The 57,671-nt window shown below is 70.4% G+C and carries 40 protein-coding genes (2 of these 40 cut by a window edge); 17 read left to right on the top strand and 23 right to left on the bottom strand.

Annotated features, from left to right (window positions below; genetic code table 11):
• A protein-coding gene (locus tag WME90_RS10155; protein ID WP_437280885.1) for a beta-ketoacyl synthase N-terminal-like domain-containing protein crosses the window boundary here: on the bottom strand, nt 1–3,783 show its 5' portion. It extends 1,266 nt beyond the left edge of the window; the window shows 3,783 of its 5,049 coding nt (coding positions 1–3,783); its start codon is at nt 3,781–3,783; its stop codon lies beyond the left edge, outside the window.
• Complete coding sequence (locus WME90_RS10150) at nt 3,776–13,366, bottom strand: amino acid adenylation domain-containing protein (protein WP_437280884.1); 9,591 nt, start codon at nt 13,364–13,366, stop codon at nt 3,776–3,778. The genes WME90_RS10155 and WME90_RS10150 overlap by 8 nt, the downstream gene beginning before the upstream one ends.
• A gap of 809 nt (nt 13,367–14,175) precedes the next feature.
• Between WME90_RS10150 and WME90_RS10145 the strand changes: the two genes are divergently transcribed.
• A complete protein-coding gene (locus WME90_RS10145; protein ID WP_437280883.1) occupies nt 14,176–14,532 on the top strand; it encodes a DUF2252 family protein in 357 nt (118 codons plus the stop codon).
• A 15-nt stretch (nt 14,533–14,547) separates the two neighbouring features.
• Here WME90_RS10145 and WME90_RS10140 read toward each other — a convergent pair whose 3' ends face one another.
• Entirely contained in the window at nt 14,548–14,988 is a 441-nt protein-coding gene (locus WME90_RS10140) for a helix-turn-helix domain-containing protein (protein ID WP_437280882.1), read from the bottom strand.
• A gap of 73 nt (nt 14,989–15,061) precedes the next feature.
• On the opposite strand from WME90_RS10140, the gene WME90_RS10135 reads away from it, so the two are divergent.
• Nucleotides 15,062–15,907 carry a class I SAM-dependent methyltransferase gene (locus WME90_RS10135; protein WP_437280881.1) on the top strand — a complete coding sequence of 282 codons (846 nt, stop codon included), beginning with the start codon at nt 15,062–15,064 and terminating at the stop codon, nt 15,905–15,907.
• Between the two features lie 91 nt (nt 15,908–15,998).
• Here WME90_RS10135 and WME90_RS10130 read toward each other — a convergent pair whose 3' ends face one another.
• From WME90_RS10130 to WME90_RS10120, 3 genes are all read right to left on the bottom strand, one after another.
• Nucleotides 15,999–17,186 (bottom strand): ARPP-2 domain-containing protein, encoded by a 1,188-nt coding sequence (locus WME90_RS10130; protein WP_437280880.1) that lies wholly within the window; start codon nt 17,184–17,186, stop codon nt 15,999–16,001.
• Nucleotides 17,186–18,760: a hypothetical protein gene (locus WME90_RS10125; RefSeq protein WP_437280879.1), complete on the bottom strand. Its 1,575-nt coding sequence runs from the start codon at nt 18,758–18,760 to the stop codon at nt 17,186–17,188. Before WME90_RS10125 ends, WME90_RS10130 begins: the two co-directional genes overlap by 1 nt.
• 293 nt (nt 18,761–19,053) lie before the next feature.
• Nucleotides 19,054–19,245, bottom strand: a complete 192-nt coding sequence (locus WME90_RS10120) for a hypothetical protein (RefSeq protein ID WP_437280878.1) — start codon at nt 19,243–19,245, stop codon at nt 19,054–19,056.
• A gap of 243 nt (nt 19,246–19,488) precedes the next feature.
• On the opposite strand from WME90_RS10120, the gene WME90_RS10115 reads away from it, so the two are divergent.
• The 4 genes from WME90_RS10115 (at nt 19,489) to WME90_RS10100 (ending at nt 24,319) form a co-directional block, all read left to right on the top strand.
• Complete coding sequence (locus tag WME90_RS10115) at nt 19,489–20,100, top strand: hypothetical protein (protein WP_437280877.1); 612 nt, start codon at nt 19,489–19,491, stop codon at nt 20,098–20,100.
• A gap of 151 nt (nt 20,101–20,251) precedes the next feature.
• The gene (locus WME90_RS10110; RefSeq protein WP_437280876.1) at nt 20,252–22,378 is read left to right on the top strand and encodes a serine/threonine-protein kinase; all 2,127 of its coding nucleotides are present in this window, start codon (nt 20,252–20,254) and stop codon (nt 22,376–22,378) included.
• Nucleotides 22,379–22,656: 278 nt separating this feature from the next.
• On the top strand, nt 22,657–23,343 hold the full coding sequence (locus tag WME90_RS10105) for a hypothetical protein (protein ID WP_437280875.1): 687 nt from the start codon (nt 22,657–22,659) through the stop codon (nt 23,341–23,343).
• The gene (locus WME90_RS10100) at nt 23,336–24,319 is read left to right on the top strand and encodes an ABC transporter substrate-binding protein (RefSeq protein ID WP_437280874.1); all 984 of its coding nucleotides are present in this window, start codon (nt 23,336–23,338) and stop codon (nt 24,317–24,319) included. Before WME90_RS10105 ends, WME90_RS10100 begins: the two co-directional genes overlap by 8 nt.
• Before the next feature lie 37 nt (nt 24,320–24,356).
• Here the strand turns inward: WME90_RS10100 and WME90_RS10095 are convergent, their stop codons facing one another.
• The 7 genes from WME90_RS10095 to WME90_RS10065 all read right to left on the bottom strand — a co-directional run bounded on the left by WME90_RS10095 (nt 24,357) and on the right by WME90_RS10065 (nt 32,418).
• A complete protein-coding gene (locus WME90_RS10095) occupies nt 24,357–24,968 on the bottom strand; it encodes a hypothetical protein (protein ID WP_437280873.1) in 612 nt (203 codons plus the stop codon).
• A 110-nt stretch (nt 24,969–25,078) separates the two neighbouring features.
• On the bottom strand, nt 25,079–26,278 hold the full coding sequence (locus WME90_RS10090; RefSeq protein WP_437280872.1) for an AAA family ATPase: 1,200 nt from the start codon (nt 26,276–26,278) through the stop codon (nt 25,079–25,081).
• 308 nt (nt 26,279–26,586) lie between these two features.
• Nucleotides 26,587–27,603, bottom strand: a complete 1,017-nt coding sequence (locus tag WME90_RS10085) for a TauD/TfdA family dioxygenase (RefSeq protein WP_437280871.1) — start codon at nt 27,601–27,603, stop codon at nt 26,587–26,589.
• Between the two features lie 87 nt (nt 27,604–27,690).
• Nucleotides 27,691–29,205, bottom strand: coding sequence for a hypothetical protein (locus WME90_RS10080; protein ID WP_437280870.1), 1,515 nt, complete (start codon nt 29,203–29,205; stop codon nt 27,691–27,693).
• Nucleotides 29,171–30,244, bottom strand: coding sequence for a hypothetical protein (locus tag WME90_RS10075; RefSeq protein WP_437280869.1), 1,074 nt, complete (start codon nt 30,242–30,244; stop codon nt 29,171–29,173). The genes WME90_RS10080 and WME90_RS10075 overlap by 35 nt, the downstream gene beginning before the upstream one ends.
• Nucleotides 30,241–30,987 carry a nucleotidyltransferase domain-containing protein gene (locus WME90_RS10070; protein WP_437280868.1) on the bottom strand — a complete coding sequence of 249 codons (747 nt, stop codon included), beginning with the start codon at nt 30,985–30,987 and terminating at the stop codon, nt 30,241–30,243. Before WME90_RS10070 ends, WME90_RS10075 begins: the two co-directional genes overlap by 4 nt.
• Nucleotides 30,988–30,990: 3 nt before the next feature.
• Nucleotides 30,991–32,418 carry a DUF692 domain-containing protein gene (locus WME90_RS10065; RefSeq protein WP_437280867.1) on the bottom strand — a complete coding sequence of 476 codons (1,428 nt, stop codon included), beginning with the start codon at nt 32,416–32,418 and terminating at the stop codon, nt 30,991–30,993.
• Nucleotides 32,419–32,519: 101 nt separating this feature from the next.
• Between WME90_RS10065 and WME90_RS10060 the strand changes: the two genes are divergently transcribed.
• Complete coding sequence (locus tag WME90_RS10060) at nt 32,520–33,497, top strand: D-2-hydroxyacid dehydrogenase family protein (RefSeq protein ID WP_437280866.1); 978 nt, start codon at nt 32,520–32,522, stop codon at nt 33,495–33,497.
• 23 nt (nt 33,498–33,520) lie between these two features.
• Here the strand turns inward: WME90_RS10060 and WME90_RS10055 are convergent, their stop codons facing one another.
• A complete protein-coding gene (locus WME90_RS10055) occupies nt 33,521–34,444 on the bottom strand; it encodes a Rieske 2Fe-2S domain-containing protein (RefSeq protein WP_437280865.1) in 924 nt (307 codons plus the stop codon).
• Nucleotides 34,445–34,786: 342 nt separating this feature from the next.
• Here WME90_RS10055 and WME90_RS10050 point away from each other — a divergent pair, with 342 nt between their 5' ends.
• Nucleotides 34,787–35,674, top strand: coding sequence for a hypothetical protein (locus tag WME90_RS10050; RefSeq protein ID WP_437280864.1), 888 nt, complete (start codon nt 34,787–34,789; stop codon nt 35,672–35,674).
• Between the two features lie 70 nt (nt 35,675–35,744).
• Here WME90_RS10050 and WME90_RS10045 read toward each other — a convergent pair whose 3' ends face one another.
• Both WME90_RS10045 and WME90_RS10040 read right to left on the bottom strand, forming a co-directional pair.
• Nucleotides 35,745–35,975 carry a hypothetical protein gene (locus tag WME90_RS10045; RefSeq protein ID WP_437280863.1) on the bottom strand — a complete coding sequence of 77 codons (231 nt, stop codon included), beginning with the start codon at nt 35,973–35,975 and terminating at the stop codon, nt 35,745–35,747.
• Nucleotides 35,976–36,002: 27 nt separating this feature from the next.
• Nucleotides 36,003–36,374, bottom strand: a complete 372-nt coding sequence (locus WME90_RS10040) for a hypothetical protein (protein ID WP_437283591.1) — start codon at nt 36,372–36,374, stop codon at nt 36,003–36,005.
• A gap of 283 nt (nt 36,375–36,657) precedes the next feature.
• Here WME90_RS10040 and WME90_RS10035 point away from each other — a divergent pair, with 283 nt between their 5' ends.
• Nucleotides 36,658–36,957: a type II toxin-antitoxin system Phd/YefM family antitoxin gene (locus tag WME90_RS10035; protein ID WP_437280862.1), complete on the top strand. Its 300-nt coding sequence runs from the start codon at nt 36,658–36,660 to the stop codon at nt 36,955–36,957.
• Complete coding sequence (locus tag WME90_RS10030; RefSeq protein ID WP_437280861.1) at nt 36,954–37,385, top strand: type II toxin-antitoxin system VapC family toxin; 432 nt, start codon at nt 36,954–36,956, stop codon at nt 37,383–37,385. Before WME90_RS10035 ends, WME90_RS10030 begins: the two co-directional genes overlap by 4 nt.
• A gap of 230 nt (nt 37,386–37,615) precedes the next feature.
• Here the strand turns inward: WME90_RS10030 and WME90_RS10025 are convergent, their stop codons facing one another.
• The 4 genes from WME90_RS10025 to WME90_RS10010 form a co-directional block, all read right to left on the bottom strand.
• Complete coding sequence (locus WME90_RS10025) at nt 37,616–39,619, bottom strand: DUF4041 domain-containing protein (protein ID WP_437280860.1); 2,004 nt, start codon at nt 39,617–39,619, stop codon at nt 37,616–37,618.
• A gap of 519 nt (nt 39,620–40,138) precedes the next feature.
• Nucleotides 40,139–40,309: a hypothetical protein gene (locus WME90_RS10020; protein ID WP_437280859.1), complete on the bottom strand. Its 171-nt coding sequence runs from the start codon at nt 40,307–40,309 to the stop codon at nt 40,139–40,141.
• Nucleotides 40,310–40,610: 301 nt separating this feature from the next.
• On the bottom strand, nt 40,611–42,665 hold the full coding sequence (locus WME90_RS10015) for a sodium-translocating pyrophosphatase (protein ID WP_437280858.1): 2,055 nt from the start codon (nt 42,663–42,665) through the stop codon (nt 40,611–40,613).
• Between the two features lie 334 nt (nt 42,666–42,999).
• Complete coding sequence (locus WME90_RS10010; protein ID WP_437280857.1) at nt 43,000–44,412, bottom strand: L-serine ammonia-lyase; 1,413 nt, start codon at nt 44,410–44,412, stop codon at nt 43,000–43,002.
• Between the two features lie 214 nt (nt 44,413–44,626).
• Here WME90_RS10010 and WME90_RS10005 point away from each other — a divergent pair, with 214 nt between their 5' ends.
• The 7 genes from WME90_RS10005 to WME90_RS09975 all read left to right on the top strand — a co-directional run bounded on the left by WME90_RS10005 (nt 44,627) and on the right by WME90_RS09975 (nt 53,774).
• Nucleotides 44,627–45,415 (top strand): OmpA family protein, encoded by a 789-nt coding sequence (locus WME90_RS10005; protein ID WP_437280856.1) that lies wholly within the window; start codon nt 44,627–44,629, stop codon nt 45,413–45,415.
• Between the two features lie 14 nt (nt 45,416–45,429).
• A complete protein-coding gene (locus tag WME90_RS10000; RefSeq protein WP_437280855.1) occupies nt 45,430–46,701 on the top strand; it encodes a glycosyltransferase in 1,272 nt (423 codons plus the stop codon).
• Nucleotides 46,702–46,874: 173 nt separating this feature from the next.
• On the top strand, nt 46,875–48,521 hold the full coding sequence (locus tag WME90_RS09995; RefSeq protein ID WP_437280854.1) for a hypothetical protein: 1,647 nt from the start codon (nt 46,875–46,877) through the stop codon (nt 48,519–48,521).
• Nucleotides 48,514–50,124: an AAA family ATPase gene (locus WME90_RS09990; protein ID WP_437280853.1), complete on the top strand. Its 1,611-nt coding sequence runs from the start codon at nt 48,514–48,516 to the stop codon at nt 50,122–50,124. Before WME90_RS09995 ends, WME90_RS09990 begins: the two co-directional genes overlap by 8 nt.
• A gap of 315 nt (nt 50,125–50,439) precedes the next feature.
• A complete protein-coding gene (locus tag WME90_RS09985; protein ID WP_437280852.1) occupies nt 50,440–51,843 on the top strand; it encodes a cytochrome P450 in 1,404 nt (467 codons plus the stop codon).
• 788 nt (nt 51,844–52,631) lie between these two features.
• Nucleotides 52,632–53,087 (top strand): hypothetical protein, encoded by a 456-nt coding sequence (locus WME90_RS09980; protein WP_437280851.1) that lies wholly within the window; start codon nt 52,632–52,634, stop codon nt 53,085–53,087.
• Nucleotides 53,088–53,318: 231 nt separating this feature from the next.
• Nucleotides 53,319–53,774 (top strand): hypothetical protein, encoded by a 456-nt coding sequence (locus WME90_RS09975; RefSeq protein WP_437280850.1) that lies wholly within the window; start codon nt 53,319–53,321, stop codon nt 53,772–53,774.
• Nucleotides 53,775–54,040: 266 nt separating this feature from the next.
• Here the strand turns inward: WME90_RS09975 and WME90_RS09970 are convergent, their stop codons facing one another.
• The 3 genes from WME90_RS09970 to WME90_RS09960 form a co-directional block, all read right to left on the bottom strand.
• On the bottom strand, nt 54,041–55,186 hold the full coding sequence (locus tag WME90_RS09970; protein WP_437280849.1) for a hypothetical protein: 1,146 nt from the start codon (nt 55,184–55,186) through the stop codon (nt 54,041–54,043).
• 138 nt (nt 55,187–55,324) lie between these two features.
• The gene (locus tag WME90_RS09965; protein ID WP_437280848.1) at nt 55,325–56,530 is read right to left on the bottom strand and encodes a hypothetical protein; all 1,206 of its coding nucleotides are present in this window, start codon (nt 56,528–56,530) and stop codon (nt 55,325–55,327) included.
• Nucleotides 56,527–57,671, bottom strand: partial view of an RNA polymerase sigma factor gene (locus WME90_RS09960; protein ID WP_437280847.1) — the 3' portion only. It continues 52 nt past the right edge of the window; the window shows 1,145 of its 1,197 coding nt (coding positions 53–1,197); the start codon falls outside the window, past its right edge; its stop codon occupies nt 56,527–56,529. Before WME90_RS09960 ends, WME90_RS09965 begins: the two co-directional genes overlap by 4 nt.

Here is a 57,671-nt window from a genome sequence, read left to right as displayed (position 1 = left end):
CCGGAACCCCTGCCGCCGAAAGACGTCTTCCCACCCCGCCCCGTGCAGCATCGGGGAGTGTGGCCTCAAGTCCTCATCGGCGAAATACCAGAGCCCCTCCTCGAGCCCCCATATCATCGTATGCCACCGCTCGAGCCGCGAGGCTTCGAGGAGGAGCGCCGTACCTCCGGGCGCGAGCAGCTCCTTGATGTGCCCGACCGACTCGTCGAGCCGCCTCGTCGCGTGGACGACGTTGAACGCCAGCACGATATCGTAGCTGCTCAGCTCGTACCCCTGCTTCGCCACGTCGGCCGAGACGTCGAGGACGCCGAAGCGCATGAAGTCGATCCCCAGCTCGGCCGCACGGCGCCTCGCGTTGACCACGAAGTAGTTCCCGATGTCCGTGAAGGTGTATTCGATGTCGCGCCCGCGCAGGCAGGGGATGAGCGGCCAGGTCAGGTGCCCGGCGCCGCCTCCCAGCTCGAGGATCTTCAGCCGGCGGCCCCCCGCCCTCTCCAGGACGCGGGAGAGCACCTCCCTCGTCAGGGCGTGGTACATGGGCGCGCGCGAGAAGCGGAGCCCATTCTTGATCATCGGCGCGAGGAGATCGGCGCCCCCGTCGGGGTGGAGCACCTCCATGGGGTTCATGTCACCCGACAGGGCGCGCCCGTAGTTGCTGACGCAGTAATCAAGGAGCTCGAAGTCACCCCGGAAATCGGGGTACGACCGGCAGAGCTCCTCCGTCAGCGCGGCCGGGGCCGGGACGTCGTCCTCGCCGACAAAGAACGTGATCGTGTCGCCGTTCACGCCCACGATACCGTCGTCCGCCAGCGTCTTCACGAAGAACGCGAAGAATTTCTCATACTGTGGCGTGATCCTGAGCCAGGTCAACAGATCGCGCTTGTCGTGCTTGCTGCCGCGGCTCGTATCGACGCCGCCTGCGCGGAGGAACGCGCAGAGTTGGCTGGCGCAGATCCTGTGCGCCAGGTCTCGTAACCCCGCCGGGAGCGCCTCCGGCTTCGCGTCCTGCTCAAGAAAGGCCTCCAGCCGATCGAGAGCTGGGGCCTCCTCGTCCATATCCATGGTCGGCCGCACGAGCGGCGCCGCCGCCGCGCCGGCGCCGCGCCCCCGCGGAGGGTCGATCCAGCAGCGCTGCCGCTCGAAAGCATAGGTCGGCAATGGCACTCGACGACGCCGCTCGCCGCGGTAGAAACCCTCCCAATCCACAAGGACTCCCTGGACCCACAGCGCTCCGAGCGCCTCCATGGTGCACGCCGAGCCCCGCGTGGAGGCGCTCGACGAGCTGAGCGAGCTCTGGATGATCTGCCCCGCGGGCGCGCCTGGATGGCGCCGCGCGAGGTTGCTCAACGTGGCGCCCGGGCCAACCTCGAGCAGCGCCCGCGTGGGGTCGCTGAAGAGCCGCGAGAGCCCGTCGGCGAAGCGCACGGGTTGGCGGAGGTGCCTTACCCAGTAACCCGGATCCGTCGCCTCCTCCGCGGTGATCCACGCGCCCGTGACGCTGGAGAGATAAGGGATCTCGGGCGCCGAGAGCCTCCGCCGCTTCACCTGTTCGAGAAAGGGCGCGAGGACGGGATCCATCATCGACGAGTGAAACGCGTGGGAGGTGCGCAGGCGCCGCGCGCCCACGCCTCGCTCGGAGAGCCTCCGCTCGAGCTCCGCCACGGCCTCCAGGGGCCCCGAGAGGACGGAGAGAGAGGGGCCGTTCACCGCCGCGAGGGACAGACCGCCCGTCGCGAGCGCCTGCGCCTCGGCCTCCGGGAGCGCGACCGCGATCATGGCGCCGGGGGGCAGCTCCTGCATGATGCGCCCTCGCGCGGCGGCGAGCGACAGCGCGTCCTCCAGGGTGAGCACGCCGGCGATGCACGCCGCCGCGTATTCCCCGATGCTATGGCCGATCATCGCCTGCGGGCGCACTCCCCAGCTCATCCAGAGCCGGGCCAGGGCGATCTCGATCGCCACGAGCGCCGGCTGCGTGATGGCCGTCTGATCGAGCCTGCTCGCCGCGCTCTCCGCCTGCGCTTCGCCGGGATAGAGCACGCTCCGCAGATCGAGGCCGAGCGCGGGGGCGAGGATCTCCGCGCATCGATCGATCTGCTCGCGGAACGCGCCCTCCTCGCGGTAGAGCTCCGCCGCCATGCTCACGTGCTGCGCGCCCTGCCCAGGGAACATGAAGACGACCGGCCGCGCCGAAGCCGCCTCCCGGCCCGAGAAGACACGGGTCGGATCCAGCGTGGATAGAGAGCGCGCCGCGTCGCCCGCCACCTCGCACAGAACGACCCTCCTGTGCGCGAACGCCCTCCGGCCGACCGAGAGCGTATAGGCGGCGTCGGCCAGATTGAGATCTGATCCCTGCTTCAGGCGCTCGCCGAGGTTCGCCGTCATCTTCTCGAGCGCGTCGGACGTCATCGCGGACAGCGCGAGCAGCTTCCAGGGCCTGGACGCGCCGGACGGTTCCGCGGGCGGGGCCTCCTCGAGAACGACGTGCGCGTTGGTGCCGCCCATGCCGAACGAGCTCACGCCCGCCCTGCGCGGCGCGTCCCCGGCCCTCCAGCTCGAGCGCTGCGCGTTGATATAGAAGGGGCTGGCCGCGAAGTCGATCGCCGGGTTCGGCGACTCGAAATGGAGCATCGGCGGGAGCTCCTTGTGCTTGAGCGCCTGTACCGCCTTGATGAGGCCCGCCACCCCCGCCGCCGCGTCCAGGTGGCCGATGTTCGGCTTCAACGAGCCGACGGCGCAGAACCCCTTCCTCCGGGTGCCCGCGCGGAACGCCCTCGTGAGCGCCGCGATTTCAATCGGATCCCCGAGGGCCGTGCCCGTGCCGTGCGCCTCCACGTAGCCGATGGTCTCCGGGGAGACCTCCGCGGCCTCGATCGCCTGCGCGATGGCCTCGGCCTGGCCCTCCACGCTCGGCGCCGTGTACCCCACCTTCGAGGCTCCATCGTTGTTGATGGCCGAACCCTTGATCACGGCGTGGATGGTGTCGCCGGCCTCGATCGCGTCCGACAGCCGCTTCAAGACGACGACCCCCACGCCGCTCCCGCCCACCGTGCCGCGCGCCTTGGCGTCGAACGCGCGGCAGTGCCCGTCGGGGGAGAGGATCATCCCCTCCTGATAGAGATACCCAGACCGCTGCGGGACGCTCACCGCGGCGCCTCCGGCGAGCGCCATATCGCACTGGTAGGTCAAGAGGCCGTGGCAGGCCATGCAGACGGCGACAAGGGACGTCGAGCACGCGGTCTGGACCGCGACGCTCGGCCCGCGGAGGCCCAGTTTGTACGAGACCCGGGTCGCGAGGAAATCTCCGCCGTTCGCGAGGAACAGCTGGTATTCCGACATGCGCCCGCGAATTTCCTCGTTCTCATGGATGTTCTTGAGGAAATATGTGCTGCTCGCTCCGCAGCCGGCGTAGACGGCGGTCGCGCCGCCGTACCGCTCCCCGGAGTAGCCCGCGCTCTCCATCGCCTCGAAGGCGTGCTCCAGGAACAGGCGGTGTTGCGGGTCCATCATCTGCGCCTCCGTCGGGCTCACCCCGAAGAGAGCCGCGTCGAAGAGCTCGATATCCGCGAGGACGCCCTTCGCCCTCACGTAGCCTGGATCGCGCAGCAAGGCGGCGTCGACCCCCGCCGCGAGGAGCTCCTCGTCCGAAAAGAACGAGATGGACTCCACCCCGTCCCGCACGTTCCTCCAGAGCTCGTCCACGTCTTTCGCGCCCGGGAATCGACCGGACATTCCGATGATGGCGATGCCGTCATCGATCGGGCTTTGTTCAACGTCTTTACTCATGATCCTTTGCCTCCTTGCGCAGGGGCCGCCGGAGCCGCCTCGCCGCAGCCTTTTGCTGCGTGACACGCTCGCGGAGCTTCGTGAAGCAATGTGTATCGCACGATGTTTGGGCCAGGTGCCTCGATAGAGCGCTCACGGTGGGATAGGTGAAGAGATCGACCATGGGGAACTCTCGCTCGAGCGAGGCCACGAGCCTGTCGTGGACCTGCGCTACCCGCAGAGAGTGGCCTCCGAGATCGAAGAAATTGGCGTGGAGGCCGACCTCGTCGACGCGCAGGACGTCGCGCCATATCGACGCGACGAGCCGCTCCAGCTCGGTCGCCGGCCCAGCGCCGTCCGCCGCCGCGCGCGGCTCCGCGGGCTCCGGAGGAGGCAGCGCGCGGCGATCGATCTTGCCGCTCGGGTTGATGGGCAGCCTGCTCATCCGGACGAAGGTCGCCGGGATCATGTGCGCGGGCAGGTACTCTTTGAGGTGGTCTTTGAGACTCCCCGGGGCGTCGGCGCCCTCGCCGTCCGCGAGGACGAGGTACGCGACGAGGCGCCTTTCGCGCGGCGTGTCCTCGTGGACCGTGACGACCGCCTCCTTCACCGCGCGGTGCTGCCGGAGGATGGCCTCGATCTCCCCGAGCTCGACGCGGAAGCCCCGGATCTTGACCTGGAAGTCGGCGCGGCCGAGGAACTCGATGCTCCCGTCGGGCAGGTACCGCGCGAGGTCGCCCGTCTTGTAGAGGCGGCCGCTCGGCTCAATCCATGGAGGGCTCGCGATGAAGCGCTCGGCGGTGAGGTCGGGGCGGTTATGATACCCGCGGGCGAGGCCGTCTCCGCCGATATAGAGCTCGCCGGTGACGCCGACCGGGACCGGGCGCTTCCGGCTGTCGAGCAGGAAGACACGCGTGTTGTCGATGGGCCGCCCGATCGGGGGCGCCGGCAGCTCGTCGGCGCGCTGCTTCGCGGGGACGAGCGCCGTCGTTGTGTATACGGTGCTCTCCGTCGGTCCGTACGCGTTGATGAACGCGAAGGGCAGCGACGGCGATGGATAGTCGTGGAGCCTGTCGCCGGCGGTGACCATCGCGCGGAGCGCGCCGGGCGCCGGCCATTCGAGCGGGAGGACGCTCTCGGCCAGCGGTGTGGGCAGGAAGGCGACGGTGATCGAGCTCGCCACGATCCAGTCGCGGAGCGCGGACGGCGCGATGCGCGTGTGATCGTCGGGGATATGCAGGCTCGCGCCCGCGGCGAGGATGGGCCAGATGTCCCCTATCGAGACGTCGAACGCGGGCCCCGCGATCTGCGTGCCTCGGTCGGAGCTCGAGAGCGCGAACGTCCGTCGATACCAGGAGACGAAGCTGATAAGGCCCCGGTGAGCGAGCTCGACGCCCTTCGGCCGACCCGTCGAGCCGGAGGTGTAGATGACGTAAGCGAGCGCGTCGGGCGCGGTATCGCCCGGCGGGTCCTCCACGCTATGAGACGCGATACCCTCCCAGTCTCCGTCCAGGCAGACGATGTTCGCCGCGTGCTCGCGGAGGCCCCCGGCCAGGTGTCTCTGCGTGAGCACCACCCTGGCGCTCACGTCCTCGAGCGTGAAGGCCGTCCGCTCCTTGGGGAACGACGGATCCAGCGGCACGCACGCGCCGCCCGCCTTCAGGATCCCGAGGAGCCCGACGACGAGCTCGGGGGATCGCTCGGCGCATAGGGCCACCGTCACCTCGGGGCCGACGCCCAGGCTTCGCAGATGGTGGGCGAGCTGGTTGGCGCGGCGGTTCAGCTCGCCGTAGGTGAGCGTCGCCTTCGGCGATCGCGAGCTGTACGACACGACCGCGACGGCGTCCGGAGAGCGCGCCGCCTGGATCTCGAACATACGATGGATGCAGACCTCGCGCGAGTAGTCCGCGCGCGTCTCGTTCCACGATGCCTGCTGGCGGATCTCCGCCTCGGTCATGAACGGCAGCTCGGACAGGCGCCGATCCGGGTCGGCGACGATGCCCTCGAGCAGGACGTCGAAATGGTCGGCCATGCGAGCGATCGTCGAGGCGTCGAACAGGTCGGTGCGGTATTCAAGGCGACCGATGAGGCCCTCGGGTCGCTCGTCGAGCTCCAGCGTCAGCTCGAACTTGGCCGTGAGCGTGTCCACCTCGAGCTGGCTGACGCTCCATCCCTGGGCGAGCGTCGGCATGAGCGGCTCCAGGACGAAGGCGACCTGAAAGAGGGGGTTCTGCCCGGGCGCCCGCGACGGCTGGAGCTCCTCGACAAGGCGCTCGAACGGCACGTCCTGGTTCGAAAACGCGCTGAGGCTCGCGTCCGCCACGCGCGCGAGGAGCTCGCGGAAGGTCGGGTCGCCGCCCAGGTTCGTACGCAACACGATCGTATTGAGAAAGAAGCCTATCAGGTTCTCGATCTCCGGCCGGCTGCGGCTCGCCGTCACGGTGCCCACGATGATGTCCTCTTGCCCGGAGGTGCGGCAAAGGAGGACGTTGAACGCCGCGAGCAGCGTCATGAAGAGCGTGGCGCCCTCGCGCTGCCCCAGCGCCTTGAGCGCGCGGGTGCGATCGCTCGAAATGGCGATGAGGTGCCTCGACCCGCGCGACGACTGGACCTTCTGCCGCGGCCGATCCGTGGGCAGCTCGAGCACGGGGAGCTCGCCGCCGAGCTCGCGCTTCCACCACGCGAGCTGCGCTTCGAGCCCGCTTCCGCGCAGCCATTGCCGCTCCCACACAGCGTAGTCGGCGACCTGCACGGGCAGGGCGGGGAGCGCGGGAGGCCTCCCGGTCGAGAACGCCGAGTAGAGCGCCGAGAGCTCGGGGAGGAATACGCTGTACACCGAGACCGCGTCCGCGACGATATGGTGCAGCGTGAGGTAGAGCCGGTGCTCGTCGTCGCTCATCTTGACGAGCACGCCGCGCAGCATGGGGCCGGTCATGAAGTCGAATGGGCGCAGGGCGTCTCGAAGGGCGATCCTCCGCGCCTCGGCCTCGCGTTCGTCCGGAGCGAGGCCGGCAAGATCCATCAGCGGAAGCTCGATCGCCGCCTCCGGGTGGATGATCTGCACCGGCTCGCCGCCCTCGACGCCGAACGTCGTCCTCCACGCCTCGTGGCGTCGGATGATCTCGTTCAAGCTGCGTTCGAGCGCCTCCACGTCGAGCGCACCCTCGATGTGGAGGGTGGCAGGCTCATTATAAACGGGCGAGCTCGGATCGAGCCTCGCGAGGAACCAGAGCCTTCGCTGCGCGGACGACAGCGGGAAGCTCCGACCACGCGGGACCGGCACCACGGGCGCGGTCTCTCGGCCCGCCTCCTCGCCGCGGCGCGCCTCGATGATCTTGGCCATTTCGGCGATCGTCGGCGCCTCGAACAGGGCCCGGAGCGGGAGGTTCACCTGGAACCGATCCCGCACCCGCGAGAGGATCCGGGTGGCCAGGATGGAGTGCCCGCCGAGCTCGAAGAAGTTATCCGAAGCGCCGACCGCAAAGAGCCCGAGCGCCTCGGCCCACAGGGCCGCGAGCGCCGCTTCCATGGGCGTGCGGGGCGCGACGAAGCCCGGATCGAGGTCGGACCTGGTCCTTTCAGGCGCGGGGAGCGCGCGACGATCGACCTTGCCGTTCGACGTGAGCGGCATCACGTCGAGCAAGACGAAGGTCGACGGCACCATGTAATCGGGGAGCCGGCTCTTCAGGAAGCCGCGCAGCTCCGCGGGGAGCCCGCGCCGAGGCGTCACCTCGGAGCGCGAGGCGTGAGGGCCGGCGCTGCGATGGTCCACGACATAAGCGACGAGGCGCTTATCACCGTGGGTATCGCCCAGCGCGATGACGGCGACCTCGCGCACGGAGGGGTGCTGCGCGAGGGCGGCCTCGATCTCGCCGAGCTCGATGCGGAAGCCCCTGATCTTCACCTGATGGTCGATGCGGCCGAGGTATTCGATATCGCCGTCGGGCCTCCGGCGCGCGAGGTCGCCCGTTTTGTAGAGGCGAGCCGAGATACCTCTACGGAACGGATCGACGATGAACCGCTCACGGGTGAGCTCCGGTCGGTTGAGATACCCGCGCGAGACGCCGGCGCCTCCGACGTACATCTCACCCGGGACGCCGACGGGCACAGGCTGCATCGCCCCGTCGAGGATATAGATCGACAGGTCCGGGATCGGAGCGCCGATCACGCTCCCAGGGGTCTCGAGATCGGCCAAGGACAGCGGGCGGTAGGTGACGTGCACCGTCGTCTCCGTGATCCCGTACATGTTGACGAGCGCCGGCCGCGCGTCGCCGTGCCGCTCGAACCAGGGCCGGAGGCTCTGAAGCTCGAGGGCCTCTCCGCCGAAGATGACAAGGCGGAGCGCGAGCTCTCGGGCGCCGCAGGACGCCTCCTCCGCCAGGATGAGCTGGCGGAACGCGGATGGCGTCTGGTTGAGCACGGTCACGCCCTCTGCAGCGAGGAGCTCGTAGAACGCCTCGGGCGAGCGGCTCACGCAGAAGGGGACGACCACGAGGCGCCCGCCGTGGAGGAGCGCACCCCACATCTCCCATACAGAAAAGTCGAAGGCATAGGAGTGGAAGAGCGTCCATACATCGCGCTCGCCGAAGCGGAACCACGACCGCGTCGAGCTGAACAGCCGCGTCACGTTCGCGTGGCTGACGACGACGCCCTTGGGCTTCCCGGTCGAGCCGGACGTGTAGATGACGTAGGCCGCATCGAAGGCGGACGCCCCGCCTTCGAGGTTGTCTTCGTCCGCCTCCGGGGCGGCGTCCCATCCCGCGTCGATGCACAACGCGCGAGCGCCGTGCGGCGGGAGCGAGCCGAGGAGCGCTTCCTGCGTTATCAGGACGGGCACCTTCGCGTCGTCGAGCATGAACGCGAGGCGATCCGGCGGATAGGCCGGATCGAGCGGCACATACGCGCCGCCCGCCTTGAGGACGCCGAGGATGGCGACGACCATGTCGAGCGAGCGCTCCAGGCACAGCGCGGCGAACACCCCTGGCCCCACGCCGAGCGCCCGGAGGCGGCGCGCGAGCCTGTTCGCGCGCCGATTCAGCTCGTCATAGGTCATCTCCGCGCCATTGCAGCGGAGCGCGACCGCGTCGGGCGAGCCCTCCGCGTGCGCCTCGAAGAGGCGATGGATGCACGGCCCCGGCGAGAGATCCGGCTGAGCGACGGGCGCCGCGAGGAGGTCCTTCCGCTCGACCTCCGTCAACATCGGCAGCTGCTCTACCTTCCGTTCGGGGGCGGCGGTGATCCCCTCCAGGAGGATCCGATAATGGTCCGCCATCCTCGCGATCGTATCGGCGTCGAAGAGATCGGTGCTGTATTCGAGGAGCCCGACGAGGCCCTCCGGCCTCTCGTCGAGCTCGAGGGACAGATCGCAGCGCGATGTCCCGTTGTCGATCTCCATGCGTGTCATCGTCCACCCCGAGTCCATGACGGGCATGGGAGGATCAAGGAGGAACATGACCTGGAAGAGGGGGTTCTGCCCGAGGCTCCGCTCCGGCGAGAGCTCTCTCACGAGCTCCTCGAACGGCATGTCCTGGTTGGCGTACGCCTCGAGCGTCACCCCGCGCACCCGATCGAGGAGCCCTCGGAACGTCAGGCCACCGGAGACGCTGGTACGCAAGACGAGCGTGTTGACGAAGCACCCGATCAGCGAGCAGAGATCCGGCCGGCCATGATCCGAGACGACCGTGGCGACGGGGATGTCTTCCTGCCCCGTATAGCGGAAGAGGAGCGCCTTGTACGCCGCGAGGAGCGTCATGAAGAGCGTCGCGCCGGCGCGGCGCGAGAGGGCCTTCAGCGCCTCGGTCAGCTCCTTTGAAAGGGAGAGGTAATGGCGCGCGCCTCGGAATGTGCCGATCGCGGGGCGCTGCCGATCGGTAGGGAGGCTGAGCTTGGCGACGCCGGCCAGCTTCTTCCTCCAGTATTCCGCCTGGCGAAGGAGCCCCTCCCCGCGCAACCATCGCCGCTGCCAGGCAGCGAAGTCGGCGTATTGCAGCTGGAGAGGAGGGAGCGGGGAGGCCCCGCCCGCGGCGAACGCCGCATAGAGCACCCGGAGCTCCGCCAGGAAGGCGTTGTAGAGCGAGACGCCGTCATAGAGGATATGGTGCAGCGCCAGGTAGAGCCTGTGGTCGGCCTCTCCCAGGCGCATCAGGGTCGCGCGGATCAGCGGCCCGTTCGCGAGATCGAACGGACGCCTGAGCTCCTCGGTCGCGAGCGTTCGCGCCTTGGCCTCCCGCTCGCCCTCGGGGAAGCCCCGGAGGTCGATCTGGGAGAGCGTGAACGCCACATCGTCGTGAATGACCTGAACCGGCCGTCCTTCCTTGAGCGCATACGTTGTACGCCACGCCTCGTGCCGCCGGACTATCTCGCGGAGGCTCGAGGAAAGAGCGGACGCGTCGACATGGCCCGGCATTCGAAGGGTGAACGGGTCATTGTAGACGGGCGCGTTCGGCTCGAGCTCGGCGAGGAGCCACATCTGCTGCTGGGGGAAGGAGAGCGGGAGGTCCTCCTTCCGGGACGCGATCGTGACCGCGGGAGGCTTTGACCTGCCCTCGTCGGAGGTGCGCGCCTCCACGCGCTTCGCGAACCGAGCGACGGTCGGCTCGTCGAGCAAGGAGCGGAGCGGCAGGTCCACCCGGAGCGCGGCGCGGACGCGGGAGATGATCTGGACCGCCAGGAGCGAGTGGCCGCCGAGCTCGAAAAAATCGTCGTGAATGCCCACGCGGGCGAGCCCGAACGCCTCGGCGAAGATGCCGCTCAACACCTCTTCGACGGGCGTGCGAGGCGCGATGAAGCGCTGCGCGAGCGCGGACGTGCTCCGGCTCGGGGCGGGCAGCGCGCGGCGATCGACCTTTCCGTTCGCCGTGAGCGGGAGCGCGTCCATGAGGACGAAATCGGAGGGTATCATGAAGTCGGGCAGCTTCTGCTGCAGGAAGTCGCGGAGCCGCGCGACGAGCTTGTCGACGATGATCCCCCGGAGCGGACTGTTGCCGTAAGCTCGCCAATCCCTCCGAGGACGCGGGGGCTCGCTCCTGGCCTGCGCGCTCGCCGAGCCCGTCGCCGCGGCGCCTATGCGCCGGAACACGACGTCGATGAGGCCGGGCGCGCCGGGCGTCGTTCGGAGGGTATGGACGTCGTAGCCGAGCTCTGCCGCGAGCTCCCATAGCCCTTCAGGATCCACGCCGCGGGCCTCCAGGCCCTTCAGCGCGAGGCGATGCTCTCCGGCCGTCTCGACGCCGCCATCGCCGGCGCTGGCGAGCCATTCCACCGTGTTCACCGCCGCCGCGACGCGCTGGTCCCGCAACCGGCGAAAGCCCACCGTATCCGGCGCGCCGCTGCCCAGCGCCTGGCGCACCTCCGGGAGCGACGGCCCCGGCTCCGGTGCGTCCATCCACATCACGTCCGAGAGGGGGTTTGGCGCGCCCCCCACGTCGATGATGACGTCGTAGCGGAACATCGTTATTTCGTTGTGGTGGTGCCCGCGCTTGTTCAGGATGCGCACGTCGCTCACCTGGGGCAGCCTCGCCTGGATCGCGTCGAAGAGCTCGGGGCTGACGAGCAGCTCCTCTTCCCGCTCCGCGCGCGACCGCACGCGCTCGGCGAGATCTTTGCGGGAGAGCGCGTCGGGCGCCTGGTAGAGCTGCACGGACGCGTGATAGGCGGAGAGCAGCGGGAGGCTCCGCACGTCGCCGATGAAGACACGGCCGCCCGGCGCCACGGCCCCGACGGCCCCCTCGATGACGCGCAAGAGATATTCGATGCTCGGGAAATACTGAGAGACCGAGTTGAGGATGACGGTGTCCATCGACGCCGGCTCGATGCCGGCGAAATCATCGGCGCCTCTGTGATCGAGGGTCACGTGGGCCAGCGAGGGCGCCCCGTCTCCCGCGTTGAGCCGCTCGCTCAGGCGGGAGAGCACGCTCCGGGAGAAATCGGTGCCTGTATAGCTGGTGCACGCGGGAGCGAGCCGCAAGAGGAGCAGCCCCGTCCCGCAGCCGATCTCGAGCACGCGCGAGGGCTTCGTGGCGAGGATCCGGGACACCGTACCCTCGACGAACTCCCTCATCTGTTCCTCGGCTATCGGCAGCCCCGTATAGCTGCTGTTCCAGCCGACGGTATCGAACGCAGGATCCCGCGGCTCGTCGTCGCCCGTATAGGTGTCCTCGTAGAGCGCGTGCCATTGCGACACGACCTCGCCGTCCAGGCCGCGGGGCTCCTCGTCCTCCGATGTCGCGGAGCGCAGGTCCTCGACGACGTACGCGACGAGGCGCTTCTGGCCGGGCTCGTCCTCGCGGGCAACGACGACGGCTTCCTTGACGGCGGGGTGCCGCCGGAGGACCGCCTCGATCTCGCCGGGCTCGATCCGGTAGCCGCGGATCTTCACCTGCTGATCGATCCGGCCGAGGAACTCGATGGCGCCGTCCTCCCGGCGGCGCGCCAGATCGCCCGTCCTGTAGAGGATGTCGCGCGGATCATCGATGAAGGGGCTCGGGATGAAGCGCGCCTCGGTCAGGTCCGGCCTGTTCAGGTATCCTCGCGCGACGCCCGCCCCGCCCGCATAGAGCTCTCCGGGCAATCCTTCCGGGACCGGAGCGAGGCGCTCGTCCAGCAGATAGACCTGCGTGCCGGCGATTGGATAGCCGATAGGGACGGAGTCCCCCACGGCGGCGAGGTCGCCGATCGTGTAGCAGCACGTGAACGTCGTGTTCTCCGTCGGGCCATAGCCGTTGATGATCCGGCACCCGTCGAGCGCCTCGGCGGCGCGTCGGACGTGGGGCACGGAGAGCACATCGCCGCCGGCGAGCAGCTGGCGCAGGCCGCGGAGATCCTCGAGCCGCTCGTCGACCATCAAGTGGAACAGGCCGGCGGTCAGCCATAGCGTCGTCACGCCATGGCGCCGGAGCGCCTGCCCCAGCTCCTCGAGGGACGGCTGGTGAGGAGGCATGACGACGAGCCGCCCGCCGTTCAAGAGGCAGCCCCAGATTTCAAAGGTCGAAGCGTCGAACGAGAGGGGAGCGAGCGCGAGGAACACGTCCTCCGCGGTGAGCGTCACGTAGTCGGCGCCTCGGCAGAGTCGGACGACCCCTCGATGTAGCGCCATGACGCCCTTCGGCTTCCCCGTCGACCCCGACGTGTACATCACATAGGCGAGGTCGTCCGGCAAGACATCGACTTGTGGTCTCTCGGGGCTCTCCTCTGCGATCGCCTCCCAGTCCGTGTCCAGACGGACGAGGCGGCCTGGCAGGCGGCCGACCTTCCCCTGGAGGAGGCGCTCTTGGGTCAGGACGATCGACGCCCCCGTGTCCTCCAGCAGGAAGGAGAGGTGGTGCTTCGGGTGGCTCGGGTCCAGCGGGACATAGGCGCCCCCGGCCTTGAGCACACCGAGCAGCGCCACGATCATCTCGATGGACCGCTCGAAGCAGACAGCGACCGGGACGTCGGCGCCGACACCCAGGCGCCGCAAGTACCGCGCGAGCTGATTGGCCCTGCGATCGAGGTGACGGTATGTGACGCATTCATTCCCGAAGACCACGGCTACGGCGTCGGGTGTGCGCTCCACCTGGATCTCAAAAACCTCATGGATGGAGTGGTGGTTGCGCTCGTCGCTCATACGCCCGTCCCTTCATTGATGTCGGCACCGACCGTGAGGGAATATAGAATGCGTCAAGGGCAGTCTGGGGCGCTTCCCATTGCGCCTGCGTGCTGGCAGGCGTGAATACCCGTGGCATTAAAACACGATGTTTTTCGTCGGACACGCTCGCGGCTATCGGGACCGGCCGACGTCGTCAGCATACCCTCTGGAGAGCATTGTGGTCTGAATGCCGAACGAAACCCATTCCCGCCCTTGACGAAGGATTCGTGGAAGCAACCTCGAGGATACCACAGCGCTGCGGCACAAGGGACGGAACTTCTTGAAGATTTCGCGCACGTGGGTGGATGTAGTGAGGGGTGTTTGCCGCGCCGCGCCGCGTCGGAGATGAGGAGAGCGTGCTCGTCCTCGTAATTCAGCGAACAGCGACAGGGTGAGTCCGAACACACGCCGCGCAGCGAATTCGGGCGAAGCTCAGGGGGCAGCACGATCACGCCGCAATCACCACGGTGCTACACATTGCAGATCTGCTACGGATGGCCGTAGCGTGTTGAACACCGTAGAGAGGCGTGGTCCACCCTCGTAGCGTCAAGAAACATGCCCCGTGCACCGAAGGGGTGCTCGCGGCCGCGAGCCCATGGCGCGAGCGCCTCGCACGCGCGCTGCGAGGCAACAGGGGCCTGCGAAAGCGCACGACAAGCCAGCTCCCAAACGCAAGAGACGTTACTATAGTGCCTTACAAATTGCGGCGAGCTTCTTCCCGGCGCGTTTGCCATTGATTTGCTCGACTGCCCGACCGTGAGCTGGACGCCCCGGCTCGCGGCACGCTCATGGACGTTCCTGCGACGGCGCCCGGCCTCGCCCGCTGCCGCGCGCGGCATAGAGGCTCGCCCTCGGCGGAGATCACGCCCGCTCCGGTGCGCCGTCACGTCGAGCCCATCGCCGTGAGCGCACCGCCGCAGCGCTGCACACCGGGCTGGTTCGATGATGACCAGGGCGACATCGATTATGCGATCAACGATTTCGACGAGGCGGTAATCGGCGACTGCCAGCTCGACGTCTGGCGGCTCGCCACGAGCCTCGCCCTGGTCGCGCGCCGGTGGGATCACGCGGGCTTCCGCGCCGACGTGCGATGGATCGCGCTCGATTACGCCGACCAGGTCGCGCTGGATTACGCGAGCTTCTGAGCGGCCCGCGTGGGCTCAGGTCGATCGCCGCCGCCCGGGAGCCGTCGGCGCAGGCGGATCGAGCCGGCCGGCCCCGGCGAGCCGGACGATGCGGCGGAAGCGCGGGCACTCCATGTGGCTCGGCGCGGAGCACGCCGCGGCGTGGCGAAGGCCGTCGCGCAGGGCGATGAGCCGCTGGATGGTCCGGTCCAGCTCCTCGGCCTTGGCCGTCAGCCGCTCGCGCTCGATGCGCGGCCGGCCGTCCGGCGAGAACATCCGGGCGATCTCGTCCAGCGAAAACCCCGCCACCTGGCCGAGCGCGATCAGCGCCAGGCGCTCGAGCACCCCGGCGTCGAACAGGCGCCGCAAGCCCCGCCGCCCGGTGGACGCGATCAGCCCCTTCTCCTCGTAAAACCGCAGGGTCGAGGCGGGCACGCCGGAGCGCCGGGCCACCTCCGCGATGTCCAGAGACTTCACGCTTGACCTCAAGTCGACTTGAACTTGCAGACTACGGCGCATGATCGCCGAATGCAAACCGAAGGAGACTCCGATGTCAGAAGCCCATCCGCCGAACCGAGACCAGGCCGCGATCTGGAACGAGAGCAGCGGGCGCACCTGGGTGGAAATGCAGGAAGTGCTCGACGGCATGCTGGCGCCGCTCGAGGCGCCGCTCATCGAAGAGGGCTTCCCCGGCGAGGGCAGGCGCGTCCTCGACATCGGCTGCGGCGCGGGCGCCACGACCCTCTCGATGGCGCGGCGCCTTGGGCCAACGGGCCTCTGTCTCGGCGTGGATATCTCCGGGCCGCTCGTGGCGGCCGCCAGGGCACGCGCCGCCGCCGAAGGCCTCGCGTCGGCCGCCTTCGTCCAGGCGGACGCGCAGACGCACGGCTTCGAGCGAGGCCCGTTCGACGCGGTGATCTCGCGTTTCGGCGTGATGTTCTTCCAGGATCCCGCGGCGGCGTTCGCCAACATCCGGCGCGCCGCGCGGCGCAAGGCGAAGCTCGCGTTCGTGGCCTGGCGCAGCTCCGACGAGAATCCGTTCCTGACCGAGGCCTCACGAGCTGCCGCGCCGCACCTGCCCAACTTTCGCGTTTCGGAGCCCGACGCCCCCGGCCCATTCGCCTTCGCGGACAGAGAGCACGTGCAGCGGATCCTGGACGCGAGCGGCTGGACCGACGTCGACATTCGCCCGATCGACGTGCCGTGCTGCATCGCGGAGAAGGACGTGCTCGCCTACGCCACCAGGATGGGACTGCTGGGCCAGGCGCTGAGGGACGCGGACGAGCCGACGTGCGCGCGGATGGCCGAAGTGGTTCGCCCTGCCTTCGACGTGTATATCCGCGACGGCGCGGCCCGCTTCACCGCGGCCTGCTGGCTCGTGAGCGCGCGCGCCTAGCCGCTGCATGCCTGTTCGAGCGGCGACCCGCCGTCGGGAGACCGCGGGCGCGATCAGCCCTCACCGAGCGCCGGTCGAAGAGACACCGCGCTCACTTCGTCCGCTTCAGCGCCGCCTTGAGCACGTGCTCCGCGATGAGGTAGCCGAACCCCTCGCCGTCGATCCTCCGGATCAGCTGATCGCGCGTGATCCGGAGCGCCGCCGCCGCGGAGCTCAGGTTCCACCCGTGCGCCGCGAGCTGCTGGAGGAGCCGGGCGCGCCTCACCTGCCCCGCCGAGAGCCGGAACGTCTTCGCGTACTCCAGCGTGCCGTCGTCGCGCACGATCGCCTCGCCGAGGTGGTTGTCCAGCGCGGGATCGAGCTCGGTCATGAACCGCTGCAGCGAGAACGGCCCCGCCCGGTACACGCGCTCCGCAGCGATCGGCCGGCCGATGAGCCCAGCGGCCGTGTCCACGTGCAGCGCGCCGGCCTCCGCCCGCGCCCGGCCGAGCGCGGCCCGCAGATCGTCGAGCGAGCTTATCCGCGCCTCGTCGAAGGTGTGCTCGAAGGCCTGGCTGTCGCCGTTGTGGCGGGCCGCGTAGAGCAGCGTCTGCTCGTAGAAGTCCTCGATCAGCGTGCGGTGCAGCGCGCGGTAGTCGTCGGGGTGCGACACGACGAACACCGACGCGAGCAGCTCGCCGACGAAGAGCAGGAGGCCGCACTGGCCCTCGTGGATCTCGAAGACGCGCAGCGCGTCCTCCAGGCCGGGGATCGCCCGGCCGGAGAGCGACACCTCCGTGCGCGGGTCGAGGCCGTGGGAGACCGCCCGCCGCGAGTACTCGGACCAGGCGATCTCGGGGGCGTTGAAGTGCAGGGCGAGAAAGCCCTCCATCGCGAGGTGCTGCGGCAACAGGCGCAGGCGGTTCCGCTCGGCCGGATCCTCGCCGCGCGCCTCGCGCCGGACCATGCGCGCGAGGACGTTGACACAGCGGTGTTGCCCGCCCACGACGCGGCCCTCGGTCGGGCCCGCGAGCGCCGCGCCGTAGGACGCGACCGGCGAGCCGTCCTCGGTCCACCCGACGATGAGCGCGTGCGGCACGTAGGTCGAGCAGTAAAGGGAGCCGTCGCCCACCTTGACGATGGCCAGCTCGGCCTCGTAACCGCGGCGGGCGATGCGCAGGTCGTCCCGCGGCGCGTCCCGGAGGAGTGGGACGAGGCGCACGCCCGCGAAGACCTGGGCGTGCGTGGCCGAGAGCCCCCGGAGCGCGAGCGACTGGAGCAGGGCCGGCGCCTTCGCCATCAGGGCGCCTCGACCGCCGCGGCGGGCGCGCCTGCTGCGGGCTCAACTGCGTCTGCCGGCTCCGCTGCGTCTGCCGGCTCCACTGCTTCTACCGGCCCCGCGGCCGCCGGTCTCGCGGCGCCCGGCGTCCCGGCGTGCCGCGAGAGCAGCGCGGCCGCGCGCTGCGCGAGGTAACGCTCGAGCTCCGCGAGCGGCGCCGTGCCCTCGGCAAAGCGGGCGAAGCCGAGGACCGTCGGCAGGTCCTCGGCGTCGCGCAGGCCGACCGTCGGGATCGACGGGCCGAGCGCGCGGGGCGCGTAGCGCTCGCTGTCGAACACGGGGTTGATGTGGACGATCGACGTGCGCTGCCCCGGGTCGAGCCGCGCACGGAAGCAGCGGGCGACCTCGGCAGCAGCGCCGGCCGGGTCGTTCTCGAAGCCGTCCGAGAGGAGCACCACGACGTCGGGACGCCACGCGAGCGCATCGAGCAGCGGCGTGGCGAGGTCGGTCTGGCCGCGCGCGTCGACGAGGATCTCGTCGGGCGTGGGCGCGGTCCAGAAGGCGCGGTACTCGCGGGCGGCGGCGCGCAGCAGGTAGCTCGCGCCGAGCGCGACGGCGAGCGGGCGGCGGCGCTTCTCGCTCGATCCGGACGCCGAGTAGCTCCGGTCGAGCACGGCCGCGACGCGCCCGAGCGCGGCCGGGCTCTTCCTGAGCGCCCGCGCGGCGGCGCGCTCGAGCGCGGCGTGGAGCTCGTCGCGGCGGCCCTGCCGCGCCTTCTCGGGCAGCGAGAGCGCATAGAGGGCGACGCGCGTGAGCGGGGCGCGGCCGAGGTCGACGGCGAGGTCCACGTCCTCTCGCCCGGCGGCGCGCTGGAGCCGGAGGCGCTCGCCCTCGGTCATGCGCGGCGCGGCGCGGCGGAGGAGCTCCTCGCGAGAGACGCCGCGGGCGGCGGCGAGCCCCTCGGCGACGGTCAGCGGCAGGTCGAAGATCGCCGCCTTCGCATAACGAGCCTGCCGCGCGCTCTCGAGGAGCGGCGTCTCGAACGGCGCGCGCCGCCCGGGCTCGAACAGGAAGGGCCCGATCTCGCCGGGGAGCCGGAGGTGGGCGTGCACGGCGAGCGCGCGGACGTGGGCGCGGTACTTGACGGCGTCGAACGCCGGGTCGGGCCTGCCCGCGAGGTAGCCGCGGATGACGGCGCGCGCGCGGCGGTTGTTCACGCGCCGCTCCCGGAGCTCGCGCAGCGCCCGGAGCGCGCGCTGGGGCGGGAGCTCCCGGAGCGCGGCCGCGATGAGCGAGCCCTCCTCGCGCCGGTCGGCGGCGGGCGTCTCGGCGCCGGTCGCGAGGAGGTTCACCGCGATGCGGGCCTGGTTGAAGTGGTTGATGCCGGCGGCGAGCGTGCGCGCGTAGAGGCGGCGGTAATTGCCGAGGATGTACTCGTGGAGGAACTCGATGGAGACGGCCTGGCCTCCGGAGGTGCCGTAGAACTCGGCCTGCCCGGTGCACGCGAAGCAGGCGTTGATGAACATGACGAGGTCCTCACGCTCGACGCGCTCGGTGTGAAAGCGTGCGGGGGGCGCGGGATGGGCGGGGGGCATAGCGAAGAGCCGCCCGGGGAATGGTGGGGCGATCAACCTACGACAGTTTCCAGACTGGGATCGGAAATCGCCCCGGAGTCCCACGGGCGGCAGGGGCAGATTAGCTCAGGAGGGGCGGCTCGCAGAACTGGCTGGAGGGGGCGCCTCGCAGAACCGGCTGGAGGGGGCGCCTCGCAGAACTGGCTGGTGCGCCCACGTGGTGGGGGGCGCCGAGCCACTTTCCGCCGTCGGGGCGAGCCCCTCGGATGCACGCGCACATGATACGTTCGCGTTAGCCAGTGCACAATCGTGGCTCACACTTTCTGCTCGCGACCTTCCTCCTCCACGCATGCGGAGTCGCCGCGGTGCGTGCGCTCGCGCCGGAGCGCCTCGAGGTGCCGGCGCGGGCCGGCGCGGGCGACCAGCTCGATCCGCTCCTGCTGCTGGGCCCCGATGTCTTGCTGGATGGCCCGAGGACGCCGGAAGCCCGAGCGACGGAGCCCCACCGGGGCCTCGCCTGGGCAATGGGCATCGATCCTGGCATCTCGCGTGCCGCGCCGAGAGGACGCGGCCAAGCGGCGCCCGAGGCGCCTCCTGCGCACGCATCGCGCTCTGGCCCGGCGACCCACGGTCACGCGTCGCCGGACGCTGCCGACGCGCCCCCGGGCGCTGCCGACGAGCTTCCCCCGGCCGCGGCACCTCCAGGGCTGGGCGGCGCGCCGATCTGGGCATTGCCAGGTGTCTTGCCGGTGGATCCGCGCGCTCCCGAGCGCCGCCCCGTCCCGGTGCGCCCCGTCCCGGTGCACTCCGCGCGGAGCGATGCGGACAAGGACGGGCGAAAGCCGGTCCTGGTCTTCCCCGCGGCGGGCTTGCTCGCCTCGGCGGTCGCGGAGGAGGTGTCGTCCTCCGTCGTGCCGCCGGACTCGGAGAGCTCGTTCGAGCTCACGCTGGACGCGAAGGGCCAGCTCGTCTCGGTGCGCTTCCTCCAGGCGAACACGGGGAACGGTGACGACTTTCGGCGCGTCGCCCAGGCCGTCTTGAAGCGCTTCTCCGGGCAAGCGCTGGCGCTGAACGGCGATTTTGCCGCCGGGAGCAGGGTGACCGTCCACGTGACCAGCCGGGTCGTCATGCCGGATGGGACGCGGCACGGGCTCCGGAGGCCGGCGGTAAGACGCGGAGACGGCACGCCGCTCATCCGTGAAGACTCGCTGGACGATCGCTTCAGCGCGCCTCATCTCATGCCGTCGCCTGGCGAGAAGATGCGCAGGGTGAACTTCATCTCGGATCTCGTGAACCTCGGCGCGCAGCGCCGGAGGGTCTTCAGCACGCGGGTCGAAGCGGTGCCTGCCGCGCTGCCATAACGCGAGCACGAGGGCGGGAAGGCAGGGACATCATGAGCAGTCCTCTCTGCCTCCGCGCGCTGAGGTCGGCGCATCCGCGCCATCCTCTCCGGTACGGAGCCGCCGAGATTCCACGTCCGCCCGTCGCGCGCGTCGTGTAGGCTGACCTTCGATGAGCGGCGTGGGAGGGAAGCCCGAACGACCGGAGACGCCGCCGGGGATGCCGGAGCCCGGCGAGCTCATCGGGGGCAAGTATCGCATCGAGCATGTCATCGGCCAGGGAGGGATGGGGGTCGTCGTCGCGGCGCGCCACACCACCCTGAAACGGCGCGTCGCGCTGAAGTTCTTGCTCCCCGCGGCGCACAGCAAGCCGCAGGACGTGGCCCGCTTCCTCCGCGAGGCGCAGGCCGCGGCGGCGATCACGAGCGAGCACGTCGCCGAGGTCATCGACGTCGGCACGACCGAGGCGGGCCTACCGTACATCGTCATGGAATTCCTTCGCGGGCTCAACGTCGCGGAGCGGATCGATCGGCTCGGCCCGTTCTCGGCCGAGGACGCCGTGGCCTACGTCCTCGAGGTCTGCGAGGCGATCGCCGAAGCGCACGCGCTCGGGATCGTCCACCGCGATCTCAAGCCGAGCAACCTGTTCCTCGCGGAGAAGGAAGACGGATCGAGCCAGATCAAGGTGATCGACTTCGGGATCTCGAAGGCGCTCAACGCGGGCACGCTCGACAACGAAGGAAGGCTGACAGCGAAGGAAGTGGTCCTCGGCTCTCCATCGTACATGTCGCCGGAGCACGTCCGCAGCGCGCAAGCGGTCGACACCCGGACCGATATCTGGGCGCTCGGCGTGATTCTGTACGAGATGCTCACCGGCCGCCTGCCGTTCCACGGCGAGTCGCCGTCAGCGCTCTTCGTGAGCATCGCGGTCGATCCGCCGACGCCGCCGCGCACCCATCGACCGGACATCCCTGCCGCTCTGGAGCGCATCATCCTGAGCTGCCTGGAGAAGCGCGCGGATCAGCGCCCTCAGACCGTCGCCGAGCTCGCGGAGGCGCTCGCGCCGCTCGCGCCGGAGCGATCCCGCGCGTCGCTGGAGCGAATCCTCCGCAGCGGCCCGGGCGTCCCGACCGTCCGGGCGCCCGACGCCGCGGTCGACGCGCGCATCGACGTCGACGGCGATACGTCGAAGCTGGTCGAGCGGCAGGAGGCGAAGACCAGGACGGCCCCGTCGCCGAGACCCGCTTCGGAGCCCATGGTATCGCGCATCGCGGGGCTCCACGCCGTCGACGAGACCGCGAAGTCGATGACGGTCCGCACGAATGCCCCGCGGCGGGGGCGCAACGTCCTGCTGGGAGCGGCGGTCGCCGCGCTCGCAGGGCTCGCGCTCTTCGCGCTCCAGAGACGTGGCGAGGGCGAGCCGGGCCCGAGGAGCGAACCGGCGCAGGAGCAGCATCAGCGCCTCGACCACGCGTGCCAGCAGAGCCGCGTGCGTCTCCAGAACGGCATCAAGCTCGGCCCCTTCGACACCATCGGGTGGGAGGTCGATCTCTGGCTCGCGCGCGTCGGCGAGGCGGGCGCCCTCGGGCCCCCCGCGCCGGATGCCGGTGCCCAGGCCCCTGCGCACGAGCCTCCCGGCGGCTCCGGCCCGGTGGTCGGCGCGCCCGCCCCGCCGCTCACCGCCGCATCCCTGGGCGACATCGCGACAGGCGGGCGGCTCACGCCCGCGCTCGACGCGGTGCTGAGCCAGGTGGTCGACGGGACCGTCACTGTCAAGGAGGCCAGTCCCGGGGACTCCCGTGCTCTCACCGACATCACGGTGACGTTCGGCGACGGTTATGGCCGCGTCTTCTTCAATCCCCAGGTCCGGCCCCGCTTCATCGCGGTAGCCGAGCGCCTCTACCAGGCGGCCGGCGCGGACGCCGGCGCGCTCTACGCCCGCTGCGCGCGCCTCGAGGTGCGCGACGTGGGCGCCTGGTTCCGCGGCGACGACCCCGGCGGCGCGACCGCCGCGCTGCTCTATCAAATGGAGACGTTCGCCGAGCCGCCTCACCCGACGTTCATCGCGCTGTCGTCGCTGGACACCGCAGGACGGCTCCGCGCCTTGCGCGCCAGGGTCAGAGACGCCTGGCTCGACGACAAGGCGCTGAGAGAGCTCCTCGTACGGCGCGGCGCCCACGTCACGGCGGCGAGGGAGGGCACCGTCATCACCTTCCCGGACGACGCGCCGCTGCGCGCGAGGGTCATTGGCCGCGAGCTCTCGGACGCCCTCGACCCGTCCGGCCACCGCGCTCGGTGAGCTTCGGCGCACCTCGCTCCCTCCGCGTCGATTCGAGCCCGCCCCGGACGAGGAGAGGTACGCTCCCCGCCAGGGTCCTTGAGGGTGCCAGGGTCGTTGCCGTCGAGTCAGCTCGTGGACGAAGGCGGTCCCACGTCTCGTCGGCCTGAGACGGAACCTCGCCAGTCGTCGTCAGGGGCCGAAATAAGTGTCGCGGGTCAAACGGCGGACGGTGTATCGTACTTTACATGGAGGGGCTGACGCGCGCAGGAGAGGAGCGACCGCGTGGATTATCCAGGGTGCTGCGGGGGTTTTCAGCGAAGGTCGCCCTGCGCCTCGGCCTCCTTTTCCTGGCCTTCCCGGTCATCGTCTCGGCGCTGACATATCATCAGACACGGCAAGCGGAGACTGCAGCGCTGGAGCGACACGGCGCCGCGATCGCCAGCCTCTTCAACTACAGCTTGCAGGCGCTGCACGATGAGGGGTCGTCGCCCACGATGCAGCGCATCCTGGCGAACGGCGCGCTCATCAGCAACGTCCGGCGGGTGCGGATGACCGACCTCGCCGGCAAGATCATCGCCAGCAGCTATCGGCCCGAGGTCGGGACGTCGAGCACGTCTCCGCTGCTGCGCAGCTTCCTTGACAGCGGCAGCGACCAACCGATCGTCCAGCTGCTCGACGAGCGGAGCGAGCTCACGATCATCCGACCGATCTACCATGGTCAGGCGTGGGGCATCACGGCCCAGCCCATGGTCGGCGCCACAGAGCTCCTCATGGAGCGGCGAGAGGTCGACTCGCTCGCCTTCGCCGCGGCGCTCCGGATGCTCGCGAGCTCCGGCTGTGTCGCGCTCGCCTTCTTCATGGCCGCGCTCCTCGGCCTCCGCGCGGCCGCGCCGCCCCCGGGCCGTCGTGATCCCGCGGCGGTGCCGCCGCAGCGCCTTCCAGGAAACAACGTCCCGACGCGCCTCGGAGACCCGTATGCATGATCGTCGCGCTCGATGTCTCCTCGCCTTCGTCGCCCTGCTCGCGCTCCTCTCCGCGGCGTGCAACAACCGGGCTCCGACGCCGCTCCGCGTGGGGCTCGTGGTCTGGGTGGGATACGCCCCGCTCTACGTCGCGGCGGAGCGCAAGCTGAACGCGCCCGTCGACGTGGAGCTCATCACGTTCAGCAACGGGACGGACGTGCATCGGGCGTTCGTCGAGAAGAAGCTCGACATCACGGCGTCGACGTTGTTCGACGCCATGCGGCTCGCGGATCAAGGGCTCGATCCCCAGGTCATCATGGCGCTCGACACCTCGCACGGCGCGGACGGGATCGTCGCCCGGGAGGGGATCGCGACCATGCGCGACCTGAAGGGCAAGCGCGTGGCCGCCGATCTGGCCAGCATCAACCATCTTCTCCTGATCAGGGCGCTGGATCTGTCGGGCATGTCGACGTCCGACGTGGAGATCGTCCAGACCACGCTCGAGGAGACCACCCGCGCGCTGAAGGCAGGAGAGGTGGACGCCGCCGTCAGCTGGGAGCCGTTCCTGTCCCAGGCGGTGGCCGAAGGCGCGCGGCAGATCTTCTCGAGCACGGAGATCCCGGATGAGATCGTCGATGTGCTCCTCGTGTCGAGAGAGACGGCCGCCCAGCGTCGCGAGGACATCGTGGCGTTCCTGCGCGGCTGGGACAGGGCGCTCGATCTCTGCAAGACGCGGCCGGCCGAGGCCCCGGGCATGATGGCGCAGGCACAGGGGATGAAGGTCGACGAGCTCGAGAAGAGCATGGCGGGCCTGAGCCTGCTCGACCTCGCGCGAAATCAGCAGATGTTCGACCGATCCGCGAAGGAGCGGTCGCTCTGGGCGGCCTACGACGCGACGGCTCAGGCGATGACGAAGGCGAAGCTCCTCAAGAACGCTCCAGCTCCGGCCGAAGCGCGGCTGAACCCGGAGCTCGTCGCCGCCGCGCTCCGGAAGTGACGTCGTGCCGCCACGTCGGCGGTCCACGTCTGCTCCGCTATTCGGGCCAGACCTCGATCCAGACGAACAGCACCTGTCCGGCGGCCTGGTTGTCGACGGCCACCGGATAGACCGTGCGCGCGCGGAGCGCCTCGACGAGGTGACCGTGGTGGATCGCGAACCGCCCGATGAAATCGTCGTTCACGAGGTCCCTGTCGATGAGCTCACCGCGCAGGTGGACATCCGGCGTGAGCGGCACGCGGTACCAGGTCGGCGGACCGTTCCATCCAGGCGTGCAGGTGTCGCGTTGCCCCGGGCGATCCAGCGCGCGCCTCCCGAGCGACCGGCCGCCCACGAACAGCTCCGCCGAGCCGAAGGGCTCCGGCGGCTCGGTCCCGGCGCCTGCCGCCTCCACCGCGAAGCCGGCCACGCTGGCGGCCGCCGCGACAGGGTGCTTCGTGCGGAGGAGACCGCCGATGGCGGAGAGCGCCTCCGCCGGGACCGCGCCCATCCCGTCCCACTGACGGCCGTCCGCCTTGGCCGGGCTGATGACGGCGCCGTCGATGGAGATGCGCACATGCGCCGGCAGCGGCGGCGCCGCCGGCTTGCACGCCGCGCACGCGAGGACGAGCCCGTACAGCGCGGCCGCTCCGAGAGGACGTGACGCCATGCCTCGAGAATCTATCCTGGTGGCCGCGGCGCACCAACGCCGAAGAGCGCGGCGGAGCGCGCTGGTCGCGCGCGCTCGGGTCCACGCCGCGAAGACCAGAAATCGCGCCATCAGCCCGCCTGACGCTTCTTCGACTGGACCTTGACCATGCGCACGGCGGCGCCGTGGATATCCTGCAGGAAGCGCAAGGCTACGGCGTCGTCTTCCTGGAGGAGCCTCAGCATCTCCTTGGCCGTGACGCCCGCGCCGTCGGGGTGCCGGAAGACGACCTCGTCTTCCGGCGCATACTGGAGGAGGTTCTCCAGCGCGTGCTTCGCCGGGCCTGGCTCATACAGGTGCTCGCGATCGATGCGCGAGAGGTCCGCGCGCTCGACCACCGTGCTGCCGTCGTCGAGCGAGACGTCGTAATATCCTGTCGGATCGAGGTCGAACAGGTTGGAGTGAGTCGCAATGAAGAGCTGGTCGATGTGCTGCTCCTCGACGAGGCGGACGAGCAGCTGGCGCAGGGCGCGACCGCTCGTCGGGGCATGGAGGTGGGCCTCCGGCTCCTCGATGCCGACAGCGCGTGCGCCGAGAAGCATGGCTTGCGCCAGGATCGCGTAGACCTGTGCGATGCCAAGACCGGCGAGGTCGATGGATACATCGCGGCCCTCGGGATTCGGCTCCGGAAGGAGCTCGCGCAGATCGATCTCGCCAGTGCGCGGATCCTGGACCGGAGCGAAGTGTGGACGATGAAGTGGCTCGCCCGCGAGCAGGGCGCGGAATGCGGCGAGCTTGCGGCGGACCTCGTGATTCGGGCTGAGCTGGGCGGCTAGCAGGGCGCTCTTCAGACGGCCGGCGCGGAGGTGCCACGCCACGATGTCTTCCCCCTTGGGCGGAGCGGAGGTCCCTTCCGGCCGAGGCAGGCGGTCCGCGCTCACAAGCGCGTACGCGCGGGCCGAGAGCTCGATCAAAAGCGCCCGCAGTTGGTCGCGCTGGCGCATACGAAGACTATAGTCTTCATTCGTTTCGTACGGTTGCGACTTTGGCTCCAGGAGCACCATCAGGTCGCTCTCCCCGGAGTAGAGCGACGTGAACGAGAGGCTCGGCTGGTGCTCGAGAGTCCAGTCAAAGGTCACCTCCACGGCCAGCTCCGCCGCAGGAAGCAACCCAACGGGCACCAGCGTCTCTGGCGGCGCAGCAAGCCGAGCTCCCAGCACGATGGACCTGGATGTGCCGCGAGCGCAGACATCCCGCCGGCTGATGACGCCGCTCTCGATCGCTCTCGCAGCGCCGCCATCGGGCAATAAGTCCCCTGTCTCCGCGATCACGGCAGCCAGCCGGAAGAGCGTCCTGAGGCTCTCGAGAATGTTCTACTTGCCGCTCCCGTTCGGGCCGTAGAAGACGTTGAATTGGCCGAGATCGTCGACGCGGACATCCCGGAGGCTGCGGTAGCCCTTGGCCCAGAGCGACGCGATCCTCATGACGGCGCGATGCTACACACGGCCCTCGATCCGGGCCAGCGCAACGGCGACCGCGTGGGCCGGGCAGACGCGCACAGCGCCGACCACGCAACTTCCCTCGGATGGGCGGGCTCTTCTTCGCACAGCGCCAGGCTCCTGCCCCTCGACACCGCCGCTCACCCCCGGCTCATCCGCGCGATCGCCTCGGCCAGCGCGCCGTCGTCCGCGCCCTCCACGTCGCCGGCGAGCGCCTCCTCGGCGGCGGCGAGCGCCGCGTCCCGGAGGCGGTAGAGCTCGGGCTCGGGGATGCGCTCGCGCGCGGCGAGGACCCCCGGCGGGACGCCGCGCAACATCTCCAGGATCAGCCCGAGGCGGCGGCGTGCCTCGGGCGCCGGCGGCGCGCCGAGGCCGAGCCGCCGCCGCGTTGCCTCCGGCGCGGCGGCGAGGCGGCGCGAGGAGGCCTCGGCGACCTGGGCGGCCAGCGCGTGGAACACGGGCGGCGACGGGAGCCTCGCCTCCATCCAGACGAGCAGCCGCACGAACTCGCGCGCCCCCTCGAACGCCCGCCGCCCGTGGAGCATGCGCCGGTTGTCGACAACGAGGATGTCCGCCGGGCCGAGCGACAGCTCGATGGGGCGCGACGCCTCGACGAACCGCGCGAGGCGCGCGGCGATCGCGTCCCCCGGCGGCACGACCGGCGCGTGCGTGAGCGCGAGGGCGCCGCCGCGGAGCGACACCGTGGGCCCGAAGAAATCGCCGAACACGAAGGGGATGCGCCTGTGCACCGTGAACAGCGCGCGGAAGAGCTCGGGATCGGCGCGCTCGATCGTCGAGAGCAGCGCCCAGCCGTCGAGCAAGAGGCAGCCGCCGCCGCGCTCCGCGGGCCTGACGCACGCCATGATCTGCGTCGCCGGCGGCGCGCCCGCGAAGCACTGGCTGTCGGTGTGGAGCGGCGCCGCCGCGGAGCTCGAGGCGAACGACCTGCCGCCCGGCACGGCCTTGATCGGCTGCCGCTCCACGAGGAGCGGCCTCGCACCGAGGAGCCGCTCGGCGAAGCCCCACGGCGCCCGCGCGGCCTCCTCGGGCGCCAGCGCCGCGTCGCCGCGGAGGACCGAGAAGCCGCGCGCGGCGAGCTCGTCGAAGAGCCTCACCGGACCGCGCTCCGCCCCGGGCCAGATCCATCGCTCGCTCACGGGCGCGCTCCGCGAGGGCGCTCGAAGAGCGAAATCATCTTGGTTATCCAGCACATAGAAGCTCGGCAGCCGCGCCGTCCACGCCGCTCACGCATCGAGGAAGCGGGCCTCCCGGAAGCCGGCGCGGAGCAGCGCGCGCGGGATGGGCACGATCCGGAGCAGCGGCGCGCCCTCGGGCACCTCGATCGGCGCCCCGAGCCGGCGCACGTGGAACACCGCCGGGGTCGCGAAGAAGACGTCGGTCGCGACCACGCCGCGCATCACGTCGTAGCCGTCGCCGTGGAACCCATCGAGCAGGCTCGACCAGCCCGGCGGCGTCCGGATGAAGGCCCACGGCTTCACGAAGAAGTGCGGCTCACCCGGCGGGTGCGGCGTGAAGTACTTCGTCAGGTACCAGAGCGCCCCGCGGTTCGCGGCGATGAAATCGTCGCCGAAGGCCTGCGCGAACGTGCGCTCCACCGCGGCCGCTCCGTCGGCCAGGCGCGGCGCCTCCGGCGCGACGGCGAGCGTGTGTCCGTCGAACGTCGCGCGGAACGGGACGGCGTTCCTCACCACGATCGACGCGAGCCGCCGCGCCCTCCCGCGCCATGGGACCGGATCGGGCCCGGCCGCGGTCGTGACCTCGGTCACCTCGGTGATCTCCGGCGCCGCCGGCCCGGCGACGACAAGCCGCACGCGCGCCGACCCAGCGTGGCCCTCTCGCGCGCTCCCCTCGCCCCCATCGCCTGCGCTCCCCTCGCCCCCATCGCCTGCGCTCCCCTCGCCTTCACCCTCTTCTCCAGCGCTCCCCTCGTCCGCGCTCCCCTTGCCCTCAGCTCCAGCGCTCCCCCGATCCGCGCTGGCGCTCCGCCGCCCCGCCGCGCCCCCCACGAGGCGCCGGTACTTGCGGGTCACCTGGCCCTTCTTCACCGCGAAGTACTTCGCGTCATAGAACTCCGCGTGCGCCCGCCCCACCTCGGGCGCGTCCGCGAGCGCGCACGCCTCGATCTGCACGTCGGGGAGCACCGGCGCGATGCAGGCGATCTCGCCCTCGAGCCGCAGGCGCTGCGGGGCCTCGTCGCGGACGCGCAGCTCGACCACCAGCGGGACGAAGGCGCCGTCGTCGGCGAGGTACGCCTCGCTCACCTCGATCAGCACGTTCCGGCGGTTGGCCGCGCCCGCCACGCGCAGCCACAGGCCCGGGTCCGGGCGCACGAGGAGCCCGGTCCACAGGCGCAGGCGGGGCGGCCCCAGCCCCTTCCGGCACGTCCAGGCGAGGCCGCCGCGCAGCGCCCTGTGCCACGGCCCTTCCGGCGCCAGGAAGCCCTGCGAGACCAGCCGGGGCAGCGCGGCGCTGTGGGCCCGGACGAGCGCCTCGCGGTGCTCGCCCGCAGGCTCGGCGCGGAGCGACCCGAGGCGCCGCCGCACCTCGATCGGCCGCGCCAGCGTGATCTGCAGCCCGAACGCGTTGCCCTCGAGCAGCGGCACGCACGCCTTCGCCACGCGGAGCGGCACCGCGCCGTCGAGATCGCCGGTGCGCCGCGTGAGCCGGCACAGGCCGAGGGCGTCGAGCACCTCGAAGCGGGCGTCACCCGCCGCAGCCACCGCCACCGCCGCAGCCACCGCCGCCTCCGCAGCCGCCGCCGCCGCCGCAGCTCGACGAGCTGCAGCTCGATCCGCCGGACGAGCCGCCGCCCGTGGAGACCGGGGGGGGCGGGGTCATCGCATAGACCATCGGCCCGAAGAGCGGCGACATCGCGAGCGCCGCCGTGCCGCTCGCGGCGACCGTCAAGCCGATGTCCACCGCCTCTCGGCGGCGGCCGCTCGCGACGTCCGAGCGGAGCGAGACGGTCGAGTCGTCGAGCCACCTGAGGTAGTCCGACTTCATGGTGCTGTAGGCGCTCGCGGTCCGCGCCACGATCCACGTGGCGACGAGCAGCGCGATCATCTCCACCACCAGGAACGTGTAGGGCCGATCGAGCTCCTCCGCGCGGATGGCGCGGATCAGCCCCACGCCGAGCAGGCCGATACCGACCGCCCACACAACGGCCGAGAGGGCCGTCATCGTCCCCTGCGGGCGGAGCATCCCTGCAGCGGCGAGCTCGCCGCGGAGCTCCTGCTCGAAGCGGGCCGCGATCTGGTCGGCGGAGGCGCGCACCTGATCGAGCGAGAGCGCCACCATCCGATCGCCGTGCGCGCCCCTCGACGAGAGCGAGCTGAAGAACGCCGCGAGCACCCGGTCCGGCGGGGCCGAGCCGACCATGAGGTGGAGCGCCTGAGGCGCGTCCTTCGCGTCCCCCGCGGGGACGAGCCAGCCCGCGGCCATCGCGACCGCGATCAGCGTGGCGGCGACGCCCTTCTTCTCGTCACGGAGGTACGCGATGGCCCAGTACTCGTCCGACTGGGGGATCCAGCCCGCCGAGAGCCGCTCCCGCTGCGGCGCACGCGCGTAGGCCGGGGAGCGGTAAGGCGCGCCCCCCGGCGTCTCCGCGACCGCCGCGGCGCCGCTCGGCTGCGCCGATCGATCGAGGGAGGCGCCGACGGCGCTGCGCACCAGGATCGCGACGATGAGGCCGCAGACCGAGAGCGCCAGATAGAAGAGCAGGAACGCCGGCCCCGACGCCATGTTGAACGGGAAGAAGTCGAAGATCTCGTGGATCATGGCGCCGCCTCTGGGTGCTCAAGCCGGTCGACGTCGTCGACCGCGCGCGCGAGCAGCTCCACCAGCGCCGCGTAGGCCGCGCCCGGCGCCTCGTGGACCTTCTTCAGCGGGGCCACGTCGACGCCGAGGAGCTTGCCCGCTCCGGCGAGCACCGCGCCCAGATCGTCGTCGCCCTCGATCCCGTGCAGGCCGAGCAGGGCGTGGAGCGGGCCGCGGATCTGCTTCACCTTGCGGGAGATCGCGCCCCTCAGGGCGTCGTCCGCGCCCATCCCGTCCACCACGGCGCGCCGGAGGCGGATCTGCGCCTCGCGCAGCTCCTGCTCGACGCGCAGGCGGCGGTTCTTGCCGTCGATCACGAGCGCCGAGAACGGGTCGCGGCCGGAGAGGAGCACGTGGCACCGGCGGATGTCGTCGTAGAGCAGCGGGAACACGTCCGCGGCCCGCGGGATCTCGGCGGCGGTGAGGATCATCGCCTCGATGCGGGCCGCGTAACGCGCGATCTGGAGCGCGTTGGCGATCGCGTCGAGGCTCTCGCGGGAGGCCTCCTCGAGCACCACCATCAGATCGACGTCGCTCTGTCCGTCGCGGTAGCTGCCGCGCGCCGCGCTCCCGTACACGAGCAGGCACGAAAGCTCGTCGCCGAGCGTCCGCTCCAGGCTCTCCTTCAGCTCGACGAGCCGCGCCTGCACCTGCGCCGGCAGCTTGGAGACGGCGCTCCCCTTGGCGATGGATCCCTCGTTCATGGTCTATCTTCGCGGCTCGACGAGCCGGACCTCGGCGCTCGAGCCAATCCCCTTGATGGCCCAGACTACCCGACCTCCCGGCAGCCGCTCTCGCCGAATGAACGGCAGGATCCTGGGTCGCACGCTCCCGTCGCCCGCGGGCCCGACGAAGCGGGCGTGGAGCAGCAAGCGATCGACGATCGCCTCGGGCGCGAGCCCGGGGTCAGCCGCCGCCGCCGCGGCGACGCGGAGCGCGTCGGCCACCGCGGTCAGGCTCGGGGCCCGCGGCGACGCCTCGACGCACCGGGCCGCGAGGCGCGCGGCCGCCTCGCGGTGAGACGAGAGCCGCGGCAGGAGCGGGAGCGCGTCGTCGACGCGCTTGCGCTGGAGGATCGCGCGCGATCGGGCGACGTCCTCGGCGTCGAACGGACCCACGGACTCCGGCGGTGGATCGAGGGGCGAGGTGAGCAGCTCGGCCACGCGGGCCTGGACCTCGGCGAGCGCCGACGCCTCTGCGGACGAGGCGCCGGCGGGCAACCCCGGTCGGGTCGACGCCAACGTGGGACCGGCCGACGTGGGTCGGGTCGACGTCGGTCGCGACGGCGCGGACCGAGCGATCGCCCTCGCGGTCGTGATCTCGGCCGCGAGCGCGGCGAAGGGCGGGAAATCGCCGTCGCGCTCGATCAGGATCGGGAGCGGCCCGGTGCGAGCGAGGACCTCGGCGAGCAGGGCAAACACCGGCGCAGGGACCGGATGGGCGTGCGTGTCGAAGTAGAAGCCGTGCTCCATCACGCCGCCGGCGATGTGGATCATCGCCACGCGCTCGAGCGGATAGGCTCGGACCAGCTCCCCGGGATCGACGCCGGCATTGACGGCGTTCGCATAGACGTTGCCCACGTCGAGGAGCAGATCGCACCCGGTGCGGGCGACGACCTCGGCATAGAAGTCCCCCTCCCCGGGGCCGTCGCCCGGGAACCGCAGCGTACACGCCGCATTCTCGAGCAGCAGGGGGATGTCCGGGAGCGCCCGCCGGGCGGCGGCGACGTTCCTCGCGACGGCGCGCGCCGCCTCGATCGTGTACGGCAGGGCCGTGAGGTGGCCGATCTCCCGGCCGCCGCCGCGCACGAACGCGACGTGCTCGCTCACGACCGGGGCCGAGAGCTCACGGCAGAGCGCCCCCAGGCGGCGCGCGCGATCCATGTCGATACCCGAGGCGCTGCCGAGCGAGAGCTTCACGCCGTGAGGCACCACCGGCCAGATGCGCGCGATGGCGGAGGCCTCGCGCCGCGCGGCCGGGCTCGCGAAGCAGGCCTCGGCGACGACCTCGACGAAATCCACCGCATCGGGCGCGGCCAGCAGATCGGCGGCGAGCTCGGGGCGGAATCCAACGCCGACGACACCGACGGCGCCGACGACGCTGGAGAGGGGCGAGCTGGGGGCGGGCACGAGCACGCGAGGACCTGCCTCAGTCTGCCCTCGCGGAGGGATTCGGAACAGAGGACAGCGGGATCGGCTAGAAGTCGAGATCACCCGAGATGCGAGAGGCAGCAACCATGCGCGTGGCGATCCTCGACGACTACCAGGGCGTGGCGCTCCGGATGGCCGACTGGCGAAGCCTCCACCCGGCGGCAGAGGTGCAGGCCTTCACCGACCACGTCGACGATCCCGACGCCTTGGCCGCGCGGCTGCGCGCCTTCCAGGCCGTGGTGCTGATGCGCGAGCGCACGCCGTTCCCGCGCGCGCTGCTCGAGAAGCTGGACGGCCTCCGGCTGCTGATCACGGCGGGCATGCGCAACGCCTCGATCGATCTCGCTGCCGCGACCGAGCGCCGCGTCCAGGTCTCCGGCACCGACATGCTGCCCTACCCGACGGCGGAGCTCACCTGGGGGCTCATCCTTGCGCTCTTCCGGCACATCCCGGCCGAGGACCGCGCCGCGCGCGAGGGTCGCTGGCAGACGACGCTCGGGCTCGGCCTCAACGGCAAGACGCTCGGGCTCGTCGGGCTCGGCAAGCTCGGCGGCCAGGTCGCGCACGTGGGCCGCGCCTTCGGCATGAAGGTGATCGCCTGGAGCCAGAACCTCACGGCCGAGCGCGCCGCCGAGGTGGGCGCCCGGCTCGTCACGAAGGACGACCTCTTCGCCAGCGCCGATGTCGTCAGCGTCCACCTCGTGTTGAGCCCTCGCTCCCGCGGGCTGGTGGGCGCGGCCGAGCTCGAGCGGATGAAGCCGACTGCGTTCCTCGTCAACACCTCGCGCGGCCCCATCGTCGACGAGGCGGCGCTGCTCGCCGCCCTGCGCGCGCGGCGCATCGCCGGCGCGGCGCTCGACGTCTTCGAGCCCGAGCCGCTGCCCGCGGATCACCCGCTGCTCGCGCTCGACAACACCGTGATCACGCCGCACCTCGGTTATGTCACCGAGGAGGGCTATCGCCTGCTCTATGGCCAGGCGGTCGAGAACATCCGCGCCTTCCTCGATGGCAAGGTGCTTCGGCCCTTGAACCAGCTCCCTGTCGATCCGGCGCCGCTCGGCTAGGCTCCGCCGCCGCGCTCCGCGGCTCAGAGGAACTGGCTGCTCCATTTGCGGAACGTCATGATGCCCTTCTCCCCGGCGCACAGGACGGGCTGAGCGCGGTAGATCTTGTTCTCCCAGATCGGGATATCCTCCTCGATCTGCCGGCAGATCTCCGCGGCCAGGGCCTGGCCGAGGCGCTGCGCGCCGTCGTTGCGCAGCCAGAAGGCGGTGCGGATGTCGATGAGCTCATCGTCGATCGGGGTGACCGTGTTCACGAAGAGGAGCTCGACGATGCCGGTGAAGCGGATCGTCCCGTAGCCCATGCCGTGGCCTTCCCACGTGATCGTGCCGTCGACCACCTGCCCTCCCGGGCCCTTCTGCTTCACCACCGATCGGGATCGGATGATGTGGCCCTCGACCTCGATCTCGGTCCGGGGCGGCACCAGCATGCCGTGCACCGTGACGAAGTGGGCCGGATCCACGATGTTCTCGAGGGCCTCCTGGACGTGCGTCCGGACCCTCCAGCGCTTGCCGTGGCTCAGGGACCACTCCGTCGAGCGCGCCTCGGCGAGCGGCGGGATCTCGAAGGCGGCGGGCTCGCCGCCGAGCGCGTGGTGGACCAGGATCAGGCCGTCGAGCTCCCGCACCTCCCAGGCGCGGGTCCTCGCCTTCGGAGGGATCGTGTCCGCGTAGGGGATGTGCACGCACTTCCCTTCGCCGGAGATCACCCATCCGTGGAACGGGCACCGGATGCCGCCCTGCTCGACGCGCCCGCCCACACCGAGGTGCGCGCCCATATGAGGGCAGTGGGCGTCGAGGACCCGGGCCTCGCCGTCCTGCGTCCGGAACAGCACCAGATCCTGACCGAAGCAGCGGAGCGGAACGGGCCCGCCCGTGGACAGCTCGTCCGAGGTGGCGACCTGGAACCAGCCTTGCGGGAAAGGCTGCAGAGGGATTCGAGCGCTCACATGGGTCTCCTCGGCTCAGCGTCTGTCGGCGTCGCCCGCGCGCTCGTGCAGCGCCGGGCGGAGGGGGTTTTCATCGTGCCGGTGGTCGCGGCACGAGCTCGCCACTCTACCAGCAAACCTCGGGGGCGTGAGTGAGCCGAGGCACTGGCACGCTCCCGCGCCGCGCGCGGCGTGCCTGGCGGGCGGCCGTGCTCCGGCGGACACGGCGGCTCTCCGCGGCGTGCCCGACGACCGCCCGGAGGCGAGCTGCTGCGCATCAAGGGCGAGCTGCGCTCGCGCCGGAAGCTGCCGAGCGCACTACCCTGATGGCCCCCATGCTCGGCGCACGGTAGGCTCGGGGGCGTGTCAGGGGCGCATTGGGCTCGCGGCGCGAGGAGGGCGACGCAGGCTGTCGTCGCGGCGACGGGGTTCGTGCTGCTCGCCCTGCGCTACGTGATCCCTGCCCTGATGGTCCAGGTACATCCCATTGGATCGACGGCGTCGCCCTATGGATATGTCGAGTACGTGCCGCCGGAGCCGGGGCCGCGCCCGCTCCTGCTCGTGCTGCACGGCGGGGGCAGCCGCGGTGACGGCACGTACCCGCGCGCCATCGTCCACCGCCTGCCTCCGCTGCGTTATCTGGCGTACGCGCGCCTGTTCGGCACGTCATCCTCGCTCCTCGACGCCGGCGTGCTGATCGCCGCGCCGCAGTCGCCCGGCGAATGGGACGCGGCGAAGATCGACGCCTTCCTCGACTACCTGCTCGCAACGCGCGAGATCGATCGCGACCGCATCTATCTCACCGGTCCGAGCATGGGAGGGTGCGGAACCTGGCGCTACGCCGCTGCCCATCCGGAGCGGCTGGCGGCTGCGCTGCCGATCTGCGGTGCTTGCCCGCAGACGGGTGAGCTCGCGGCGGGTCTGCGCACGCTCCCGGTGCGCGCGTTCCACGCCTTCGACGACGAGGTCGTGCCCAACTACATGTCTGCGACCTGGGTGTCCGCCATCGCCGCGCTGCGGGGTACCTCGAGCGGCAATCTGATGCTGAGTTATCCGCCGGGGTCCGATTCGACCGCGGTGCTCGACGGAGGCCGGGTCGTCTGGCGTCCCGGTACCGGCGCATCCGCGGACGATGCGCTCACGCTCACGGAGTTCGCGCGCGGCGGGCACATCGTGTTCGTCGATGTCTACGCCGAGGATGCGACCTGGCGCTGGCTGTTTGCGCAGCGCCGCGACGCCCGTGCGAAATGAACGCACCGCGGGCATCAAGCCGTCACGCCCAGCCCCCACGGCGGCGGCTGAAACCGCGCCTCGTCCCGCGTCAGCGCGCCGCCGAGAGCTGCTCCAACCCCTCTGCCACGCCGATAACGGGCGCATACCCGAGCTCGGCGCGGGCGCGGTTGGTCTTCATGGTCACCGAGCGCGACATCATGGCCACGGCGAAGCGGGTCATCGGCGGTGCCCAGCGGACGCCGAGGAGGAGCCATAGGCCCTCGATCGCGGCCGCGAGCGGGAGGGCGACGGCGCTCGGCACGCTGCGCCGAGGCAGCACCCCCCCCTTCCGTCCACGCGAGCGCCGTCAGGAAATTGCGCAGCGTGCGCGTGCCGTCCTCGGCGACGAAGCAGGCGCGCCCGCCCTGGCCTCGCTCCAGGGCGAGCTGCACCGCGTGCTCGAGGTTCGCGACGTGCGTGGTCGACGTGCGCGCCCCGCCTCCGTCGAGCCAGACGAAGCTCCCTCCCGGGCCATGCGAAGCACGGTCGTGTCCCTTGAACCCCAGACGAGGCGCGGGCGGATGGAGACGGTGGTCATGCCGCCGGGATCGTTCGCGGCGAGCACGCGCCGCTCCGCCTCCGTCTCCGAGTACAGGAAGAGTTGCCTCTCGGGATAGGGGCGCGCCTCGTCGATATCGATGAGATCGTGGCCATCGAAGAGCGCCGCCTCGGTGCCCACGTGGACGAACCGGCGCACGCCGGCGGCGCGCGCCGACTCGAGCGCCCGCGCCGCCCCTCCACGTTCGCCTCCCAGAACTGCGCGCGCGTCCCTCACTCCTCGACATACGCGCCGCAGTGCACCACGGCCTCAGCGCCCACGAGATCCTCGCCCTTCGGCGTCCCGAGGTCGGCCGCGACCGGCGCATGTGCCCGCGACCAAGAAACTGGCTCGAGGTGCCGAGGACGAGTCGACTGCCTAGGTGAAGCTGCCCGCGCCATCCCGCCCCGTTGCACTAATGTACATGTTGATGTACATTTTGAGCATGGCGCGTCGCTACTCCGTCGCAGAAGCTAGGGCCCAACTTCCCGCCATCATCGAGCAAGCGGAAGCGGGTGAAGCCGTCGAACTCACCCGGCGAGGCCGCCCCGTTGCGGTCGTCCTGTCCCGGGAGGAGTTCGAGCGGCTGCGCTCGGATCGACCGAGCTTCGGCGGCGCTTACCGTGCGTTCCGGAAGAGGTTCGTCCTCGAGGAGGTGGGCCTGGAACGCGACTTCGCCGCGTCCGTTCGCGACCGTTCGCCGGGTCGAAAGGTAAAGCTGTGAGCCCGCGCTTCTTGCTCGACACCTCCACGATCTCGGAGCCGATGAAGAAGGCACCCGACGAGGCGATGCTCGCGAAGATCGAGGCCCACGCGCACGAGAGCGCGCTCGCCGCCCCCGTGTGGCACGAGCTGTGGTACGGCTGTCGGCTCCTGCCCTCAGGCAAGCGGCGCACGGCTCTGGAGGCGTACCTGCGCGAGGTCGTCTACGTGTCCTTTCCCATCCTGCCGTACGACGCCGCGGCCTCGGCATGGCATGCCAATGAGCGCGCTCGGCTCGATGGGAAGGGAACGCCGGCACCGTTCGTGGACGGGCAAATCGCCGCCATCGCAAAGAGCAACGACTTGATCTTGGTAACGGCGAATGTTCGAGATTTTCAGCGATTTCAGGACCTGCCGGTCGAGAGCTGGTCGAGCAGAAAGAAGAAGTAGGAGACGACTCATCCTATCGACGGGGAAGCCAGGCGGCGCCATCAGCTTTATATGAAAACAAGAACCAACGTGAACACCGCTCCCAGGGTGAGGAGCCAGAGGAACGTGCCGGGAAACGCGAGTTGATGCAGAAGCGACGCGGCGGCAATGGCGGTCGCACCAAGAACCGGTAGTTGGTACTGCGCCTGGAGAGTGACGCGTATGGCCTGGTTCGCCGCACGCCGTGCCTTTCACGGCTCGCTCGCGAAGGAGCTCACCGCGGGAGCGAGCTCTGGTGGTGGAGCAGCAGCGAGCCCAGTGCCAGACGCGTCCGCAGCCGCCTGTGTCTTCCTGTACTCCTCGGCCGGTGGAACGAGCAAGAACGTCACGAGGCCGTGGAGGCTCTGGACGGTGTCGCGAATTTCCTCCAGCGTGACGCGGAAATATTCTTTGCGATGGTTCACCATATTGACCCGGCGAGCCGCGAAGGCACGATGGAGCTTGCCCTCCAGCGCAGGCGCGTCCTCGGAGTAAATGATCGCATGCACATCGAACGGGAACGGCACTGACGCGTCGCCGAGCTCGTCGACACGCTCGAGCGGCTCCAGCCTGCGTGTCATGCCGATCTTGTAGATGCCCTCACCGAACGAACCGATGTTCGACAGCACGTAGACGTGGCCGGACTTCGTCAGCTGCGCGCGCGCGATCGCCTTCGCTTTCCGATCAAGCGCGTCCTTGAGGTCAGTTTCGAGGCGGTTCACGAGGGCCTCGAGCTTCTCGTGCTGCTTCGCCGTCGCGGCGCGCGCGACTTCTGCGGCGGCCGCTTCGACTCCCGCAGCCTCGATCCTGGCTGCCTCGGCGGCCGCAGCTGCGTCCGCGGCGGCCAGCTCCGCGCGCGCCCGAGCGAGCGCGGCTGCCGATTTGGCCTCCTCCTTCTCGGCATCGGCCTTGGCGCGATCGATTTCCTCCTGGGCCCTCTGCTCCTCGCGCATCTGCTCCTTGATGCGCTTTTGCTCTTCCTTCTCCTGCTGGACTTTCTCGCGGTGCTCGTGCACGAGGTGCAGCTCGGCGAGCTTCAGGTCGAAGTACCGACGCGAGATGAAGACGCGCTGGACCTCACCGAGCTTGTTTATGTCGTCGTAGGCCTTCGTGATCCGCTGCTCCAGCGTCGTGACGTTGTCATACCGAACCTTCGCGATCGCAGCGTCGCATTCACCATTGAAGGCTCGCAGCATCAGCTTCGACTGCTGGCGGATCATTTTCTTGCCCTCAGCGGCGCTACCGCCGACGGACCACTTGGTGTCGCACGGCGCCGCCTTGTCCTCCTTGATGAGCATCTGCTGCTCGTCGCGCGTTCCCTTGAGGCGAGCGGTGTATTGCGCGGACGACTCGAACCCATACTTGGGCGCGTAGAAGCCGAACGACTGGATCTCGAGAGCCTCCTCGATGGACCGAAGCGCACGATCCGCGGCCTCGAACTCCGCCTTGGCGCGCAAGATGTCGCCTCGGATCCGCTCGAGCTCGTCGGGATCACGCGTCGCCATCTTGAGTGCCTCCTGGGTAGCCCGGAGCTCTCGATGCGCTGCGGCGGTCGAGTCCTGCGCCGATTTCGCCTCGGCCTGTGCGCGGGCGATATCGCCCTGGGCGGCCCTCAACTCCGTGCGGAGCTGTTCCAGCTCCTGTGCGGCCAACGGCAGCGACTGCCCGGCAACGGCCGCCGTGAACGGCGGGGATTGCGCCGTCGGCACCGAGACGAGTGCTGGCCGGGCCACAGCCGCGGGCTGCGGCGCCGGCGCGATCATTGACGAGGGTACACGCTGCGATGGCGTTGGTTGAGGCGATGGCAAGGCAGGGAGCCAGACCACCACGCCGAAGGACCCATGATTCGAGTGGGACGGCGGATCGAGTTGTGCCTGACAGGCCACGTGAGCTCCGTACCGGCCATATAGGTTGGCGAAGATGGGCTTCCACTGGAAGGCCAGCTCGCGCGGCAGATAGCCGACCTTCCCACCGAGCACCCATACGACGATGGCATTCGGGTCGTAGGGGTTTTGCGGATCAGATAGCAGCCATGCCTGCATGAATGCGCCCGTTCGACCGTGCACGGCCGAGACCACCCGCCGCATCTGGTCCGGGTTATGTGCCGCGCCGACGACCTCATGGCGCAGGCACCTCGGACCAGCGATCCAGACAGCGCGTTGACCTTCTACAGTCTCAATCGAGTGCGGGATAGCCAGGTCTTCGAAGGGCTGCATCCAATGTACTCCATCCGTAAAAGATCGGAATGTCCGCCCCTATTTTGGAAGGGGATATATCGTGCCATCAGCGTTGTCGGGAGGCATGGACGAGTAGGGGAATTGCGACCCGGACAGCGCGCCTGTATGTCGGCCAGCGACGGCTTCCCACGCGGCCGTTCCACACCATGTGCTTGCGCGCTGCGCTCGCGACGCCGCGGTCGGTCGCGTCACTCCACTGCATGGCCATCCGACCCCTGGCGCCCCTCCTGCGCATCGTGGGAAGGTAGCGTAGCCGACGGCCAACCCGACATGTCAAGCCCTCGGTGCGAGGCCATCAGATGACTCGATCGGACGCAATGCTGCGACGCGTTGGTGGAGGCCGCGACGTTGCCGGAGGTGGCGATGCCAGAGGACGGACGACGCCTCTCCGGCAACGGGGCGGCGTCGCCTCGCTGACGCCTGTGCAGAACCCCGAGCTTTGCAACCTCGCCAGGAGGAGAGCGCCCTGTCGCGCGAGGCCGCGCGACAGCCGTTCAGCTAGTCCGGCGCGAAGGAGATGATCTGCGCCCTGCACATCGTCACCGACTGCGACCACCCGGGCAAGAGCAGCAGCGGTCTGCCCAGGAGGCGCGCGGCGATGTCGCGCGATATCAGGCCATAAACCGGACGCGGTAGATCGGCGGCAGGTGGCTTGAGATCGACTGCCATGAATCGCCTTGATCCTCGGTGATCCAGAGCGAGCCTGTGGTGGACCCGAAGGCGAGGCGATCGCCGCTGTCGCCGATGTCGAGGGCGTGCCGGAACGTGAGGTCGTAGGCGTGGCGCCGCGGGAGCCCGTCGCCCTCCCACAGGGCACCGCCGTTCGCGCTGACACCTCGTCGCCGAAGGAGGAGTTTGCGCCGGCGAACCGCTGACTCAGTTGTCGGGAGCGCCCGCGCACGCGAAGCACAAAAAGCGAGAGCGCGGCCGGTGGGGGCCGCGCTCTCGCTCGCTGCTATAACGCGCTCGCTCAGGCGATGAGCGGAGCGATAAGGAGCGACACGACGCCCATCACCTTGATGAGGATCGAGATGCCGGGGCCCGACGTGTCCTTGAAGGGATCGCCGACGGTGTCGCCGACGACCGCCGCCTTGTGGGCGTCGGAGCCCTTCGCGTGGCCGTCGAGGCCGCCCTTCTCGATGTGCTTCTTCGCGTTGTCCCAGGCGCCGCCGCCGTTCGCCATCATCAGCGAGAGCACCGCGCCGACGACGAGCGCGCCGGCCAGCGTGCCCGCGAGGACCTCGGGGCCGGCCACGAAGCCGACGACGACCGGCGCGAGCACCGCGATGGCGCCGGGCGCGATCATCTCGCGGATGGCGGCCGACGTCGCGATGTCGACGATGACCTTCGGCTGCGGCTCGACGCCCGGCTTGCCCTCGAGCAGGCCGGGGATCTCGCGGAACTGACGGCGGATCTCCTCGACGATCGAGCCGGCCGCGCGGCCGACGGCGGTCATCGTGAGCGCGCCGACGAGGCAGGGCAGGAGCGCGCCGAAGAGGAGCCCCATGAGGACCTTCGCGTCCGTCAGGTAGAGCACGAGCTCCGGGAGGCCCTTCGCGCGACGGACCGCGTCGACCTCCATGTTGAAGGCGGCGAACAGCGCGACGACGGTGAGCACCGCCGAGCCGATCGCGAAGCCCTTGCCGACGGCGGCGGTGGTGTTGCCGACCGCGTCGAGCTCGTCGGTGATGTCGCGGACCTCCTTGCCGAGGCCGGCCATCTCGGAGATGCCGCCGCCGTTGTCGGCGATCGGGCCGTACGCGTCGACGGTCATCACGATCGCGGTCCCCGCGAGCATGCCGACCGCGGCGAGCGCGATGCCGTAGAGGCCGAGGTAGTGGTTCGAGATCCAGCCCACCGCGACGAGGGTCACGATCGGGATCGCGACGCTCTCGAGGCCGACCGCGATGCCGCGGATGACGTTGGTGCCGGGGCCGGTGAGCGAGCTCTGGGCCACCTTGTGGATGGGGCCCATCGACGTGTAGTAGTCGGTCACGAGGCCGACGATGGCGCCGCCCGCCGCGCCGGCCGCGAGGGTGACGACGGCGCCGGAGCTGAAGCCGAGCCCCGGGAGGATGCCGGCCGCCGCGAACACGACGAGGAACGGCGGGACGATGAGCGCGAGGCGCAGCACCCGGGCCGGCGGCAGGTTCTTGAGGGCGCGGGTGATGAAGATGCCGACGACCGAGACCGCGAGGCCGATCGTCGCGAGGAGCAGCGGCAGCGACACGGCCATCGCGCGGAGCTCCACCTCGCCCACCGACGGAGCGAGCTGCTGCAGCTTGGCGATCGGCATCGTGAGGCCGAGCGCGATCGCGGCGACGACCGCGGCCACGTAGCTCTCGTAGATGTCGGCGCCCATGCCCGCGATGTCGCCGACGTTGTCGCCGACGTTGTCGGCGATGACGCCCGGGTTGCGGGGGTCGTCCTCGGGGATGTTCGCCTCGACCTTGCCGACGATGTCGGCGCCGACGTCGGCGGCCTTCGTGTAGATGCCGCCGCCGATGCGGGCGAAGAGCGCGATCGAGCTCGCCCCGACGGCGAACGAGTGGACGATGGTCGCGAGGTGCTCGTGGCTGCGGAACAGCGCGTAGATGCCGCCCAGGCCGATGAGGCCGAGCCCCGCGACGCAGAGGCCCATGACGGCGCCGCCGTCGAGCGCCGTGACGAGCGCGGTGGGCTTGCCGTGCGCGCGAGCGGCCTCCGCCGTGCGAACGTTGGCGTACGTCGCGGCCTTCATGCCGAAGAAGCCGGCGATGAGCGACAGGAACGCCCCGGAAGCGAAGGCGCCCGCGGACAGGAGCCCGAGCGTCGCGGCCAGGAGCGCGAAGACGACGGCGGCGTAGACGGCGAGCACCTTGTACTCGCGCGCGAGGAAGGCCATCGCCCCCTCGCGGACGTAGCGCGCGATGCGCGCCATCGTCTCGTTGCCCTCGGGGGCCTTCTTGACGCGCACGTAGAAGGTGCGTGCGACCAGGAGCGCGACGGCGCCCGTTACGAGCGATTGATACGACAAAGCATCCACGGGTGATGGTCCTCTCGCTCGCCCCCGGCCGGAGCGAGCGCCGGCTCACTCGTCCGTCCATGACGGCGAATCAAGTAGGAAATTGCGACGCCGCGGTTCCCTGGTACCGCCTGGGCGAAATCTGGAGCTGGGTCAGGGGAAAATGCGTCCGCGCCGTCGGTCCTGCTGGTCCCCGCGCCTGCCAGCGGTAACCGCAACATCGTAATATTACAGAAATGAACGACGTGGGTGGTGCGTCCCCGCTCGCCGCGTCTCGGTGCGGAGCTTCCTTGCGGTCCATTCCTCACCCGGCGCCTCGCCGCGCCGGCGCTCGAGGTCATCGCGGGCTGGTCGCCTAGCACTCCGGCAGATGGACCCCGACCTCCACCGGCACCTCGAGCACGTTCACCGCGAGGCCTCCGCGCGCCGTCTCCTTGTACTTCGACTCCATGTCCGCCCCCGTGTCGCGCATCGTCTTGATCACCTTGTCGAGGCTCACGAAGTGCGCCCCGTCGCCGTGCAGCGCCATGCGCGCGGCGCTGATGGCCTTGATGGCGGCCATCGCGTTGCGCTCGATGCACGGCACCTGGACGAGCCCGCCCACCGGATCGCACGTGAGCCCGAGGTTGTGCTCCATCGCGATCTCGGCCGCGTTCTCCGCCTGCTCCGGCGTGCCGCCCAGCGCCTCGGCCAGCGCGCCCGCGGCCATCGAGCACGCGGAGCCCACCTCGCCTTGACACCCCACCTCCGCGCCGCTGATCGACGCGTTCTCCTTGTAAAGAATGCCTATCGCGCCGGCCGTCAGGAGGAAGCGGATGACGCCCTCGTCCGTCGACGTCGGCACGAAGCGCCGGTAATAGTGAAGGACCGCCGGGATGATCCCCGCCGCGCCGTTGGTCGGCGCCGTCACGACGCGGCCCCCCGCGGCGTTCTCCTCGCTCACCGCGAGCGCGTAGAGGCTCACCCAGTCTATCGCCGTCAGCGGATCCCTGAGCCCCGCCTCCGGGCTCTCGATGAGCTTGCGGTGGAGGGCCGGCGCGCGGCGCGTCACCTTGAGGCCTCCGGGCAACACGCCCTCTGCCCGGAAGCCGCGCCGCACGCACTCCTGCATCACCTGCCATATCCGCAGGAGCCCCGCCTTGATCTCCGCCTCCGGGCGGAAGGCCTTCTCGTTCTCCAGCATGACCTGGCTGATCGACAGGCCGCTCGCCGCGCACGCCGCGAGCAGATCCGCGGCGCTGTGAAACGGGTACGGGAGCGGCGTCGTGTCCGCTTCGATCGGGCTCTCCCCCTTCGCCGCCGCCTCGTTCACCACGAAGCCGCCGCCCACCGAGTAATACACGCGCACGCGCAGCGGAGCGCCGCCGTGGTCCAGCGCCGTGAAGCGCATGCCGTTCGGGTGAAACGGCAGGCTCCGGTGCAGGAAGGCGAGGTGTCCTCTCACCTCGAAGCCGATCTCGTGACGCGAGAGCAGCGACAGCCGGCCGCTCCGCCGCACGCCCTCGACGATCTCGCCTGCACGCTCGACGTCCACCCCGTCCGGCGTCTCGCCCATGAGCCCCAGGATCACGGCCTTGTCGCTTCCGTGACCGCGACCGGTGGCGCCGAGCGACCCGAACAGCTCCACCGTGACCGCCGCGGTGCGGGCGAGCAGCCCCTCCTGGTCGAGATCCACCGCGAACATGCGCGCCGCGCGCATCGGCCCGACCGTGTGCGAGCTGCTGGGCCCGATACCGATCTTGAAGAGGTCGAAAATGGTGACTGCCATGTGCCCTGGAACGCCGTTGAGCGAGGACCTCGGCGCCTTTGCCGTAGAACGCTCGACGCTCAACGGTACACCCTACACCGGTGCAGGCCGATGCGCAGGGCGCCTCGCGCCGGGAGCGCACAACGCCTCACCCAGCCGCTGCGGCGCCCGCACGTTTTGGTATGCTCGGGGACGCCTTCCCGCATTTCCCTCACCCTCCGAGATGGGGATCCCCATGCGCCACGCCCCGGCCCTGCTCCTCGCCGCGTCCCTCCTCGCCCCCGCCGCCGCGCGCGGCGACGGCCCCTCGCCCTCGCCATCGCAGAGCGCTCAGGCCAGGCCGCCCGCGCTCGAGGTGACGATCGACAGGTCCAAGGTCGACCTCAAGGGCCGCCAGATCGAGGTGAGGCTGTCGCGCGCCGCCAGCAAGGTGCGCATCAAGGTCCTCGGACAGTCGGGCGCCGTCTTGGCCGAGGAGGAGAAGCCGTTCAGCGGGGCGGCCGCCGGCTCGCCGCTCGCCGTCACCTGGTCGCCCTCGAGCGACGAGCCGGTCGCGCGCATCGAGGTGTACGGCTACGACACCGCGGGTTACTGGGCGGGGATCGCGATCATCCCCTGGAACGTGAGCATCCCCCACGAAGAGGTGCAGTTCGAGACGGGCTCCGACGTCATCCGCGCTCCCGAGGTGCCCAAGCTGGAGGCGAGCCTCCAGAAGATCGCGGAGGTCGTGGCGAAGACGAGCGAGCTCGGCAAGATCACCCTGTTCATCGTCGGCCACACGGACACGGTCGGCAGCGCGGAGCACAACCTCACCCTGTCGCGGCGGCGCGCCCGCGCGATCGCGGCCTGGTTCAAGGGCCGCGGCGTGAAGCTCCCCATCGCCTTCGAGGGGCTCGGCGAGTCGGCGCCGCTCGTGAAGACCGCGGACCAGGTGGACGAGCCGAAGAACCGCCGGGTCGACTACATCCTGTCGATCGAGCCGCCGCGGCTGCCGTCGAGCGACGCGTCCTGGAAGGCGCTCTGAGGCGAGGCGGCCCCATGAAGACCACCGTCCTCGCGCTGGGCACCCGGGGCGACGTCCAGCCCGCGATCGCGCTCGGCAAGGCGCTCGCGGCCCGCGGCCACGCGGTCCGCGTCCTCGCCGGCAAGAGCTTCCAGCGCTGGATCGAGGCGCACGGGCTCACCGCGATCCCCGGGAGCCTCGACATGGTCGACATCATGGAGAGCGACCTCGGCAAGGAGTGGGTGTCGCGCGGCACGGACCCGATGGCCCAGTCGCGGATCCTGCAGCGGCTCATCGACCGCTTCGGCGCGGAGATGACCGACGACGCCCTGCGCGCGTGCGAGGGCGCCGAGCTCATCCTGAGCAGCTTCACCTCGGACACGTACGCGGCCTCCATCGCCGAGGCCTCCGGCGCGGTGCAGGTCAGCATCCCGTTCCAGCCCTCGATCCTGGCGACGCGCCACGGGCCCACCGCGGTCGCCGCGCCCTTCCCGCGCCGCGACAGCCTGCTCAACCTCCTGTTCGGCAAGCTCCTGATCGAGCCGACGGTGTGGCGCTGGTACGGCGGCGTGACGGCCCGCGTGCGGCAGCGGCTCGGCCTGCCGCCGCAGGATCGGCGCGCGTACATGGCCGCGCTGCGCCGCATGCTGGTCGTCCACGCCTACAGCGCCCATGTCGTCCCGCACCCGCCGGACTGGCCGCCCGGCTACCACACGACGGGCTACTGGTTCCTCGACGAGGGCGGCGACTACCGGCCGCCCGAGGCCCTCGAGCGGTTCCTCGCGGCAGGCGAGCCGCCGGTCGCCGTCGGCTTCGGCAGCATGACGTCCCACGATCCCGGCGCCACGACGAGGCTCCTCGTTGACGCGATCGCGCGGAGCGGCCAGCGCGCCATCCTGCTCTCCGGCTGGGCCGGGCTCGGCGACGTGGCGCTGCCCGAGACCATCCTCCGGATCGACGCCGCGCCGCACGACTGGCTGTATCCGCGGGTCGCCGCGGCGGTGATCCACGGGGGCGCAGGCACCGTGGCCGCGTGCCTGCGCGCCGGGCGGCCCGCGGTGGTCGTCCCGCACCTCGGGGACCAGCTCTTCTGGGGGCGCCGCGTCGAGGAGCTCGGCGTCGGCCCGCGCGCCATCCCGAGGCCACGCCTCACCGCCGAGGCGCTCGCTGCCGCGATCCGGACCGCCGCGACCGACGCCGGCATGCAGCAGCGGGCCGAGGAGCTCGGCCGCAAGATCCGCGGCGAGGACGGCGTGGCCACGGCGATAGGCCACATCGAGCGGCACCTCGCGGCGTTTCAGCGCTGAACGGTCCCGCCCACATGCCCCTGGCGGAGCAGAGCTCGGCTTAAGCAGCTGATGGCCCTCGCCGCCCAACGAAGGTGGGAGGCGGCCCGACATGAGAGCGCACCGGCTGGGATCCGCATCGAAGTGGCTGAACCCGGAGGCGGCCAGTGATACGTTCGAGGCGCGAGAGCACCATGGAAACCGGAAAGCTGGAAGCGCTGGAGGATTTCAAGAGCTGGATGCTCCGCGAGGTGCCCGACGCCGAGAGCATTCTCGACAAGCTCCAGCGAGCTGGGCTCGAGCTTCGTCGCGTCGAGCCTGCCGAGGGCTCAGGCAGCACGAGATCGTGGCTGCTCTTCTGGGAGCCGCCGAGCTATCTGCGCGAGAGCTTCGATCTCGCCCCAGAGCTCCTCCTCGTCCTTACTCCATGGAAGGAGGCGCAAGCGCGAGATGTGTCTCTGGCAGAAGACACCCTGAGACGGGACCACCGTCTGGATCGTGGCGTCGTACTCATTGTGGCACGCGATGCGGCAGCGGAACGCCGCCTAGCGCAACCCGTGCAACACACCGGGCGGCTTTACATCTTCGTGTCCCCAGACGAGGTGATAACGGCTCAGGATCCGAAGCGATGGCTCCGGGATCTGTTCCAGGAACGCGTCGGCTCCGGCAATCTCTTCGCCGCCGGGCGCCCGGTGTTCGGCTGGGACTTCGTCGGCAGACAGCAGGAGCTCCGCTCGATCCGCGGCCGCCTCCTGGACGGGCGGCCCGTAGGGCTCTACGGCCTGCGTAAGGCAGGGAAGACCTCCGTGTTGATCGCCTTGAAGGACCAGCTCATCGCCGATGCGACCGCCGAGAGCGGGTCGATTGTGGCGGTTCCGATTCACCTCGATCTGCTCTCGTTGAGCTTCGCGGAGATGAAGCGCTCCGGCTTCATGCGTTACCTGCTGCGTTCGATGCACGAGGCCCTCGAACGCCTCAGCATCTCACCCACGAACCTCGACCTTCCGGAGAGCTTCACAAACCGGCGGCGGCTGGGCGAGCTCGACGGCGAAGATCTCGAGCGGCTGGTTCCGGAGGCCTTAGAGTGCCTGATCGACTGGGCACGCTCTGCACCGTCCGCCCCGGCTATATTCCTTCTCATCGACGAATACGAGCGCATCCTCGGCGCGAGCAGGTTCCCGGTGAACGACGGACTTGACATCCTCGACTACCTCCGCGGCCTCGTGCAGCGCTACCCGAGGACGTTTAACATTCTGATCGCCGGGCTGGATCGACAGAAGGCGTCGGTGTCAAGGTACGGCCAGCGTCAGAACCCGCTATTCAACTTCATCGTCGATCATCCTCTCGCCGGACTGGAGCGCGAGGAGATGAACGAGCTCATTCGCAAGATCGGGCGCAGGTTGTCGCTCCGCTTTCAGGCAGACGCGCTGGATGTTATCTGGCGAGAGACCGGCGGACATCCATATCTCGCCAGAGAGTTCGGCCGCGTGATCGATCGGCAGATACCGTCGCAAAAGCGTGGTCCGATGGTGATCGATGGCGCCATCGCGCTCGAGCACCTCGAAGAATTCAGGCGCGATGTGGCCCCCACGATGCAGGAGATCCACGATGCGATGCGTACGATCGACCCACAGGCCCCGGAAGTTCTCACCTACGTCCTCCATTCCCCGGAAGAGACGGATGATTGGCTGAGCGTCTTGAAGCCGGAGTCGGTCCATACCCTCCGCCGCTATGGTATTTTGAACGAAACCGGAGCGCGCGAACCGATCCGAATTGGCAGCTTCGGCGCATGGCTGCTCCAGAACCAGCCGTTCGGCGTATCCACTGCAGCCAATGGCTGAGCACAGAAACCCATACCGTTCAGACATCCCTGGCAAGGGGCCCTTCGTGGGCCGCGCTGGCGAGCTCGCTCAGCTCACGAGCGCCCTCCATACCGGGCGCCGCGCCGTTGCCGCGGTCATGGGTGGTCGCGGAATGGGAAAGACAGCGCTCGCCATCGAGCTTCAGAAGAGGCTGGCAGCCGATGGAACGAAGGTGGTGCATTTCGTCCGTCGGCCGTCGAAGGACGCCGCCGCGTTCTTCGCGCAGCTCTCGTCGATCCTCGGCCTTCCGCTCGACCCCATCCTGCCAGTGGAGTCCATCGTCGAGGCTGTCGAGGCGCTCGACTGCGCGCGCGTTGTGCTGCTGCTTGATGAGATCGACGGCCTGATCTCCTCGGACACTGGGCGCGATCTGCTCGAGAACCTGCGGGCGGCTTATGAGCAGCTTGGCGGCAGGCTCGGGGTCGTGATCTTCGGCGGCAGCCGGCTCCGAGATCTCCTGTCGAGCGAGGTGTCCCCCTTTCTCCGCACGGCCCAGTGGATGCCTCTACTTGGGCTCTCCCTCGCGGAGACGGCCGTGTTCCTCCGCGAGCCGCTCGACCTTGCCATCCCCGACCCGCTCGTCGAGGCCGTCTGGGAGCAGACGGGCGGGCACCCTCTGCTGCTCCAACTGCTCATGGAGCGCGCCGTCGCCCTCGCACCGGATGCCACGCAGCTCCACCAAGCGCTGCGTGAGCTCGCCGAGGAGCAGCTTAACGCGACGCTCTTCCCGATTTGGTGGGACAACCTGACCCCTCGTGGTCAATCGGCATACCGCACATTGATCGGCCTGCGTCGACCGCTGGAGCGGCGTGAGTGGGCCGTTACATTCGGCAACGGGCCGGACGCAGTGGTCGAGATCCTCAAGACGACGGGCGTGGCGCGGGCCGACGGCGGGCAGCTCTTGCCGCGCTGCGCGCTGTTTCGACTGTGGCTCGAGCAGAATCACCCATTTGCAGAGGCCTCTTCGCGCACTGTCCACCCGGTCGCCGACGATGCCCTGTTCCACCTGCTCGGCGCTCATCCTTTCGAGCGGCTGGTCGTAAGCGGCGTCGCGCGGTGGGCCCGCGCAACGGTCGAGTTTCCGACCTGGCACCTGCGCCCGTCGCAGAGCGCGGGGAACGCTCGGCTGCTCCCAGAGCAACACTTCCAGCTCTGCCTGCTCACGGCGCTCCTGCAACGCGATCTGCTCGCCGAGCCAGAGGCGCTCTCCTCTGGGCGCGGACGCGCAGACGTGAAGGTGCGCTGGTCCCCGGATCCAGCTCGGCGAGCGTGTATCGAGGTAAAGGTCTGGGGCGGCACTGGCTACAAGGATGTCGTTGAACAGGTGATCGGGTATGCAGTTCCGGGCGATGAGTTCGCGTGCGTCGTCATGGTGGATCGGCAATCGAGGCCGCTGCACGAGCGTTACCGCGAGGAGTGTCTGCGCACCAGCACGCTCGGTGAGATCGTATGGCCGGACCGCGAGGGAGCACGTTCGCAGGTGCTCTACCCTGCGTTCATCACCCAGCACCCGCAGCCGTCGGGTGGACTCCTCCGCGTCCACCACATCCTCGTGCAGCTGCCACCGGACAGCAGCCCATAAATGACCATCTCCCGCTCGGCGTGGCGGCAACATGCGCAAGATGCCGCTCTGACACACTGCATCGGGGACGAACCGGCACAGCCCGCGTACACCTCGCCTCGGTGAGGCGCTCACGGAGCACGTTCCGAGCTGCGTCTCGTCATCACATCTCACCCTGAGGACGTACGACACCACCACCCTGGCGGCGGTCGATACGAGTCCTACTCTCAGAGCCCTCTCCGCCGGGTCGAGGCTCATGTATCATCCTCCGTTCAAACCCAGCGGGCGCACCAGCTGCCGAGCGGCTCGGATACCGCCCCTCGCCTTGACGAGGCCATGATGCAGCCAGACCTTCTCTCCAGCAGACCCGTCCGCGCCGCCGCCTCCGCGGTCTCGCCGCCGACGACGCGCGGCTTTCCGCTCGTCGGGGTGCTCCCGCACCTGCTCAAGGATCGGCTCGATTACCTCCTCTCGGCGAGAGACGAGCTCGGCGATCTGTACACGATCGATCTCGGGCTCACGCGGCTCGTCGCGCTGAACCACCCGAGGCACGCGCAGCACGTCCTGCGCGACAACGCGCGCAACTACCGCAAGGGAGGCGCGATATGGGAGAGCATACGCTCGCTCATCGGCAACGGGCTGCCCGCGAGCGAGGGTGACCTCTGGCTGCGGCAGCGGCGGATGATCCAGCCGGAGTTCCACCGGGACCGGCTCGCCGCGATGTGCGATCTCATGGTGCAGGCGATCGACGACGGCATGGCCGGCTTCGGCGCGGCCGCCGCCGCGGGGCGCCCGGTCAACGCCGAGCGGGAGCTCCCGCACATCACGATGAAGGTCATCCTCAACACCATGTTCGGCTCGGGGATCACCAAAGAGGAGGCGGACGCCGTCGGCGGCTCGCTCCAGTACGCGATCGACTACATGCTCCTCGGGGCCGCGCTCCAGGGGCTGCCGCGCTGGATACCGGCCCCCGGGCGGCGCCGCTTCGAGCGGTCGGTGAAGATGATCGACGAGCACGTGTTCCGCTTCATCGCCCAGCGCCGCGCGCACCCGGGGCGGAGCGGCGATCTGCTCGCGATCCTGCTCGCCACGGTGGACGCGGAGACGGGCGAGCAGATGACCAACCAGCAGCTGCGGGACGAGGCGGTGTCGATGTTCCTCGCCGGGTACGAGACGACCTCCGTCTCCCTCGCGTGGGCGCTCCACTTCCTGGTCGCGAACCCCGAGCTCCAGCAGGCGCTCGTGGCAGAGGTCGACGCGGCGCTCGGCGACAGGCGGCCCGGCTTCGCGGACGTCTCAAAACTCCCGCTCGCACTCGCGGTCTTCCAGGAGGCGCTGCGGCTCTACCCGCCGGCGTACTGGATACCTCGCACCGCGATCGAGGACGATGAGATCGACGGCTTCCGCATCCCCGCCGGTGCCATGGTGGGCGTCATGAGCTACGTGCTGCACCGGCACCCGGACCACTGGGAAACCCCGGCGCGCTTCGATCCTGGCCGGTTCACGCCGGAGCGCGCGCGCGGGCGGCACCCGCTCGCGTTCATCCCGTTCGGCAGCGGGCAGCGGCAGTGCGTGGGCAAGGAGTTCGCGCTCATGGAAGGGCAGCTCATCCTCGCCCGGCTCCTCCAGCGCTTCCGGGTCAGCGCGGTGCCGGGGCGCACGACGCGGCTGCACGTCGCGACCACGCTGCGCACGTCCGGCGGCGTGTGGCTCCGCCTGGAGCCGCGCCCGGGGCGGTGACCGGAACAACCCGACGGTGCACGGCGGGAAGTACGTGCCCACAACGCCGAAGCGATAGCCACATGCCTGTATGGCCCATCCTGCCTTCGCCGCCTCCGCAGCAAGCGGATGTGGACCGCGCGCTCGGCAGCGCGACGGCGGCGTGGCTCGTCGCGCACGATCGCCGCCGCGTTCGCGTCCCTCGGTCGGAGCTCGACGTGCTTCGCCCGCTGCTTCGCCTCCGAGGGGATACGTCTCCGCACGGCGAGGGCGCAGTTCAAGAAGAGGACACGCTGGGGCCCGTCACGATGCAGCTCGAGCGCCATGGGCGGCCAATCGCCGCCCTGCGCGTGGGTGCTGACCTATCGATCCAGCTTGCGTGGGATACCCCCGCGCAAGTGGAGGCGCCCGCCGCACTCCGCGCCTGGCTCACCGCGCACGTACTTCCCCCTGAGCCAGGACGCAGCCAAGCGCCCGCAGGCCTGGCCTCAGGAGGTGCGCTCGTCCCTACGGGAACAACCCTCGTTGCCGCAACGTCATCGTCCTATCGCCGCCTTTGCGCGGATGGCAGCCGGGTTTTCGCGATCGACGGCTGGAGGCTCGTGCGGCTGAGGAAGGACCACGGGGTCCTTGAGGTGTGCCCGGTTTTCAGGCGAGACACACCTATCGTGATCCACAATCGCGCGGTGCTCTTGCTCGACCCGAGCGGCAGGCGCTGCATTGTGACGGAAGACGGTGAGTCTCGCCCAGACCTGCGACCGCTCTGTGGCCTGCCTGCGCTACGCCTTCGCCATGCGCTGCCACGCTTCATGGCGGCGCGCGACGCGGCGCTCGCCCGCCTCGTCCCGAACGATGCCGATCTCCTCCCGCTCGACCCCGGCTACGACGCCTGCGACGCCTACGAGGCCTTCGGCGGCGCGCTGCCGGCCGCGCTGCGGCTGCGCTCGTTCTGGGGCTGCGACGTTCCCCGCGGGCTTCTGCACGAGGCACCGAAACGCGGCGCTCCCCGAAACGTCGCGCTCGGCGGCCGCCCTGTCTGGCTGGGCGCGACCAGCACGGGTGTGCTCGTCGTCGTGGCGCGCGATGACAGCGAGGTCGCCGTGCTCGCGGTCGACGAGGGCGGCCCGGCCCGCTCGCTGGGCGCGTTCCACGGGCGGGCGGATGACGTGCTCGCCGTGCTGCGCGTGGGCGACGAGGCGTGGCTCCACCTCGCTGCGCCGCTCGGCGACATCGTCGTGGCGCTGGAGGGCGCCGCAGGTCGATAGCACATCTGCGGGAAGTCGCCCCGGTTCAGCAGAAGAACCGCCATGGCGGTTCGCTTCGCCGTCCGACTTCCCGCCGTAGCACCTGTTTCGCTTCATCGCGCAGCGCCGCGCGCGGCCGGGGCGGGGCGGCAACCTGCTCTCGTTCCTCCTCGCCACGGTGGACACAGAGACCGGCGAGCAGATGAGCAACCAGCAGCCGCTTGCGGGACGCCCTACGACGGTGCAGCCTGTGTGACGGAGACCGTGCCCGAAGACGAGTCGAAGCGACGCGACGAGGCTGATGCGTTGGAACGCGCGGAGTTCGAGCGCGCCGGCGAGGAGTTCGAGCGCTCGCGCCAGGTCAAGCCGTCACGCCTCATCGATCCTCCCGATGCCGAGCTCGTCATGAGCCCGATCATCTTCAACGACTACCCCCTGATCTGGCTCGGCGAGGAGCACACCGTGTTCGTCTACTTCCTTGCGGGTGGGCGCAGGACGCACGAGCCGCTCGACGTGACCTGGGCTTCGCTCGATCCGAACGTCATCGCGATTCGCGAGACCGAACGTCTGGGTCAGTCCTTCGGGGCGAGGCTCGTCGGTGCGGCGGTAGGGATCACCAAGATCGTCGCCACCACAGCGGCGGGCCACCGCGAGGAGCTCGAGATCCGCGTGGTCGATCGTTCTCAGATCGAAATTCAGTGGTTTTGACGCGAGCAACCCGGGCGCGAACCCCGGAGCAAGCAGCTCGAGACCCGGCTCGGACCGCGGCCGTGGCTCACGGTTCCGAACAACGCCAAGGATTGGCCGCCCAATCGCGACCCGCTGGTGACCACCCCTGAACGGCGCGCAGTACCATCGCGGGTGAAGCCTCCCCCGCGCCATGGCCGACCTGTCTCCTCTCCTCGCCGTCTCTCGTGCGCCGCGCTGATGGCACCGAGAGCGCGGATGGTCCACCCGGGCAGCCGCCGGTGAGCCTATGCCTGGCAGCAGAACGTCGACGGTTGGGCCGGCAGCATCTCGCCGATCGGCTCGCCGCCGCTCGGGGCGCAGCCGCCGGGATCCACGGCGACGACCTCCGCGGACTTGCTGCCGAGGGCGACGCCGGGCGGTGTGACGCCGCAGAACGGCGTCGTCGAGCTCACAATGCTCGACGCGAGCAGCTCCCCGCACGCCCCGTCGCTGTAGACCGAGGCCATGATGGTGCACGAGGCGCCCTCGGGATCCCCGCAGCTGCACTCGGAGCAGCCGCGCGTGTCCTCGGCGCCGCCGTAGAAGACGTGCCTGGCCACGTAGGGCTCCTCGCACGTCACGTCGCCCTCGTGGAAGATGCACGTCAGGAAGCCGTCGGGCGGCGGGACCCCGGGCTGGTCCGGCGACGGCATGCAGGTGCTCCGGTCGCCCAGGCACTCCGTGTAAGCGCCAGGCACGCAGGCGAGCGCCCGGGTCTGCCACGGATCGAGGAGCGCCGGCGGCGGGGGCTCGTCGACCCTGGGTGTGCATGTGCCCGTCACCGTCACGGCCGGCGCGTCGATCGAGATCGACTGCACACAGGGCTGCCCGCCGCAGTCCTGGCCCGCGGGGATCGCGTTCGCGGCGGTGCAGGCGCCGTCCCAGCCGTCAGGTGCGGCGAAGGCGGTCTCGACGGTGCCGGGGGCATCGCCGGGACACATCGCAGCGTGTGCTGACCAGCCGAGCGGGAGCTGGCACGTGGCGGTGGCCGCGTCGGGCGGGTCGCACAGGCAGGCCGCGCAGGCGAGCGGCGCGGGCGCCAGGTCGGCGAACCCCTCGTAGCCGACGTTCGGCGCGGCGGCGGGGCAGTCCGGCCCCTGGTCCCGAGGGCCGAACCAGAGGAGCGCCGGGCCGAACCAGCCGAGCGGCGCCGGTGGGACACAGTTGCCGGCGCAGGCGGTTTCATCGCTACCACCGGCGCCGCCGCTGCCACCCGCGCCGCCCTCGCCGCCGGCCCCGCCCTCGCCGCCGGCCCCGCCGCCGCCTTCCTCGGGCCACGGGCAGCCTGGGTGACCGTATTCCTGAGGCTGACAGGGACCGTGGATGATCGCATCGCCGGAGCAGCCCACCAAGGAGAAAAGTCCCACGGACAACCAGGAGAAGACGCGCATGCCGGACAAGCTACCTGACGGTGCTCCACGCTGACAACGGAGATTCATGACGACGCAGGCGATTGCATGCCCATTGCGGATCCATTCTAAAAATTGTCATGTTGGATGCGAAAGGTCCCCATCGTCATTCGAGCTCGTTCAATACATTGCCGTGATACCGAATCCGAGCGCAGCGCCGACCGGGGGTGACGACCAGGTGAGGGGTGAAGGCGGTTCACTTCCATCTTTCTGGCGTCGAAGAACCACATCGGCGACGATCCAGACGGCTTCGGCGTAAGCGTGAGCGGACCACCTGTCCGAGAAGGGCCACGCGCCGCCGAACCGCGGGCCGACGCCGAGCATCGGCTGGCCGGGTGAGCTGATGGTCCACGGCGCCCGAGGGACGAACCGGACCACGCCGATAGACGCAACCCCGCAACCGAACAGGGTTTGGCCCCGATGACAGGCCAGTGCAGCCGCCGTGAATGCCCTGGTGCCGACGGGCACCGCTTCCACCTCCTGCGCCAGGGACACGAGCCCGCGCCCCTCCACCGCGATGGACCAGTCGGGCCGGCGCACGCCGAAGGAGAGCGTCATGCCGGCGGCGGGCCCCGGCGTGATCCCCAGGCCCAGGGTCGCCCCGAGCCCCGCTTCGAGCCGCAGCCGCTCCGGTGGTGCCGGCGCCGTCTCCGGCCGGGAGGACGCCTGGCGCAGCTCTGCCGGCCCAGGTGGCGCCGGCGCGGCATGCTGCGCTTGCGAGGGCGGCGCGGCGGGCGGCGAGGAGAACGGCGAGGAGGGCTCGGGCGGCAAGGAGGGTTCGGGCGGTGGGGATGCGGGCTCCGGCGCGCTCAGGACGCGCGCCACGATCGCCAGGGCCACGCCGGAGAGCAGCTCCTCGCAGCGGCTCCGGGTGCCGAACCCGTCAGCCCACCGGGTATCGCCCTCGCGGTCGCGCAGCGCCAGCGAGGCGGTGAGCTCCGGCCCCTCCCGCGCGATGCGGACCGTGAGCACCTGCGGCGCGTCGTCCTGGAACGGGTCGGCGCCGATCCGGCGCGCCACCTCCGCGCGCAGGAACGCGTCGCCAGGGCAGCCTTCGGTTCCCGGGCCTCGCACGACCTCGATCCGCATCGCCGCCCGCGGCGTGTCCGGCGCGGCGTGCGCGTCCGCAATGCCGAGCAGGACGGTGGCCGCCGCGACGGCAAAACGCGCCGTGCGCCCCGTGCGCGCGGAGCGCTCCGTGCGCCCCGTGCGCCCCGTGCGCGCGGAGCGCTCCGTGCGCGCCGAGCGCTCCGCGCCCCGGAGCGGGCCGAGGACGCCGCGGGCCGGTCGCGCACCGAGCCCCGGTCTCGCCGTGGAGCGGCTCATCGCGCCGGCGCTTGTCCTGGCGCGCCCGGCTCCGGATGGGCGAGGCGCGCCCGGGCTACCGTGCGAAGCTGCTCTCGCACGGACTTCAGCCGGCCTGCGGGGAACCTCGCCTCGTGCGCGGCGAGCTGCCGGAGCGCCCCGGCGGGATCGCCCGTGGAGAGGCGCTCTTGCGCCGCGGCGAGCAGCCGGCGTTCCTCCGCGAAGGCGTCCTCCCGTTCGCCGGCCGGCGGTGCCGCCCGCGGCGCGGCTGGGCACGGGCGCGTGGGCGCCTCGACCGCCGGCGCCCCCGGCCGCGGTTCCGCCCCCGGCCGCGGTTCCAGGGTTTGCTGCGATGGCTGCGAGGGGGGTGCTGCATGGCCGGCGCTGGTCGCGGGTAGCTCGTCGGCCAGCGCCGCCCCGAAGCGGCGCCCCCAGAGGGGCCGCGACGGGGTGAGGGCGAGCAGCACCGCCGCGGTCCCGGCGCCGCCCGCCGCAGCGGAGCCGAGGGTGCGGCCGAGGCGGGCGAGCCACGATCGCAGGCTCGATCCAGCAGGCGCGTGCGGCACCGCGGCCGGCGGTGCGGCGGCGCTCGCGCCGTCGTCGCGCACCAGGAAGTCCGACGCCAGGGGAAACACCAGCCAGCAGGCGCGCAGCGCCTGTCGCTGCTCCGGGCGCAGCCGCTTGACGGCAGCACGGTAGTCCTCCCGGGCAAGGCGCAGCCGGTTGCTGGCGGTGTTGTAGTTGATGCCGAGCTCGCGGGCGATCTCGACGATCGGCACCTCATAGACCTCGCAAAGGACCAGGAGGAGCCGCCGCTCGGGGGCGAGGGTGCCGAGCACCTCGATCGCGACCTCCAGCCGCTCTTGCTCCGCGATGCGCTGATCGCTGATCGGCGCGGGGTCGACGGCCTGGTAGCGCGATGCCGGACGCAGGCCGTCCGGCACCTCGCGGCGGCGGTAGGCGCGGTCCAGGTGGTGGCTGACCTTCCGCCGCGCGATCCCGAACACCCAGCGGGTCTCGGGGCTGCTGTGCTGGCGCCGGCCGTCCCGGCGCGGTGGATCGCCGGCGGCCCCGGCCTCGCGCTCCGGCGGGGACCAGGCGGGGTCGAACCGATCCAGGCCCTGGTACGCCGCGAGCAGGATCTCTTGCAAAACGTCGTCGA

The sequence above is a fragment of the Sorangium sp. So ce375 genome, from assembly GCF_051473855.1.
Lineage (GTDB): Bacteria > Myxococcota_A > Polyangia > Polyangiales > Polyangiaceae > Sorangium.
Note: the sequence above shows the minus strand (reverse complement) of the source record. Positions and strands in the feature narration are given on the sequence as shown.

Excerpts from the sequence above, each read along its gene's own strand:
- WME90_RS10150 (WP_437280884.1), bottom strand. The coding sequence starts at position 13,366 with ATGAGCGACGAGCGCAACCACCACTCCATCCATGAGGTTTTTGAGATC.
- WME90_RS10145 (WP_437280883.1), top strand. The coding sequence starts at position 14,176 with ATGGACGTTCCTGCGACGGCGCCCGGCCTCGCCCGCTGCCGCGCGCGG.
- WME90_RS10135 (WP_437280881.1), top strand. The coding sequence starts at position 15,062 with ATGTCAGAAGCCCATCCGCCGAACCGAGACCAGGCCGCGATCTGGAAC.
- WME90_RS10130 (WP_437280880.1), bottom strand. The coding sequence starts at position 17,186 with ATGGCGAAGGCGCCGGCCCTGCTCCAGTCGCTCGCGCTCCGGGGGCTC.
- WME90_RS10125 (WP_437280879.1), bottom strand. The coding sequence starts at position 18,760 with ATGCCCCCCGCCCATCCCGCGCCCCCCGCACGCTTTCACACCGAGCGC.
- WME90_RS10110 (WP_437280876.1), top strand. The coding sequence starts at position 20,252 with ATGAGCGGCGTGGGAGGGAAGCCCGAACGACCGGAGACGCCGCCGGGG.
- WME90_RS10100 (WP_437280874.1), top strand. The coding sequence starts at position 23,336 with ATGCATGATCGTCGCGCTCGATGTCTCCTCGCCTTCGTCGCCCTGCTC.
- WME90_RS10095 (WP_437280873.1), bottom strand. The coding sequence starts at position 24,968 with ATGGCGTCACGTCCTCTCGGAGCGGCCGCGCTGTACGGGCTCGTCCTC.
- WME90_RS10075 (WP_437280869.1), bottom strand. The coding sequence starts at position 30,244 with ATGATCCACGAGATCTTCGACTTCTTCCCGTTCAACATGGCGTCGGGG.
- WME90_RS10070 (WP_437280868.1), bottom strand. The coding sequence starts at position 30,987 with ATGAACGAGGGATCCATCGCCAAGGGGAGCGCCGTCTCCAAGCTGCCG.
- WME90_RS10060 (WP_437280866.1), top strand. The coding sequence starts at position 32,520 with ATGCGCGTGGCGATCCTCGACGACTACCAGGGCGTGGCGCTCCGGATG.
- WME90_RS10035 (WP_437280862.1), top strand. The coding sequence starts at position 36,658 with ATGTTGATGTACATTTTGAGCATGGCGCGTCGCTACTCCGTCGCAGAA.
- WME90_RS10025 (WP_437280860.1), bottom strand. The coding sequence starts at position 39,619 with ATGCAGCCCTTCGAAGACCTGGCTATCCCGCACTCGATTGAGACTGTA.
- WME90_RS10020 (WP_437280859.1), bottom strand. The coding sequence starts at position 40,309 with ATGGCAGTCGATCTCAAGCCACCTGCCGCCGATCTACCGCGTCCGGTT.
- WME90_RS10010 (WP_437280857.1), bottom strand. The coding sequence starts at position 44,412 with ATGGCAGTCACCATTTTCGACCTCTTCAAGATCGGTATCGGGCCCAGC.
- WME90_RS10005 (WP_437280856.1), top strand. The coding sequence starts at position 44,627 with ATGCGCCACGCCCCGGCCCTGCTCCTCGCCGCGTCCCTCCTCGCCCCC.
- WME90_RS10000 (WP_437280855.1), top strand. The coding sequence starts at position 45,430 with ATGAAGACCACCGTCCTCGCGCTGGGCACCCGGGGCGACGTCCAGCCC.
- WME90_RS09995 (WP_437280854.1), top strand. The coding sequence starts at position 46,875 with ATGGAAACCGGAAAGCTGGAAGCGCTGGAGGATTTCAAGAGCTGGATG.
- WME90_RS09990 (WP_437280853.1), top strand. The coding sequence starts at position 48,514 with ATGGCTGAGCACAGAAACCCATACCGTTCAGACATCCCTGGCAAGGGG.
- WME90_RS09985 (WP_437280852.1), top strand. The coding sequence starts at position 50,440 with ATGATGCAGCCAGACCTTCTCTCCAGCAGACCCGTCCGCGCCGCCGCC.
- WME90_RS09980 (WP_437280851.1), top strand. The coding sequence starts at position 52,632 with ATGGCGGCGCGCGACGCGGCGCTCGCCCGCCTCGTCCCGAACGATGCC.
- WME90_RS09970 (WP_437280849.1), bottom strand. The coding sequence starts at position 55,186 with ATGCGCGTCTTCTCCTGGTTGTCCGTGGGACTTTTCTCCTTGGTGGGC.
- WME90_RS09965 (WP_437280848.1), bottom strand. The coding sequence starts at position 56,530 with ATGAGCCGCTCCACGGCGAGACCGGGGCTCGGTGCGCGACCGGCCCGC.